This window comes from Streptomyces sp. NPDC048623 (genome assembly GCF_040650755.1).
Lineage (GTDB): Bacteria > Actinomycetota > Actinomycetes > Streptomycetales > Streptomycetaceae > Streptomyces.
The window spans coordinates 1-53,834 of the sequence record NZ_JBEZHV010000023.1 but is presented as its reverse complement, the minus strand read 5'-3'; the positions used below and the strand labels follow the sequence as shown (position 1 = coordinate 53,834).

Annotated in this window: 56 protein-coding genes, 1 pseudogene and 1 riboswitch (1 of these 58 running past the window's edge); of the genes and pseudogenes, 26 read left to right on the top strand and 31 right to left on the bottom strand. The window is 72.1% G+C overall.

Annotated features, from left to right (window positions below; translation table 11 throughout):
* Window positions 1-381 carry the 3' end of an alpha-2,8-polysialyltransferase family protein gene (locus AB0C73_RS28315; protein ID WP_362535669.1) on the top strand. It extends 1,002 nt beyond the left edge of the window, so the window shows 381 of its 1,383 coding nt (coding positions 1,003-1,383); its start codon lies beyond the left edge, outside the window; the stop codon is at window positions 379-381.
* Between the two features lie 25 nt (window positions 382-406).
* Here AB0C73_RS28315 and AB0C73_RS28310 read toward each other — a convergent pair whose 3' ends face one another.
* The 3 genes from AB0C73_RS28310 to AB0C73_RS28300 form a co-directional block, all read right to left on the bottom strand.
* Window positions 407-1,228, bottom strand: a complete 822-nt coding sequence (locus AB0C73_RS28310) for a MerR family transcriptional regulator (RefSeq protein WP_362535668.1) — start codon at window positions 1,226-1,228, stop codon at window positions 407-409.
* Between the two features lie 61 nt (window positions 1,229-1,289).
* On the bottom strand, window positions 1,290-1,955 hold the full coding sequence (leuE, locus tag AB0C73_RS28305) for a leucine efflux protein LeuE (RefSeq protein ID WP_362535666.1): 666 nt from the start codon (window positions 1,953-1,955) through the stop codon (window positions 1,290-1,292).
* A 97-nt stretch (window positions 1,956-2,052) separates the two neighbouring features.
* Window positions 2,053-3,633 (bottom strand): methylmalonyl-CoA mutase family protein, encoded by a 1,581-nt coding sequence (locus AB0C73_RS28300; RefSeq protein ID WP_362535778.1) that lies wholly within the window; start codon window positions 3,631-3,633, stop codon window positions 2,053-2,055.
* Window positions 3,634-3,869: 236 nt separating this feature from the next.
* Between AB0C73_RS28300 and AB0C73_RS28295 the strand changes: the two genes are divergently transcribed.
* The gene (locus AB0C73_RS28295; RefSeq protein ID WP_362535664.1) at window positions 3,870-4,742 is read left to right on the top strand and encodes a L,D-transpeptidase family protein; all 873 of its coding nucleotides are present in this window, start codon (window positions 3,870-3,872) and stop codon (window positions 4,740-4,742) included.
* Between the two features lie 170 nt (window positions 4,743-4,912).
* Here AB0C73_RS28295 and AB0C73_RS28290 read toward each other — a convergent pair whose 3' ends face one another.
* From AB0C73_RS28290 to AB0C73_RS28275, 4 genes are all read right to left on the bottom strand, one after another.
* Window positions 4,913-6,016: a hypothetical protein gene (locus tag AB0C73_RS28290; RefSeq protein ID WP_362535662.1), complete on the bottom strand. Its 1,104-nt coding sequence runs from the start codon at window positions 6,014-6,016 to the stop codon at window positions 4,913-4,915.
* On the bottom strand, window positions 6,016-6,693 hold the full coding sequence (locus AB0C73_RS28285) for an RNA polymerase sigma factor (protein WP_362535776.1): 678 nt from the start codon (window positions 6,691-6,693) through the stop codon (window positions 6,016-6,018). Before AB0C73_RS28285 ends, AB0C73_RS28290 begins: the two co-directional genes overlap by 1 nt.
* A 370-nt stretch (window positions 6,694-7,063) precedes the next feature.
* Complete coding sequence (locus AB0C73_RS28280) at window positions 7,064-7,273, bottom strand: hypothetical protein (RefSeq protein ID WP_362535660.1); 210 nt, start codon at window positions 7,271-7,273, stop codon at window positions 7,064-7,066.
* Entirely contained in the window at window positions 7,270-7,935 is a 666-nt protein-coding gene (locus tag AB0C73_RS28275; protein WP_362535659.1) for a methyltransferase domain-containing protein, read from the bottom strand. Before AB0C73_RS28275 ends, AB0C73_RS28280 begins: the two co-directional genes overlap by 4 nt.
* A gap of 80 nt (window positions 7,936-8,015) precedes the next feature.
* On the opposite strand from AB0C73_RS28275, the gene AB0C73_RS28270 reads away from it, so the two are divergent.
* Both AB0C73_RS28270 and AB0C73_RS28265 read left to right on the top strand, forming a co-directional pair.
* Window positions 8,016-8,645, top strand: a complete 630-nt coding sequence (locus AB0C73_RS28270) for a TetR/AcrR family transcriptional regulator (RefSeq protein WP_362535657.1) — start codon at window positions 8,016-8,018, stop codon at window positions 8,643-8,645.
* A gap of 53 nt (window positions 8,646-8,698) precedes the next feature.
* Window positions 8,699-9,478 (top strand): Clp protease N-terminal domain-containing protein, encoded by a 780-nt coding sequence (locus AB0C73_RS28265; protein WP_362535655.1) that lies wholly within the window; start codon window positions 8,699-8,701, stop codon window positions 9,476-9,478.
* A gap of 19 nt (window positions 9,479-9,497) precedes the next feature.
* Here AB0C73_RS28265 and AB0C73_RS28260 read toward each other — a convergent pair whose 3' ends face one another.
* The 3 genes from AB0C73_RS28260 to AB0C73_RS28250 all read right to left on the bottom strand — a co-directional run bounded on the left by AB0C73_RS28260 (window position 9,498) and on the right by AB0C73_RS28250 (window position 12,489).
* Window positions 9,498-10,019 carry a hypothetical protein gene (locus AB0C73_RS28260; RefSeq protein WP_362535653.1) on the bottom strand — a complete coding sequence of 174 codons (522 nt, stop codon included), beginning with the start codon at window positions 10,017-10,019 and terminating at the stop codon, window positions 9,498-9,500.
* A 65-nt stretch (window positions 10,020-10,084) separates the two neighbouring features.
* Window positions 10,085-10,720, bottom strand: coding sequence for a DUF4328 domain-containing protein (locus tag AB0C73_RS28255; protein ID WP_362535652.1), 636 nt, complete (start codon window positions 10,718-10,720; stop codon window positions 10,085-10,087).
* 134 nt (window positions 10,721-10,854) lie between these two features.
* Complete coding sequence (locus AB0C73_RS28250; protein ID WP_362535650.1) at window positions 10,855-12,489, bottom strand: glycoside hydrolase family 20 protein; 1,635 nt, start codon at window positions 12,487-12,489, stop codon at window positions 10,855-10,857.
* A gap of 305 nt (window positions 12,490-12,794) precedes the next feature.
* Here AB0C73_RS28250 and AB0C73_RS28245 point away from each other — a divergent pair, with 305 nt between their 5' ends.
* From AB0C73_RS28245 to AB0C73_RS28220, 6 genes are all read left to right on the top strand, one after another.
* Complete coding sequence (locus AB0C73_RS28245; RefSeq protein ID WP_362535649.1) at window positions 12,795-13,271, top strand: 2-oxo-4-hydroxy-4-carboxy-5-ureidoimidazoline decarboxylase; 477 nt, start codon at window positions 12,795-12,797, stop codon at window positions 13,269-13,271.
* Between the two features lie 195 nt (window positions 13,272-13,466).
* A complete protein-coding gene (gene sdhC / locus AB0C73_RS28240) occupies window positions 13,467-13,847 on the top strand; it encodes a succinate dehydrogenase, cytochrome b556 subunit (protein WP_362535647.1) in 381 nt (126 codons plus the stop codon).
* An 8-nt stretch (window positions 13,848-13,855) separates the two neighbouring features.
* Entirely contained in the window at window positions 13,856-14,332 is a 477-nt protein-coding gene (locus AB0C73_RS28235) for a succinate dehydrogenase hydrophobic membrane anchor subunit (RefSeq protein WP_362535646.1), read from the top strand.
* A gap of 25 nt (window positions 14,333-14,357) precedes the next feature.
* Window positions 14,358-16,112 carry a succinate dehydrogenase flavoprotein subunit gene (gene sdhA / locus AB0C73_RS28230; RefSeq protein WP_362535644.1) on the top strand — a complete coding sequence of 585 codons (1,755 nt, stop codon included), beginning with the start codon at window positions 14,358-14,360 and terminating at the stop codon, window positions 16,110-16,112.
* Window positions 16,112-16,870, top strand: coding sequence for a succinate dehydrogenase iron-sulfur subunit (locus AB0C73_RS28225; protein WP_362535642.1), 759 nt, complete (start codon window positions 16,112-16,114; stop codon window positions 16,868-16,870). Before sdhA ends, AB0C73_RS28225 begins: the two co-directional genes overlap by 1 nt.
* Before the next feature lie 214 nt (window positions 16,871-17,084).
* The gene (locus tag AB0C73_RS28220) at window positions 17,085-17,603 is read left to right on the top strand and encodes a hypothetical protein (protein WP_362535640.1); all 519 of its coding nucleotides are present in this window, start codon (window positions 17,085-17,087) and stop codon (window positions 17,601-17,603) included.
* Between the two features lie 59 nt (window positions 17,604-17,662).
* On the opposite strand, the gene AB0C73_RS28215 is transcribed toward AB0C73_RS28220, so the two are convergent.
* Window positions 17,663-18,253, bottom strand: a complete 591-nt coding sequence (locus tag AB0C73_RS28215) for a MarR family transcriptional regulator (RefSeq protein WP_362535638.1) — start codon at window positions 18,251-18,253, stop codon at window positions 17,663-17,665.
* A 109-nt stretch (window positions 18,254-18,362) separates the two neighbouring features.
* Here AB0C73_RS28215 and AB0C73_RS28210 point away from each other — a divergent pair, with 109 nt between their 5' ends.
* Window positions 18,363-19,619, top strand: coding sequence for an MFS transporter (locus AB0C73_RS28210; RefSeq protein WP_362535636.1), 1,257 nt, complete (start codon window positions 18,363-18,365; stop codon window positions 19,617-19,619).
* Here the strand turns inward: AB0C73_RS28210 and AB0C73_RS28205 are convergent.
* Window positions 19,616-20,389, bottom strand: a complete 774-nt coding sequence (locus AB0C73_RS28205) for an alpha/beta hydrolase (protein WP_362535634.1) — start codon at window positions 20,387-20,389, stop codon at window positions 19,616-19,618. The genes AB0C73_RS28210 and AB0C73_RS28205 overlap by 4 nt on opposite strands.
* A gap of 111 nt (window positions 20,390-20,500) precedes the next feature.
* Here AB0C73_RS28205 and AB0C73_RS28200 point away from each other — a divergent pair, with 111 nt between their 5' ends.
* The 3 genes from AB0C73_RS28200 to AB0C73_RS28190 are packed head-to-tail and all read left to right on the top strand — an operon-like array spanning window position 20,501 to window position 22,152.
* Window positions 20,501-20,905, top strand: a complete 405-nt coding sequence (locus AB0C73_RS28200) for a hypothetical protein (RefSeq protein WP_362535632.1) — start codon at window positions 20,501-20,503, stop codon at window positions 20,903-20,905.
* A 10-nt stretch (window positions 20,906-20,915) separates the two neighbouring features.
* Window positions 20,916-21,374, top strand: a complete 459-nt coding sequence (locus AB0C73_RS28195) for a DCC1-like thiol-disulfide oxidoreductase family protein (protein ID WP_362535630.1) — start codon at window positions 20,916-20,918, stop codon at window positions 21,372-21,374.
* Between the two features lie 22 nt (window positions 21,375-21,396).
* The gene (locus AB0C73_RS28190; RefSeq protein WP_362535774.1) at window positions 21,397-22,152 is read left to right on the top strand and encodes a TetR family transcriptional regulator; all 756 of its coding nucleotides are present in this window, start codon (window positions 21,397-21,399) and stop codon (window positions 22,150-22,152) included.
* A gap of 97 nt (window positions 22,153-22,249) precedes the next feature.
* Here the strand turns inward: AB0C73_RS28190 and AB0C73_RS28185 are convergent, their stop codons facing one another.
* A complete protein-coding gene (locus AB0C73_RS28185; RefSeq protein WP_362535627.1) occupies window positions 22,250-23,809 on the bottom strand; it encodes an ABC transporter substrate-binding protein in 1,560 nt (519 codons plus the stop codon).
* Window positions 23,810-24,029: 220 nt separating this feature from the next.
* Window positions 24,030-25,301 carry a metallophosphoesterase gene (locus tag AB0C73_RS28180; protein ID WP_362535624.1) on the bottom strand — a complete coding sequence of 424 codons (1,272 nt, stop codon included), beginning with the start codon at window positions 25,299-25,301 and terminating at the stop codon, window positions 24,030-24,032.
* 98 nt (window positions 25,302-25,399) lie between these two features.
* Between AB0C73_RS28180 and AB0C73_RS28175 the strand changes: the two genes are divergently transcribed.
* Complete coding sequence (locus tag AB0C73_RS28175; RefSeq protein WP_362535621.1) at window positions 25,400-25,636, top strand: hypothetical protein; 237 nt, start codon at window positions 25,400-25,402, stop codon at window positions 25,634-25,636.
* Between the two features lie 53 nt (window positions 25,637-25,689).
* Here the strand turns inward: AB0C73_RS28175 and AB0C73_RS28170 are convergent, their stop codons facing one another.
* Window positions 25,690-26,871: a methyltransferase domain-containing protein gene (locus AB0C73_RS28170; RefSeq protein ID WP_362535618.1), complete on the bottom strand. Its 1,182-nt coding sequence runs from the start codon at window positions 26,869-26,871 to the stop codon at window positions 25,690-25,692.
* Window positions 26,872-26,876: 5 nt separating this feature from the next.
* Entirely contained in the window at window positions 26,877-27,008 is a 132-nt protein-coding gene (locus AB0C73_RS28165; protein WP_362535615.1) for a hypothetical protein, read from the bottom strand.
* Between the two features lie 359 nt (window positions 27,009-27,367).
* On the opposite strand from AB0C73_RS28165, the gene AB0C73_RS28160 reads away from it, so the two are divergent.
* Both AB0C73_RS28160 and AB0C73_RS28155 read left to right on the top strand, forming a co-directional pair.
* Window positions 27,368-28,108 (top strand): XRE family transcriptional regulator, encoded by a 741-nt coding sequence (locus AB0C73_RS28160; RefSeq protein WP_362535612.1) that lies wholly within the window; start codon window positions 27,368-27,370, stop codon window positions 28,106-28,108.
* A 4-nt stretch (window positions 28,109-28,112) separates the two neighbouring features.
* Window positions 28,113-28,583 (top strand): NUDIX domain-containing protein, encoded by a 471-nt coding sequence (locus AB0C73_RS28155; protein WP_362535609.1) that lies wholly within the window; start codon window positions 28,113-28,115, stop codon window positions 28,581-28,583.
* 86 nt (window positions 28,584-28,669) lie between these two features.
* On the opposite strand, the gene AB0C73_RS28150 is transcribed toward AB0C73_RS28155, so the two are convergent.
* Entirely contained in the window at window positions 28,670-30,412 is a 1,743-nt protein-coding gene (locus AB0C73_RS28150) for a recombinase family protein (protein ID WP_362535606.1), read from the bottom strand.
* Window positions 30,413-30,664: 252 nt separating this feature from the next.
* Between AB0C73_RS28150 and AB0C73_RS28145 the strand changes: the two are divergent.
* Window positions 30,665-31,891, top strand: a pseudogene (locus AB0C73_RS28145) (D-alanyl-D-alanine carboxypeptidase); the annotation flags it as partial.
* Here the strand turns inward: AB0C73_RS28145 and AB0C73_RS28140 are convergent.
* The 4 genes from AB0C73_RS28140 to AB0C73_RS28125 all read right to left on the bottom strand — a co-directional run bounded on the left by AB0C73_RS28140 (window position 31,860) and on the right by AB0C73_RS28125 (window position 35,235).
* Window positions 31,860-32,864, bottom strand: coding sequence for a YihY/virulence factor BrkB family protein (locus AB0C73_RS28140; RefSeq protein ID WP_362535603.1), 1,005 nt, complete (start codon window positions 32,862-32,864; stop codon window positions 31,860-31,862). The pseudogene AB0C73_RS28145 and the gene AB0C73_RS28140 sit on opposite strands and share 32 nt — an antisense overlap.
* Window positions 32,852-33,292 (bottom strand): GtrA family protein, encoded by a 441-nt coding sequence (locus AB0C73_RS28135; protein ID WP_362535600.1) that lies wholly within the window; start codon window positions 33,290-33,292, stop codon window positions 32,852-32,854. The genes AB0C73_RS28140 and AB0C73_RS28135 overlap by 13 nt, the downstream gene beginning before the upstream one ends.
* Window positions 33,289-34,266: a decaprenyl-phosphate phosphoribosyltransferase gene (locus AB0C73_RS28130; RefSeq protein ID WP_362535598.1), complete on the bottom strand. Its 978-nt coding sequence runs from the start codon at window positions 34,264-34,266 to the stop codon at window positions 33,289-33,291. Before AB0C73_RS28130 ends, AB0C73_RS28135 begins: the two co-directional genes overlap by 4 nt.
* Window positions 34,267-34,719: 453 nt before the next feature.
* The gene (locus tag AB0C73_RS28125; RefSeq protein WP_362535773.1) at window positions 34,720-35,235 is read right to left on the bottom strand and encodes a phosphatase PAP2 family protein; all 516 of its coding nucleotides are present in this window, start codon (window positions 35,233-35,235) and stop codon (window positions 34,720-34,722) included.
* Between the two features lie 434 nt (window positions 35,236-35,669).
* Between AB0C73_RS28125 and AB0C73_RS28120 the strand changes: the two genes are divergently transcribed.
* Window positions 35,670-37,049 carry an FAD-binding oxidoreductase gene (locus AB0C73_RS28120; protein ID WP_362535595.1) on the top strand — a complete coding sequence of 460 codons (1,380 nt, stop codon included), beginning with the start codon at window positions 35,670-35,672 and terminating at the stop codon, window positions 37,047-37,049.
* Window positions 37,050-37,128: 79 nt separating this feature from the next.
* Window positions 37,129-37,890, top strand: a complete 762-nt coding sequence (locus tag AB0C73_RS28115; protein ID WP_362535771.1) for a decaprenylphospho-beta-D-erythro-pentofuranosid-2-ulose 2-reductase — start codon at window positions 37,129-37,131, stop codon at window positions 37,888-37,890.
* 176 nt (window positions 37,891-38,066) lie between these two features.
* Here the strand turns inward: AB0C73_RS28115 and AB0C73_RS28110 are convergent, their stop codons facing one another.
* The 3 genes from AB0C73_RS28110 to glyA form a co-directional block, all read right to left on the bottom strand.
* Window positions 38,067-38,657: a 2'-5' RNA ligase family protein gene (locus tag AB0C73_RS28110; protein ID WP_362535592.1), complete on the bottom strand. Its 591-nt coding sequence runs from the start codon at window positions 38,655-38,657 to the stop codon at window positions 38,067-38,069.
* A 115-nt stretch (window positions 38,658-38,772) separates the two neighbouring features.
* Window positions 38,773-39,798: a tryptophan--tRNA ligase gene (gene trpS, locus AB0C73_RS28105; protein WP_362535589.1), complete on the bottom strand. Its 1,026-nt coding sequence runs from the start codon at window positions 39,796-39,798 to the stop codon at window positions 38,773-38,775.
* 150 nt (window positions 39,799-39,948) lie between these two features.
* The gene (gene glyA / locus AB0C73_RS28100) at window positions 39,949-41,280 is read right to left on the bottom strand and encodes a serine hydroxymethyltransferase (RefSeq protein ID WP_362535586.1); all 1,332 of its coding nucleotides are present in this window, start codon (window positions 41,278-41,280) and stop codon (window positions 39,949-39,951) included.
* 73 nt (window positions 41,281-41,353) lie between these two features.
* Window positions 41,354-41,444, bottom strand: a riboswitch (ZMP/ZTP riboswitch).
* Between the two features lie 108 nt (window positions 41,445-41,552).
* On the opposite strand from glyA, the gene rocD reads away from it, so the two are divergent.
* On the top strand, window positions 41,553-42,773 hold the full coding sequence (gene rocD / locus AB0C73_RS28095; protein ID WP_362535584.1) for an ornithine--oxo-acid transaminase: 1,221 nt from the start codon (window positions 41,553-41,555) through the stop codon (window positions 42,771-42,773).
* A gap of 24 nt (window positions 42,774-42,797) precedes the next feature.
* Here rocD and AB0C73_RS28090 read toward each other — a convergent pair whose 3' ends face one another.
* Both AB0C73_RS28090 and AB0C73_RS28085 read right to left on the bottom strand, forming a co-directional pair.
* Window positions 42,798-43,982: a glutathionylspermidine synthase family protein gene (locus AB0C73_RS28090; RefSeq protein ID WP_362535581.1), complete on the bottom strand. Its 1,185-nt coding sequence runs from the start codon at window positions 43,980-43,982 to the stop codon at window positions 42,798-42,800.
* 7 nt (window positions 43,983-43,989) lie between these two features.
* Complete coding sequence (locus tag AB0C73_RS28085) at window positions 43,990-44,301, bottom strand: hypothetical protein (RefSeq protein ID WP_362535578.1); 312 nt, start codon at window positions 44,299-44,301, stop codon at window positions 43,990-43,992.
* A 126-nt stretch (window positions 44,302-44,427) separates the two neighbouring features.
* On the opposite strand from AB0C73_RS28085, the gene AB0C73_RS28080 reads away from it, so the two are divergent.
* A complete protein-coding gene (locus AB0C73_RS28080; RefSeq protein ID WP_362535769.1) occupies window positions 44,428-45,300 on the top strand; it encodes a hypothetical protein in 873 nt (290 codons plus the stop codon).
* Here the strand turns inward: AB0C73_RS28080 and AB0C73_RS28075 are convergent.
* Window positions 45,297-46,352: a helix-turn-helix domain-containing protein gene (locus AB0C73_RS28075; RefSeq protein ID WP_362535575.1), complete on the bottom strand. Its 1,056-nt coding sequence runs from the start codon at window positions 46,350-46,352 to the stop codon at window positions 45,297-45,299. The two genes, AB0C73_RS28080 and AB0C73_RS28075, sit on opposite strands and share 4 nt — an antisense overlap.
* Before the next feature lie 98 nt (window positions 46,353-46,450).
* Between AB0C73_RS28075 and AB0C73_RS28070 the strand changes: the two genes are divergently transcribed.
* Window positions 46,451-47,317, top strand: a complete 867-nt coding sequence (locus AB0C73_RS28070; RefSeq protein WP_362535572.1) for a dienelactone hydrolase family protein — start codon at window positions 46,451-46,453, stop codon at window positions 47,315-47,317.
* Here AB0C73_RS28070 and AB0C73_RS28065 read toward each other — a convergent pair.
* Entirely contained in the window at window positions 47,251-48,693 is a 1,443-nt protein-coding gene (locus tag AB0C73_RS28065) for a PLP-dependent aminotransferase family protein (protein ID WP_362535570.1), read from the bottom strand. The two genes, AB0C73_RS28070 and AB0C73_RS28065, sit on opposite strands and share 67 nt — an antisense overlap.
* A gap of 47 nt (window positions 48,694-48,740) precedes the next feature.
* Between AB0C73_RS28065 and AB0C73_RS28060 the strand changes: the two genes are divergently transcribed.
* The gene (locus AB0C73_RS28060; RefSeq protein WP_362535567.1) at window positions 48,741-49,256 is read left to right on the top strand and encodes a carboxymuconolactone decarboxylase family protein; all 516 of its coding nucleotides are present in this window, start codon (window positions 48,741-48,743) and stop codon (window positions 49,254-49,256) included.
* Entirely contained in the window at window positions 49,253-50,026 is a 774-nt protein-coding gene (locus tag AB0C73_RS28055; protein ID WP_362535564.1) for an isocitrate lyase/phosphoenolpyruvate mutase family protein, read from the top strand. The genes AB0C73_RS28060 and AB0C73_RS28055 overlap by 4 nt, the downstream gene beginning before the upstream one ends.
* A gap of 76 nt (window positions 50,027-50,102) precedes the next feature.
* On the opposite strand, the gene AB0C73_RS28050 is transcribed toward AB0C73_RS28055, so the two are convergent.
* The 3 genes from AB0C73_RS28050 to AB0C73_RS28040 form a co-directional block, all read right to left on the bottom strand.
* The gene (locus AB0C73_RS28050) at window positions 50,103-51,092 is read right to left on the bottom strand and encodes a malate dehydrogenase (protein ID WP_362535561.1); all 990 of its coding nucleotides are present in this window, start codon (window positions 51,090-51,092) and stop codon (window positions 50,103-50,105) included.
* A 374-nt stretch (window positions 51,093-51,466) separates the two neighbouring features.
* Entirely contained in the window at window positions 51,467-52,102 is a 636-nt protein-coding gene (locus AB0C73_RS28045) for a DUF3017 domain-containing protein (protein WP_362535768.1), read from the bottom strand.
* Window positions 52,003-52,863: a bifunctional methylenetetrahydrofolate dehydrogenase/methenyltetrahydrofolate cyclohydrolase gene (locus AB0C73_RS28040; protein ID WP_362535558.1), complete on the bottom strand. Its 861-nt coding sequence runs from the start codon at window positions 52,861-52,863 to the stop codon at window positions 52,003-52,005. The genes AB0C73_RS28045 and AB0C73_RS28040 overlap by 100 nt, the downstream gene beginning before the upstream one ends.
* A gap of 270 nt (window positions 52,864-53,133) precedes the next feature.
* Here AB0C73_RS28040 and AB0C73_RS28035 point away from each other — a divergent pair, with 270 nt between their 5' ends.
* A complete protein-coding gene (locus AB0C73_RS28035; protein WP_362535556.1) occupies window positions 53,134-53,748 on the top strand; it encodes a hypothetical protein in 615 nt (204 codons plus the stop codon).
* Window positions 53,749-53,834 lie beyond the last annotated feature (86 nt).

Here is a 53,834-nt window from a genome sequence, read left to right as displayed (position 1 = left end):
AAGGTCGGCACCCGGCCGCTGCTCGCCCGGCTCACGCCGTACCAGAACAGCAACCGGGTGCCGGTGGCCCTCGTCGACTCGCTGGTCCCTGACCTGGAGGAGCCGGCCGAGGACGCGGGCGCGCTGGGCGGCGACGAACTGGCGGGCCTGGTCGCCGCGGTCGGCTTCGCGATGCAGCCGAGGATCCGCCCTGACCTGCGGGAGGCGGCCGTACGCCACCTGTCCGGCCCGCTCGCGGTCCGCACCCGGCACCACTTCACCCGCCGCCGCCTCACCTCCCTCGGCCTGCCCGGCGGCATCCCGGTCCCCCGCCACCCGGGCCTGCGCCGCCTGGCCCGCCGCGCCCTGAGGCTGAAGCGGCGGGCCCTGGGCGGCCGGTGAGGCCGGACCGGACCCCGGACAGGCCCTACCCGCGGGTGACCGGCTCCTGGAGCTCGGTCACCCAGCGGGAGGTGTCCTCCGGGCACTCCAGGTACAGCTCGCGGGCGTAGCCGACCGAGGCGTATCCGTTGGTGTCGATCCAGCTCGCCAGGGTCTGCGCGGTCGGCAGGATCTCGTCCATCGACCCGCGGTGCACGACGGTGGCCGCCTCCTCGATCCCGGGCAGGACCACGACGTCCACCCCCTCCACCTCGGTCCCCTCGGGCACGGTCGTCCCGGCGTGCACGACGACCGAGCCGTCCCCGCGGCCCGCGTCCTCGTAGTACGCGATCCCGGGCCCGAACTCCTTGACCCCGGCGGCCTCCAGGCGCCCGCACAGCTCCTCGTACAGCGGCCCGATCACCGGGCTGATGTCGGCCGGGCCGAAGCTCGCGGCGGTCCCGCTCAGCTCGGCGAGCCGGACGGCGGGGATCTTCTTCACGACGACGTCCTGCGTGGACATGCGTCCCTCACTCTCGATGGCTCGGAGCCGCGCCCCGACCCGCGCGAGCCGCGCCGCCGCCTCCGCGGCGGCCGTCTCCAGCTCGGCCTGCCGCAGCCGCAGCATCCCGCGCAGCTCCTCCGCCCCCACCTGCTCGTCGAGGATCGCCCGCACCTGTTCCAGGGTGAAGCCGAGCTCCTTGAGCGCGATGACACGGTTGAGCCGCGCGAGCTGCGCCGCCTCGTAGTAGCGGTAGCCGCTGTGCGGGTCGACACGGGCGGGGTGCAGCAGCCCGACGGCGTCGTAATGACGCAGCATCCGGACCGACACCCGCCCGTGCCGGGCGAAGTCTCCGATGGTGAACATGACGCCCCCTACGCAACGGCCTCACATGGTGTGAGGGTCAAGCACACCGAGCCCGTCAGGATCAGGCGCTGGCGAGCGAGAGCTTCGCGGCGAAGCCGAGGAAGAGGGCACCGGCCGCCGTGGTCGCGCCCGCCGAGAGGCGCTTGCGGCGGCGGAAGGCGGCGGCGAGGCGGGTGCCGCTGAAGATGAGGGTGGTGAGGTAGAGGAAGCTGCCGAGCTGGAGCAGGACGCCGAGGACCAGGAAGGAGACCGCCGGGTAGGCGTAGTCCGGGTCCACGAACTGCACGAAGAAGGAGATCAGGAAGAGGATCGCCTTCGGGTTGAAGAGGCTGATGATCAGCGCCCGGCGGTACGGGTGCTCCACCGGGCCGGCCTGCTGCCCGACGGGCTCGTCGGCGACGGACACGGCCACCGTCTCGTGCCGGGCCCGCCACATCTCGCGGGCGGCGCGCAGCATCCCGTACGCCATCCAGGCCAGGTAACCGGCGCCCGCGTACTTCACGATCAGGAAGAGCAGCGGGGTGGTCTGGAGCAGGGAGGCCGCGCCGAGGGCGGCCAGGGTCATCAGGACCGTGTCGCCGGTGAACACCCCGGCCGCGGCCTTGTATCCGGTCCGGGTGCCCTTGCGGGCGGCGACGGACAGCACGTAGAGCGAGTTCGGTCCGGGCAGGAGGATGATGAGGACGAGCCCGGCGAGGTAGGTCGGCAGATCGGTGACACCCAGCATGAGGCGGAGTGTCGCACATGCGCACGACACTCCGCTTTAAGTTTCAACTGGTGGAATGGGCGCTTCCGCCAGGCCCTGGCAGGCCTTCGCCGGGATGTCAGAACGCGTCGGTGGGGACGTATGTGCCCCAGACCTGGCGCAGCGCGTCGCAGACCTCGCCCACCGTCGCCCGTGCCTTGAGCGCCGCCTTCATCGGGTACAGCACGTTGTCCGTGCCCTCCGCGGCCTTGCGCAGCTCGCCCAGGGCCGCGTCCACCGCCGTCTGGTCGCGCCCGGCGCGCAGCCGCGCGAGCCGCTCGGCCTGCTGGGCCTCGATCGCCGGGTCGACGCGCAGCGGCTCGTAGGGCTCCTCGACGTCCACGGTGAAGCGGTTGACGCCGACGACGACCCGCTCGCCGGAGTCGGTCTCCTGCGCGATCCGGTACGCCGAGCGCTCGATCTCGTTCTTCTGGAAACCGCGCTCGATCGCGTGGACCGCGCCGCCCAGGTCCGCCACCTTCCGCATCAGCTCAAGGGCGGCCGCCTCGACCTCGTCGGTCATGCTCTCGACGACGTAGGAGCCGGCGAAGGGGTCGACGGTGGCCGTCACGTCCGTCTCGTACGCCAGGACCTGCTGGGTACGGAGCGCCAGGCGGGCCGACTTGTCCGTCGGGAGCGCGATGGCCTCGTCGAAGGAGTTGGTGTGCAGCGACTGCGTGCCGCCGAGGACGGCCGCGAGGCCCTGTACGGCGACCCGCACCAGGTTGACCTCGGGCTGCTGGGCGGTGAGCTGCACACCGGCGGTCTGGGTGTGGAAGCGGAGCATCAGCGACTTGGGGTTCTTCGCGCCGAACTCCTCCTTCATCACCCGCGCCCAGATCCGGCGGGCGGCCCGGAACTTGGCGACCTCCTCCAGGATCGTCGTCCGGGCCACGAAGAAGAAGGAGAGACGGGGCGCGAAGTCGTCCACGTCCATGCCGGCCGCGACCGCCGTGCGGACGTACTCGATGCCGTCGGCCAGCGTGAACGCGATCTCCTGCGCGGGCGAGGCGCCGGCCTCGGCCATGTGGTAGCCGGAGATCGAGATGGTGTTCCACTTGGGGATCTCGGCCCGGCAGTACTTGAAGATGTCCGCGATCAGACGCAGCGAGGGCTGCGGCGGGAAGATGTACGTGCCGCGGGCGATGTACTCCTTCAGCACGTCGTTCTGGATCGTGCCGGTCAGCTGGTCGGCCGGTACGCCCTGCTCCTCGCCGACCAGTTGGTAGAGCAGCAGGAGGAGGGCGGCGGGGGCGTTGATGGTCATCGACGTGGACACCTTGTCCAGCGGGATGCCGTCGAAGAGCACCCGCATGTCGTCGATCGAGTCGATCGCGACGCCGACCTTGCCGACCTCGCCGTGCGCGATCGGCGCGTCCGAGTCGTGGCCCATCTGCGTGGGCAGGTCGAAGGCGACCGAAAGACCCATGGTGCCGTTGTCGATGAGCTGCTTGTAGCGGGCGTTGGACTCCACGGCGGTGCCGAAGCCCGCGTACTGGCGCATCGTCCACGGCCGGCCGGTGTACATCGAGGGGTAGACGCCACGGGTGAAGGGGTACGCGCCGGGCTCGCCCAGCTTCTCGGCCGGATCCCACCCGTCCAGGGCGTCCGGCCCGTAGACCGGCTCGATGGGCAGTCCGGACTCCGACTCGCGCGCCATATGGCTCATGCCTCCCGGTTGACCTGTTGAGACCCGGTCGGGCCTGCTCAGCGGTACGGACCCCGTCGTGACGGACTGTAGCCCCGGCCGCGCGACAGGGTGGAGAGCAGTCCGCTGGGACCTTCCTCACAGCTGTACGTCCCAGCATGCACGTCTCTATTCGGTCACGTGCGCAACCGCGCGCGGCCGGGCATGCATCCCTTGAGTACACACGTGGATTTTCCCGGGGGGCACCGATGAAGCGTTCTTCGTCCGTCATACGCAGAGCAGTCCTGGCCGCCACGGCCGTGGCCCTGGCCGCCGGGTGTACGGCCCAGGGCACGGGCACCGGCAAGGGCACCGTGACCCAGGCGCCGGCCACCGCCACGCCCACGGCCGCGCCCACCACCTCGTCGGCGCCGCCGTCCGCGTCGCCGAGCGGCACGCCCGACGACAAGCCGTCCTCGCCCACCGCCTCCCCGACGACCGCCCCGGCCGGCCGGATCCTGATGCGCGACGGCGACGAGAACGCGCAGGTGCGCGAGCTCCAGGCCCGGCTGCGCCAGATCGGCTACTTCGACCGGGCGCCCACCGGCTTCTACGGGACGATGACCGCGGGCGCGGTGAAGGGCTTCCAGAAGAAGCGGGGGCTCGCGCAGACCGGAACGGTCGACGAGACGACCTGGCAGCGGCTGCTCGGGATGACCCGGAAGCCGACGGCCGCCGAGCTGCGCCCGGCCACCACCAACAAGCTGGACACGCCTGACCCGCGCTGCATGACCGGACGGGTGCTGTGCATCAGCAAGGAGAGCCGGACGCTCGCCTGGATGATCGACGGCAAGGTCGTCTCGTCGATGGACGTGCGCTTCGGCTCGGAGAACACCCCGACCCGCGAGGGCGTGTTCAAGGTGGAGTGGAAGGCCCGCGACTGGACCTCGACGATCTACCACACGCCGATGCCGTACTCGATGTTCTTCAGCCGCGGCCAGGCCGTGCACTACTCGGCGGACTTCGCGGCGCGCGGTTACGCCGGGGCCTCGCACGGCTGCGTCAACGTACGGGACAAGGCGAAGCTCTCGGTGCTCTTCGACCAGGTGAAGGTCGGCGACAAGGTCGTCGTGCACTGGTGAGTGGTCGAGAGAGGTGAAGGGGCGCGGGTGGGACCGGGGGAACGTGTCCCACCCGCGCCGGTGCGCCGAGCCGAAGGTACGGGGGGAACCCCGGCTCCATGCGCTCGCCGATGACCAGTCGGCTCACTCAGTACTGCGCCGGAGGGTCGAAAAGTGTCACACCCGGTGTCTCAGCGGGCTGAGCTGCTCTTCTTGAGGCTCTGGTTCTGAGCCTTGCCCTGGCTCTGGCCCTGGCTCTGGCCGTCGGTCCGGCTCTGGCTCTGACGGCCGCGCTTCGCGTCGCCGCCCTGGTGTCCGCCGTCGCGGTTCCGGTCGCCTCGGTCGGTCTTGTCGTCGCCGTCGGAGCCGCCGCTCTCGGAGCCGCCGTTGCCCGAGCCGCCGGTGGTGGTGTCGCCCTTGCCGGTGCTGCCGGTGCTTCCGGTGCTGCCGGACGAGGTGCGGCCGGTGGCGGTCGGGGTGGCACCCGAGGGCGCGCCGGAGAGGACCCGGTCGCAGTAGCGCTTCACGGTCTCGCCGTTGCGCAGGGCGCCGGTGAGACGCTGCCGGCCGCTGTCGGAGAGCGTGCCCGCGCGGAAGTCCTGGCAGGCCTTGAGGGTCCTGTCGCGCTCTTCGGCGTCGCCGCCGCTGTCCGGGCCGCCGATGCTCCTGCCCGGGCCGGTGGACGGGTCGTCGGGTCCGGCGGTGCCGGTGGCGCCCGGGGAGTCGGTGCTGCCGGGCGTGCCGGGCAGGCCGCCGGATCCGCCGGGCAGCGGGGTGCCCGGGCTGCCGGTGGGCGAGCCGGACCAGCCGGTGGCGGAGGGGTCGGCGGCCACGACCGAGCGGCCGGGTCCGGGGTCGGACGTCAGCGGCAGGACACCGGTGCCCGCGGCCACGGCGACGCCGCCGACCGTGACGGCGGCGACCGCGGCGGCGAGCCCGTAACGGAGGGAGCGTCCCCAGGAGCGGCCGGTGCGGACCGGGGCGAGCCGGACGGCGCCGAGATCGGTGGCTGCGGTCCGCCCCGCGCGCCGGGAGGTCGCGGCAGCGACGGTGGCGGTGGCGGCGCGTTCGGCGACGGCCTCGCGGAAGGCGGCGAGCGCGGCGGCCTCGCCGGGGAGCTCTCCGCCGGGGCCGGCGGTGAGGCCGGCGGCGGGGGTGGTGCGGGCCGTGTCGAGGGCGCGGGCGAGGAGTTCCGCCTCGGCGCGGGCCGACGTGCCGACGGGGTCGACGGACTCGCCGCGCAGCAACCGCTCCGCGGCCTCCTGGTCGAGCCACTGGTACTGCTCGTCGGCCATCACATGTCCTTCTGCGTCCGCGGACGCGATTGCGTCACACCGCCGGGGCGCGCGGCCCCGGGGTGGCGGCCGCGCTGCGGAGGGACGCCGTCCAGTGCGCCGGGCGCGTCGTCGGGCGCGGCCGGGTCGCCCGCACCGAGGAGTTCGGCGAGTTTCTTGAGGCCGCGGTGGGCGGCGGTACGGACCGCGCCGGGCTTCTTGCCGAGGGTGTCGGCGGCGCTCTTGGCGTCCAGACCGACGACGACCCGCAGCACGACGGCCTCGGCCTGGTCCTGCGGCAGTTGGGCGATCAGCTGCATGGTGCTGCCGGTGGCCAGCGCTTCCAGGGCCTCGTCCGCGGTGTCGGAGTCGGCGGCCTTGTCGGTGAGTTCGGTCTCGTCGCCGCCGACGGCGGGGCGGCGGCCGCGCATCCGGATGTGGTCGAGGGCGCGGTTGCGGGCGATCCGGGCGGCCCAGCCGCGGAAGCGGTCCGCGTCGCCGCTGAACCGGTCGAGGTCGCGGGCGATCTGCAGCCAGCTCTCGGACGCCACGTCCTCTGCGTCGGCCTCGCCGACCAGGGTCCGTATGTAGCCGAGGAGCCGGGGATGCACCGCGCGGTACACGGTACGGAAGGCGCTCTCGTCGCCGTCCTGCGCGGCGAGCACTGCGGCCGTCAGCTCCGCCTCGTCCCCCAGCACTCCCCACACCTGTCCGTCGTCGCGCTCATCGCGGCTGGTCGTCACCGCCACGCCGCCCAGGGCGCAGCAGAACGCTACGTCCTATTCGGGCGCCGCGTCCACGCGGGTCCGATTCTTTGTGCAAGTCACAACTTCCCGGCTTCCTGCCGGGGGCGGGCCGGGACGGGTGAAACGGAGGTGTGACAGAAAACGCATGCGCGGCGCTGTAGGGAGTACGGGGCCGTGCTGCGGCCCCGCGGACGACGACCGGGGCCTCTCCTGTGGGGGGTGGCGGCCCCGGTCGTCTTCCTTTTCGGCGCCTGTGACCAGGCGTGTCGGGCGGCCTCGGCCGGACAGGCCCAAGGCCGCCGCCCCCTCCTTTCGACTCCCTTCAGCCCGCTGCCGGCCCGGTGGCCCGCTGCCGGCGGGTGCGCAGCCAGCGGCGCGCGGAGACCGCGGCGGCTACATGGCAGCCCAGGCCGATGGCGACGGCCATGAGGGGGACCTTGGTGCCGAGCCACAGATGGAGGGCCAGGCCCGCCAGGATCAGCACGACGGCGGAGACGCGGAGGGCGCGGTGACCGCGCGGGGCGGCGTTCACGCCGCCTGCTCCGGCTTCGTGGCACGGACGTAGTGGATCCACGGATGCAGGTCGCCGGCGTCGATCCCGGTGAACCCGGCGTCCGCCACCAGCGGGGCGAGGAGATGCACGGGGTTGTGCTCCATCACGGGTCCGGTGACAGCGCCGACCAGGTGGCGGGCGAGGGGGTTGGCGGGCGGGCGGAAGTCGGCGAGCAGGAGCCGCCCGCCGGGGCGCAGCACCCGGTGCATCTCGGCGACGGCGCGGGCGCGGACGTCCTCGGGCAGGTGGTGGATCATCAGGCTGCTGACCACGACGTCGAACCGGCCGTCCGGGCCGGGCAGGGCTTCGGCGATGCCGTCCGTGAAGGTGCAGTCGGTCCGCCCGGCGGCCCGCCGCCGGGCGTGGGCCAGCACGTCCGGGGAGGGATCGACGCCCACGACGCTGCCGGCCGGGGCCACCGCGTCGGCGATGTGCAGGGTGAGATAGCCGGTGCCGCAGCCGACGTCGAGGGCGCGGTCGCCGGGGCGGGCGCCGCTGAGTTCGGCCAGGCGCGTGAAGACGTGGCGGCGCCGGCCGCCGAAGAACACGGCGCCGAAGACTTCGTAGGCGCGCCCGTGGGTCAGGGTCTGCCCGTCGGTGCGGGAGTCCCGGGTGCCGTGGAGAAAGCGTGCGAGTTCCATGCGAGCCCTTTCTTAGTCGCCACTAAGTAATGAACTTAGTGGCGACTAAGTTATTCGGCAAGGGTGACTACAATGCGGGGGTGTCCACCGCCACGCCCTCCGGCAAGCCCAGACGCCCGCGGCTGAGCGCGGCCGAGCGCCGCGCGTCGATCCTCACCGCGGCGACCGACGTCTTCGCCGAACACGGCTACCAGCGGAGCAAGATGTCCGAGGTGGCGCGGCGAGTGGGCGTCAGCGAGCCGGTGGTGTTCCAGAACTTCGGCTCCAAGGCGGCCGTGTTCACGGCCGTTCTGGAGCACGCCGCGGGGCAGCTGACCGAGGGACTGCGGACCTGGAACGGACGCTGCCCGAGCGTCGGCGCATGGCTGACCGAACTCCTCGCGCCCGAGCACCTGGCCGACGTGCACGCGAGGGGCACCCTCGGCGTGCTCTTCGCGGACGCCATGACCCTCACGACCGAACCCGCGGTTCTCGACGCGGCCCGGCGCGGCAACCGGCTCATGGCACTGACGCTCACCGACCTGCTCACCGAGGGGCAGCGCGACGGCAGCGTCCGATCCGACCTCGACCCGGCGACCGGCGCCTGGTGGCTGATGTCGCTCCTGGCCTCCCAGAGCTTCCGGTTCTCCGTGGCACCGGATCCGGCCCGCCAGGAGGCCGGACTCGCATCCCTGACCCTGCGGGCACTGATCGCCGACCAGGGCGCATGAGCATTGTCAACCATCGGTTGACACCACCCGACTGTCAACCTAGGGTTGCACTCATGACGAATCCACTCGGCATGAACGACCCTGTGCGGCTCGACGACCTGATCGAGGCGATCAAGCGGTCCCACCCGGACGACGCCCTCGACCAGCTGTCCGACGCGGTCATCGCGGCGGACCACCTCGGCGACATCGCCGACCACCTCATCGGCCACTTCGTGGACCAGGCCCGGCGGACCGGCGCCTCCTGGACCGACATCGGCAAGAGCATGGGCGTCACCCGGCAGGCGGCCCAGAAGCGTTTCGTCCCCAAGGACGACAGCGGGGCGGACGCGGCGAAGATGGACCCGAACGCCGGCTTCAGCCGGTTCACGCCCCGGGCCCGGAACGTGGTGATGGCCGCGCAGAACGAGGCCTCCGCCGCCCGCAACGACAAGACGGTCCCGGCGCACCTCGCGCTCGGCCTGCTCGCCGAGCCGGACGGACTCGCGGGCCACTGGATCACCGGCCAGGGCGTCACCCTCGACGAGGTGCGCACGGCGGTCGCGGCGACGCTGCCGCCGGCCGTCGAGGAGGTGCCCGCGCTCATCCCGTACGACGCGGACGCCAAGAAGGTCCTGGAACTGACGTTCCGGGAGGCCCTGCGGCTCGGCCACAACTACGTGGGCACCGAGCACATCCTGCTGGCGCTGCTGGAGTTCGAGGACGGCAAGGGCACGCTCGCGGGCCTCGGCCTCGACAAGGCGAAGGCGGAGCGGGAGATCGCCGAGGCCATCGCCTCGCTGGCGATCGCGGCGCCCGACCAGGACCAGGACCAGGACCAGGACCAGCAGGCCTGATTCCCGTACGGCCTCCGGCTCAGGCGGTACGCGCCCTGCGGGAGACGACCGCCCGCAGGACGCGGCCGCCCTCGGTCGAGAGGTCGCGGGCGCGGCGCAGGCCGGTCGGGCCGTGGGCGGCCGACTCCAGGACGGCCTGCTGGCGCTGGAGCTCGCCCGCGTGGAGCGGGCCCGTGCCGGTGGCGTCGAGGGCGGCGTGGACACCGAGCGCCGCCTCGGAGCAGGTGCGGGTCCAGTCCCGCAGCGGGCCCTCGGTCCAGTCGGCGGGCGCGTCGTCGAGCATCGCGCGCACCGGCGCGGCGCTCTCGGCCGCGCCCTCGCCCTCGTCGGCCAGTTCCACCCGCGCCTTGGCGACGGCCTCGCCCCAGGCGGCGCCGTCGCCGCGGGCGACCGCGGCCCACACCGGGCGCAGCACCTCCGCGCCCTCCGGTGCGAGCAGCGGCAGGCACCGGTCGAGGCAGGCGAGTCCGGCGGCCGCGAGGGCACGCTCGTCCGCGCGGTCGATCAGTTCCTGCAGGCTCGTGCTCGTCGCGGACATCATGGACGCCTCCTCGCCGGCGGTGCGGGCTCAGTACTTCCTCTACTGCGCCAGCTGGCGCGTTTTCGTCACTGCGCGGCCGGAATCATGCCATTCGCCTTGAGGTGCTGCATAGAGGTCAGTCGGCGTACGAACAGGATCGCGAGCACCGCGGCGACGGCCTTGACGACGTAGGTCGCGAGCGACCACCAGGTCGCGGAGAGCAGGGCGTCGACGGTCTCCGCCCGGAGGAACATCTGCGAGGTGCTCCAGTGCATCAGCATGCTCACGGCAAAGGCGGCCCACCAGCCGTTGAGCAGCGCCAGCTCGCCGGGGCCGTCCGCCGCGTAGGGCGCCATACGGCTGGCGCGCCAGATCTCGGCGGCGATGTTACGAGGGATCCACAGGTTGCCGATCGGGACGAACCAGCCACCGATGGCCCAGCCGGACCCACGGCTCTGCAGGTCACCGGCCCACACCTGGGCGTTCTGCCGCAGCCGGTGGAACCAGACGATGAAGACGACCACGGTCGCCGTGAACACCAGGAGCGACAGGCTGACGACCACGCTCACACCCGGCGCCCCGAGCAGGGAATTGCCGCTGAGGAGCGGGTCGTCGGCCGTCAGGGTGCCGACTTCGAGCAGACCGAGCAGCACGTCGAAGACGATATTGACGGCGAGCAGGGCCACGACGGCGTACGAAAGGCCCTTCGGATTGCGGAGCATGACGGAGCGATCCCCCCAGGGACGAGACGGCGCCCCCTCCCCGAGAGCACCGGGCGGCCGCCCGGCCGCCGAGTCCGGGACCGTACGGCACGCGTGACGCCGTGTCCACGCAAAAAGGGCCCGAAACGCCCAGGTCAGCCGCGCACCTTCGCCGCGAGCGCCTGGAACGCCGGCCAGCTCAGCGCCGGCTTCCGCGCGTCCCACAGCTTCTGCGCCGTCGCCGTCAGCGGCATCCGGATCCCGTCGGCGACCTGCGCCTGGGTCTGGGCGTTCGCCAGGTCGCACCAGACGGCGAAGCTGCCACCGAGGATCTGGGGGTCGTAGCGGGCGGGGACGGGGGTGGTGCCGCGGAGCACGAGCGGGGTCCACTGCTCGTAGATGCGCCGGCCGGTGGGGTACGTGAAGTTGTTGGGCTGGCCGAGCACGTAATAGAGGTACTCGTCGTTGTAGTTGATCATCTTGCGGCCGGCGCTCAGGTACGAGGTCGGGGTGCGGGCGCCGATCTCCCGGCCGGTCCAGTAGGCGACCTGGAGGTCCTGGGCCGGGGCGGCGACGCCGCCGGTGAAGAAGCCGTCGTTCCAGGCGCGCAGCGCCTTGCCCGTCGGGCGGACGACCGCCGCGCGGTCGTTGAGCCAGCCAGTGGCCAGATCCTGGACCCGGCCCGAGGAGCCGTACTTCGCCGTCGCGGCGCGGGCGAGCTGCGGATAGGTCGCCTCGGGGTTCTTCGACATCAGGGCCACGTACTCGTCGCCGCCGAGATGCCAGTACGCGCCGGGGAAGAGGCCGGTGTACTCGCGGAGCAGCTCGTCCACGAGCCGCGCGGCGGCCGGCTTGGAGATGTCGACCGCGCCGCGCGGGGTGCGGCCGGTCGCGCTGACCAGCTGGAGGTCGGGGTGGGCGGCGATCACCGCGCCGAGGTGTCCGGGCGAGTCGATCTCGGGGACGACCTGGATGTGCAGGCTCTGCGCGAGGGCCACGATCCGGCGCACCTCGGCCTTGCTGAGGTGCCGTTCGGAGACGATCTCGGGGTGACTGTCGGAGGCGATCCGGAAGCCCTGGTCGTCGGAGAAGTGCAGGCCGAGCTGGTTGAGCTTGAGGTCGGCCATCTCGCGCAGCCGGCCCTCGATCCACTCCGCCGTGAAGTACTTGCGGGCGATGTCGACCATGAGTCCGCGCTGCGGCTTCGCCGGGGCGTCCGTGACGGTGCCCTCGGGCATCGCGCCGGTGGCCCTGACGGACTGTTTGAGGGTGCGGGTGCCGTAGAAGACGCCCGCCTGGTCGGGGCCGGTGATGCGGATGCCGCCGTCGCGGACGGCGAGGGTGTACGACTCGGCGGCGCCGTCGCCGCCGAGGGCGAGGGTGATGTCGCCGGGGCGGGCGGCGGCGGTGCCGCGGTACGGGATGCGCAGCTCGCCGGCGAGCAGCTTCGCCTCGTCGCCGAGCGCGGTCCCGTCGTTCGCGGCGACCACGACGCCGGTGTCCGGGCCGGGCTTCCAGCCGGGGCCGCGGGCCGCCTGGTGGGCGCGGACGGCGGGGATGACCTTCGGTGTGCTGGAGAGCGGGTACGTCGGGGGCGGCGTCGGGCTCGGGGGCGTGGGCATGGCCGAGGACGGGGCCGAGACCGAGGCCGAGGAGGTCGAGGCGGACGGGCCGGTGCCGGCGGGCGGCTCGGAGGAGGGTCCGTTCGAGCAGGCCGCCACGGTGACCAGTGCCACCGCGGCCGCCATCAGCGCGGGGCCCCGCCGGGGCCCCCGTATGGAGTACCGCATCACCCGGAATCCTCCCTCATCGCACGAACCCCGGCATCCCGGGCTCTCTGTCCACTGCCGGGACGAAACCCACTCGTCCAGGTGAAATTCGCGCACCCGTCGGACACTTCCCCCTTCCCGCCGATAGCGTGGCGTCACACTCACCCCACTGATCTCCCCCGACACCTTCACGTGTCGCCACGTCTCGACACGTCTCGCTTCCGGAGTCCCCGCTGACCAGCGACATCCACGCCGCACCCTGCCGGACCCCGATCCCTCCCGCCATACCCGCCCAGCAGGCCGCAGACCGGCAGCCGACCGGTCTCGTGCGGCTCAACGCGGCCCCGCAGGGCCTCGCCGAGCAGTGGCTGCTCGGCTGCTGCGGCAGCCGCCGCTGGGCCGAACGGGTGGCGGCGCACCGGCCGTACCCGACCCTCGACGCGCTGCTCGCCGCCGCCGACGAGGCCGGTTACGACCTGTCCCGGGCGGACCTCGACGAGGCGCTGGCCCGCGAGACCGCGGCCCTCCCGCACCCGGACGCGCCGCCGGCCGCCCGCACCGCGCTGGGCGCCGCCCTCGGCGCGTACGAGGCGAGCTTCGGGCACGCCTTCGTGATCAGCCTGGACGGGGTCCCGGCGGGGGAACGCCTCGACCAGGTGCTCGCGGGCATCCGGTCACGGCTCGGCAACGACCGCGAGGAGGAACGGGTGGTCGCCGCCGAGGAACTGCGCCGGCTCGCCCGGACGCGGCTCACCCGCCTCGTCCGGCCCGCCCGGCTCACCCGTTCGGCCGACGGGGCGTGAATTCGTCCGGAATGCGGCGATCCGGGGCTGAACGATGGTCCGTCCGTGCATCTTTGATCACACCTTCGGACCCCGCGCGAGCGAACCGACAAGTCGTCGCTACGATGACCGGGGCCGGTGGACCGTACCCGGCCGGGCCAGACCGACACAAGAAGCCGGCCGGCCCTGATCCCCGCTCCCGGAGAGGGTTTTTCCGTGCCGGCTGGAACGCTGTACCGCGGCCGGGAAGGAATGTGGTCCTGGGTGGCTCACCGAGTCACCGGCGTCCTCATCTTCTTCTTCCTGTTCGTACACGTGCTGGACACCGCTCTCGTCCGCGTCTCCCCCGAGGCGTACGACGAGGTCGTCGCGACGTACAAGACGCCGATCGTCGCTCTGCTGGAGTACGGCCTCGTCGCCGCCATCCTCTTCCACGCGCTGAACGGTCTCCGTGTCATCGCCGTGGACTTCTGGTCCAAGGGCCCGCGCTACCAGAAGCAGATGCTCTGGTCCGTCGTGGGCATCTGGGTCGTGCTGATGGCGGGCTCGCTGTACCCCGTCCTCGGCCACGCCGCACGTGAACTGTTCGGGAGCTGACGCCACTCATGTCCGCTGACACGACCTCCGCCGCCATCGGCCCCGTCGAGGGCGCCGCCTACGGCGTGGACAACCCCGCCCCGTACATCGAGGCCCCCCGCAAGCGCACGAGCAAGACCCCGCGGGCGACCCGAGGCAACTTCGAGATGGCCGCATGGCTCTTCATGCGCCTCTCGGGCGTCGTCCTCGTCGTCCTGGTCCTCGGCCACCTGCTGATCCAGCTCTTCCTGGACGGCGGCGTCTCCAAGATCGGCTTCGCCTTCGTGGCCGGCCGCTGGGCGTCCCCGTTCTGGCAGGTCTGGGACCTGCTGATGCTGTGGCTGGCCATGCTCCACGGCGCCAACGGCCTCCGCACGGTCGTCAACGACTACGCGGAGCGCGCCAACACGCGCCTGTGGCTCAAGGGCCTGCTGTACACCGCCACGGTGTTCACCATCCTTCTGGGCACGCTGGTGATCTTCACCTTCGACCCGAACATCCGCTAGGCACGGGGCTGAGGTAATCCACGTCATGAAGATCCACAAGTACGACACCGTCATCGTCGGCGCCGGCGGCGCCGGCATGCGCGCCGCCATCGAGGCGACGAAGCGCAGCCGCACCGCCGTGCTGACGAAGCTGTACCCGACCCGCTCCCACACGGGCGCCGCGCAGGGCGGCATGGCCGCCGCGCTCGCCAACGTGGAGGAGGACAACTGGGAGTGGCACACCTTCGACACGATCAAGGGCGGTGACTACCTGGTCGACCAGGACGCCGCCGAGATCCTGGCGAAGGAGGCCATCGACGCCGTCCTCGACCTGGAGAAGATGGGTCTCCCCTTCAACCGCACCCCGAAGGGCGAGATCGACCAGCGCCGCTTCGGCGGCCACTCCCGCAACCACGGCGAGGCCCCGGTCCGCCGCGCGTGCTACGCCGCCGACCGCACCGGTCACATGATCCTCCAGACGCTGTACCAGAACTGCGTCAAGGAGGGCGTGGAGTTCTTCAACGAGTTCTACGTCCTGGACCAGCTGATCACCGAGGTCGACGGCGTCAAGAAGTCGGCCGGTGTGGTCGCCTACGAGCTGGCCACCGGCGAGATCCACGTCTTCCAGGCGAAGTCCGTGATCTACGCGTCCGGCGGCACCGGCAAGTTCTTCAAGGTGACCTCCAACGCGCACACCCTGACCGGTGACGGCCAGGCCGCCTGCTACCGCCGCGGTCTGCCCCTGGAGGACATGGAGTTCTTCCAGTTCCACCCGACGGGCATCTGGCGCATGGGCATCCTGCTGACGGAGGGCGCCCGCGGTGAGGGCGGCATCCTCCGCAACAAGGACGGCGAGCGCTTCATGGAGAAGTACGCGCCGGTCATGAAGGACCTCGCGTCCCGTGACGTCGTCTCCCGCTCCATCTACACGGAGATCCGCGAGGGCCGCGGCTGCGGTCCCGAGGGCGACCACGTCTACCTGGACCTGACGCACCTTCCGCCGGAGCAGCTGGACGCCAAGCTCCCGGACATCACCGAGTTCGCCCGTACGTACCTCGGCATCGAGCCGTACACGGACCCGATCCCGATCCAGCCCACCGCGCACTACGCCATGGGCGGCATCCCGACCAACGTCGAGGGTGAGGTCCTGGCGGACAACACCACCGTCGTCCCGGGTCTGTACGCGGCCGGCGAGGTCGCCTGCGTGTCGGTGCACGGCGCCAACCGCCTGGGCACCAACTCGCTGCTCGACATCAACGTCTTCGGGCGCCGCGCGGGCATCGCCGCCGCCGAGTACTCCCACAAGCACGACTTCGTCGAGCTGCCGGAGAACCCGGAGGCCCAGGTCGTCGCGCAGATCGAGAACCTGCGCAACTCCACGGGCACCGAGCGGGTCGCCGACCTGCGCCGCGAGCTCCAGGAGACGATGGACGCCAACGTGATGGTGTTCCGTACCGAGCAGACCATCAAGACGGCCGTCGAGAAGGTCGCCGAGCTGCGCGAGCGCTACAAGAACGTGTCCATCCAGGACAAGGGCAAGCGCTTCAACACCGACCTCCTGGAGGCCATCGAGCTGGGCAACCTGCTCGACCTGGCCGAGGTCATGGCCATCTCGGCCCTGGCGCGCAAGGAGTCCCGCGGCGGTCACTACCGCGAGGACTACCCGACCCGCGACGACGTCAACTTCATGCGCCACACCATGGCGTACCGCGAGGTCGGCGAGGACGGCTCCGAGTCTGTCCGTCTCGACTACAAGCCGGTCGTCCAGACCCGCTACCAGCCGATGGAGCGTAAGTACTGATGGCTACCCCCGTTCTGGACAAGGTGGAGAAGGATTCCGCCGCGTCCCCGTACATCACGGTCACCTTCCGGATCCGCCGCTTCAACCCCGAGGTGTCGGACGCGGCGGTCTGGGAGGACTTCCAGATCGAGATCGACCCGAAGGAGCGTGTGCTCGACGGTCTCCACAAGATCAAGTGGGACCTGGACGGCACGCTGACCTTCCGTCGCTCGTGCGCGCACGGCATCTGCGGCTCGGACGCGATGCGGATCAACGGCAAGAACCGGCTCGCCTGCAAGACGCTGATCAAGGACATCAACCCCGAGAAGCCGATCACCGTCGAGGCCATCAAGGGCCTCACGGTGCTGAAGGACCTCGTGGTCGACATGGACCCGTTCTTCCAGGCGTACCGGGACGTCATGCCGTTCCTGGTCACCAAGGGCAACGAGCCGACGCGTGAGCGCCTGCAGTCCGCCGAGGACCGCGAGCGCTTCGACGACACCACCAAGTGCATCCTGTGCGCCGCGTGCACGTCGTCCTGCCCGGTCTTCTGGAACGACGGCCAGTACTTCGGCCCGGCCGCGATCGTCAACGCGCACCGCTTCATCTTCGACTCGCGTGACGAGGCGGGCGAGCAGCGCCTGGAGATCCTGAACGACAAGGACGGCGTGTGGCGTTGCCGCACGACGTTCAACTGCACGGACGCCTGCCCGCGTGGCATCGAGGTCACGAAGGCGATCCAGGAGGTCAAGCGCGCGCTGATCACGCGCCGCTTCTAGCCTCTTTGACGCGCCCCTCGCACCGCTCGGCGCCTGGGGCGCCTCACGGGCTTCGGGGCCGCTGCGGCGGCCTCCGACCGCCGGTGCGTGGCTGGGCCCCGTCTCCCCCGGGAGGCGGGGCCTTCGCGTACCCGGGCCCGCGGGGCGCTCCGGGTGACACACATGTGCCAGGATCTGGGGCAGAGTTGATGCCCAAGAAGGACGGGGACTACTGATGAGCGATCCGAACCCTTACAAGTCCGGTGACTCCGGGAGCTACGAGTGGGGGCCGGGCCAGCAGGCCGGGACGCCCGGGTACGGGTACCCGCAGACCCCGCCGCCGCCCGCCTACCAGCCGACCCTCGCGGGCGGGCTTCCGGTGCCGGCCCAGCAGCCGCCGATGGGCGGCGGGGCGCCGCTGGTGAGCCTCGGCGACATCACGGTGGTCGGCGACCAGATCATCACCCCGGCCGGGAACATGCCGCTGCGCGGCGCGGTGTGGAACGCGACGGACATGTCGCGCACCGAGGAGAGGATGCCGACCGTCGCCATCGTGCTCGCGATCATCTTCTTCCTGTTCTGCCTCCTCGGCCTGCTCTTCCTCCTGATGAAGGAGAAGAAGACCACCGGCTTCATCCAGGTCACCGTCACCAGCGCCGGCCGGCACCACTCGACGATGATCCCGGCGACCGGCCCGGACTCCTTCCACTGGGTGATGGGCCAGCTCAACTACGCGCGCTCGCTGAGCGTCTGACGGTACGGCTGGAGGGGGGTGTCCCGCGTGGGACACCCCCCTCAGCCGTGTTCTCGGCCCTACCAGTGCGGGTTGGCCGGGTTCTCCTCGGCGGCCAGCATGATCCGGCGCAGCAGGTCGTTGAGAGTCGTGCGCTCCTCGGGGCCGAGGACGCCGATCAGCCGCTCCTCCTCGTGGCCGAGGACGTCCATCGCGCCGAGCCAGGTCTCGCGGCCGGAGCCGGTGAGTTCGACGACCACCCGGCGCCGGTCGGTCGTGGACGGGCTGCGGCGGACGAAGCCGCGCTTCTCCAGGGCGTCGAGGCGGCCGGTGACGGAGGCCGGGGCGAGGTCGAGGTCCTGGGCGAGTTCGGAGGGCGCGGCGCTGCCGCCGCGGCCGGCGAGCTTGTGGAGGGTGTCGAACTCGTGGCGTTCGAGCTCGAAGTCGACGAGGCACTGCTCGCGCACCCGGCGGAAGTGGACGGAGAGCTTCTTCATCCGGGTGACCGCGCCCTCGACGTCCGGATCGAGCCCGGGCAGCACCGGCAGCCAGCGCGCGACATGCTCGTCGGTCCAGTCGCGCGGCGCGTCGGGCGCAACCGCGTCGGGCTCGCCCCGCGCCTCGCCCCGCGCCTCGCGCCTCGCCTCGCGCGGTTCCTCGGTCGGTGCCATGAGTTGATCGTACGTCGGTGGCCCGGGCGCGCCCGTCGGCCGAAGCACTCACTTCGCCGGCAAACTATTTCGTTGACGAATTATTCGGCACCGAAATACTCTGCGGGCCATGCCTGCCACCACCGCGCCACTCCGGCGCCCGCCCGCCCCTCATCCGCTGCGCACCCGCTCCTTCCGGCTGCTCTTCACCGGGCGCGCCCTCTCCCTGCTCGGTGACGCCGTCATCCCGGCGGCCCTCGCCCTCGCCGTCCTCGAAGCCACCGGCTCCACCTCGGCGCTCGCCCTGGTGCTGGCCTGCTCGATGGTGCCCAAGCTGCTCCTGCTGCCCCTCGGCGGTGTCGCCGGCGACCGCTTCGACGCCCGCACGATCGCGCTCGCCATGGACCTCGTCCGCTGCGTCACCCAGCTCGTCGTCGGCGTGCAGCTCCTCGGCGGTACGCCCTCGCTGGCCCTCATCGCGGGCGTCGAGGTGATCGGCGGCGCGGCCGGCGCCTTCGCCATGCCCACCTCCGCGCCACTGGTGAAGGGCACGGTGCCGGCGGAGAGCCTGCAGCGGGCGAACGCGGCCATGGCGGTGGCACACAGCGCGAGCCGGGTCGGCGGCCCCGCGCTCGCCGGGACCCTGATCCTCACCGTGGGCCCCGGCTGGGCCTTCGTCCTGGACGCGGCGAGCTTCGCGATCAGCGCCGCGCTGCTCTGCGCCGTACGGGTCAAGCGCGTCGAGCAGGCCGAGGGGACCGAGGGGGCCGGCCCGGAGGCGCGGCGCTCGCTCCTCGCCGATCTGCGGGAGGGGTGGTACGAGGTCCGCACCCGCGACTGGTACTGGAGCAGCCTGATCGGCCACAGCGCCTGGAACGGTGCCGCAGCGGTCCTGATGACCCTCGGCCCGGCGCTCGCCCGCGACCGCCTCGGCGGGGACATGGCGTGGGTCGCCCTCCTCCAGACGGGGGCCGTCGGGCTGCTGCTCGGCTCACTCGTCGCCGACCGGGTCCGCCCCCGCCGCCCGGTGCTCGTCGCCGACCTCGGACTCGCCCTGTACGCGCTGCCGCTGCTGCTCCTCGCGGGCGGCGCGCCGGCCGTGGCGGTCATCGGCGCGTACGGGCTCGCCCAGGCCGGGCTCGGGTTCCTCAACCCGGTCTGGGAGACCGCGGTCCAGCGCGCCGTCCCCGAGCGCGCGCTCGCGCGCGTCACCTCGTACGACTGGCTGCTCTCCTTCGCGGCGATGCCCCTGGGCTACGCCCTCGCCCCGCTCGCCGCCTCCGCCCGTGGGCCGGAACTCCCCCTCGTGGTGGCGGCGGTGGCGGTGGCGGGCTGCTGCCTGGGCTCGGCGCTGCTGCCGGGCGTACGGCGCTTCACGAGCGACTAGGACGACCTGTCGACCTCCGCCAGGAAGGCGCCGAGCAGCCGGGCGGTCTCCTCGGGGCGTTCCAGGGCGGGGAGGTGGCCCGCCCAGTCGAGGGTCACCCGGCGTACGTCCGGGAAGAGGCCGGCGAGGCGGTCGCCCATGGCGGCGAAGTCGGGGAGGTCGTGGGCGCCGGTGGCGACGAGGGCGGGGACGCCGATCACGGCGAGGTCCTGGTCGGCGACCTCGACGGCGCCCGGGGCGAACGCGTCGGGGGCGGGCAGCTGGAGCTCGAAGGCGCGGGTCTGCATCCGCCGGACCCGTTCGCGGGCGTCGGCATCGGCGTCCGGGCCGAGCCAGAAGTCCACGTTGAGGGTGGCTGCACCCGCGAGGTCGCCGGCCACGAGCAGCTCGCGCTCACGGGCGAAGAACGCGCGCAGTTCGGGGCCGGCCTCGTGGCCGGGGGCGGCGGCGCAGAGCAGTGCGAGCGCGGTCGTGCGGCCGGGGTGGCGGACGGTGAACTCCAGGGCCACCTCGCCGCCGGCGGAGGAGCCGACGAGCGCGGCACGCTCGACGCCGAGGTGGTCGAGCAGGTCGCGGACGTCGTCGGCGTGGACGTGCGGGGCGTCGATCGGGGTCTCGCCGAAGCCGCGCAGATCGCACCGCACCACGCGGTGGCCGGCCTCGGCCAGGGCGTGGAACTGGCCGTCCCACATGTGCCGGTCACAGACGCCGGAGTGGAGCAGCAGAACGGTGCCGGGGCCGTCGCCGGTCACGTCATGAGCAAGGGTCATGCACCCGACCCTAGGGCGCGCCCGAGGACACCCACCCCACTTGAACACGTTCAAAGAGAGGTCTACAGTCATGCCTGTCAGCTTTGAACGCGTTCAAAGGAGCGTGAGGGCATGGACCTCACTGTCGTCGGGTACGTCGCCTACCTGCTCATCAGCATCGGGCTCACCGTCTGGGTCGCCCGCACCCTCAGCCGCAACGGCAAGGTCTTCCTCGCCGACGTCCTGCACGGGAACGAGAAGCTCGCGGACGCCGTGAACCATCTGCTCGTCGTCGGCTTCTACCTCGTCAACTTCGGCTTCGTCGCGCTCTACCTGCGCGGCGACGGCGCCGTGGCCGACGCCCGGCAGCTTCTGGAGGCCCTGTCGGTCAAGCTCGGCGTCGTCCTGCTCGTGCTCGGCGTGATGCACCTCGGCAACGTCTACGTGCTCAACAAGATCCGCCGCCGGGGCGTCATGGAGCGCGGCCAGGTCCCGCCGGTGCCGCCGCAGGCCTGGACCCCGCCGGCCGGCGCCTGAGCATCCCGTCATGGATCCGAACGCGCCCGTACGGCGTCTGACCGTCCTCTACGACGCCGACTGCCCGCTCTGCGTCCATCTGCGCCAGTGGCTGCTCCGGCAGCCGCAGTTGGTGCCCCTGGACCTCGTACCGGCCGGCTCCCCCGAGGCGCGGCGGCGCTTCCCGGAGCTCGACCACACGGACACCCTGCGGGAGATCACCGCCGTCGGCGACGGCGGCCAGGTCTACCGCTCCACCGACGCCTGGATCGCCTGCCTCTGGGCCCTGGCCGAACACCGGCCCCGGGCCCACTGGCTGGCCACGCCCACGGGCCGGCCGTTCGCCCGGGCCACCGTCCTCGCCGCCGCGAAATGGCGCGAGGCCCTGAAGTCCGGGTCCGGGACCGGGACCGGGGCCGGGGCCGGGGCCGAAGGCAGCGCGGACGGCTGCGCCGAGGGACGGTGCGAGGCACCGCCCGTGGCCGACTAGGCTCGGGATCGTGAAGGACGCGATGGAAGAGAAGCCCGCGGCGGCCGACAAGCCGGCCAAGGCGCCCAAGAGCGAGCAGACCCGCGCACTCATCCTGGAGACCGCGCTCCGCCTGTTCAAGGAACGCGGTTACGACAAGACGACCATGCGGGCCATCGCGCAGGAGGCGGGCGTCTCGGTCGGCAACGCGTACTACTACTTCTCTTCCAAGGAGCACCTCGTCCAGGGCTTCTACGACCGGATCGCCCAGGAGCACCAGGCGGCCGTCGCGCCGGTCCTGGAGGGCGGCGAGACGGACCTGGCCGTCCGGATCCGCGGGGTGCTCCTGGCCTGGCTCGACATCGCGGAGCCGTACCACGAGTTCGCGGCCCAGTTCTTCAAGAACGCGGCCGACCCGGACAGTCCGCTCAGCCCCTTCTCCCCCGAGTCGGAGGGGCCGCGCGAGGCGGCGATCGAGGTGCACCGCCGGGTCATCGCCGGGGCCAAGGTGAAGGTCGACCCGGAGCTCGCCGAGCCGCTGCCGCGGCTGCTGTGGCTCCAGCAGATGGGCCTGGTGCTGTTCTGGGTGTACGACCGCTCCGAGGGCGCCGCCAACAGCCGCCGCCTGGTGGAGCGGCTCTCCCCGGTCACCGCCCGGGCGATCTCGCTCTCCCGCTTCCGGATCCTGCGCCCGCTGGTCACGGACGTGCACGACGTCCTGTCCGACTTCATGCCGACGGCGGCGGGCATGGCGGCCTCGGGCAAGCCGAAGCGGAGCACCGTCTCCCGCAAGTCCTGAGCGCAGGGTTCAAGGGGACTCAAGGCGACTCAAGGGGAGGGGCCCCGGACCGTTTCCAGGTCCGGGGCCCCTCCCCTTGCGCGCGTGCGTACGCGGGCTAGATCCAGCTGAGTTCCCACAGGCGCCACACGCCCGTGCCGTCCGTCAGGTACTGCGAGCCGGCGACTTCCTCCGTCGACAGCACGTAGTCCTTCTTCTGCCACAGCGGCACCAGCGGTACGTCCTTGGCGACCTCGTCCTGGATGGCCTTGAAGTCGGTGGTCGCACGGCCGCGGTCGCTGTACTGCTGGGTGGAGGCGATCAGCGAGTCGACCTTGTGGCTGGAGTACCCGTTCTTCAGCGCGTTGCCGGTCCCGACGAGCGGGGCGGTGAAGTTGTCGGAGTCGGCGAAGTCCGGGAACCAGCCGATGGGGTAGACGTCGAACTTGCCCGCCGCGTACTCCTTCTGGAAGTTCTGCCAGTCCACCGACGTGACCGTCACCTTGAACAGGCCGGTCTCCTCCAGCTGCTTCTTGATCTCGGCGGCCTCGGCGGCGTACGTGGCGTCCTTGCGGTGGCCGAGGGTGAACTTCACCGGCGTGTCGACGTCCGCGGCCCGCAGCAGCTGCTTGGCCTTGGCGGCGCTGGGCTCCGGGAAGCTGTCGTAGAAGGCGGTGCTGTGGCCGACGAAGCCCTGCGGGATGAGGGAGTAGAGCGGCTCGACGGTGCCCTTGTAGGGGCCGGTGACGATGGCCGGGCGGTCGATGACCGCGGCGATGGCCTTGCGGACCGCCTTGTTCGCCATCACCTTGCCGGGGCGGGTGTTGAAGTTGAGGTTGCGGATCTCGGCGCTGGCCGCCTCGGTGACCCGCATGCCGTCGTTCGACTCGTCGCCGAGCGTGTTGAGGAAGTCCGGCGGCATCTGCCGGTGGGCCACGTCCACCTGCTTGCCCTTCCAGGCTTCGGCGAGCGCCTCGGACTCCTTGAAGTACTTCACGACGACCGTGTGACCGGCCTTGGCGACGGCGCCCTTGTAGCGGGGGTTGGGCTCCAGGCGGGCGCTGACGCCCGGCTCGTACTCCTTGAGGATGTACGGCCCCGAGCCGTCCACCGCGTTGCCGTCGCGCAGGCCCTTCGCCGGGTACGTGGTGTGGTCGACGATCGACCCGGCACCGGTGGCCAGCTTCAGCGGGAAGGTGGCGTCCCTGCCGCTGAGCTGGAAGGTCACCTTCTGCCCGGCCGCCCGGACGCTCTTCAGGGTCGGGAAGAGCGGCGCGGGGCCGACGTCCGCCTTGATCGCGAGCATCCGCTCGAACGAGTAGCGCACGTCCTCACCGGTGATCTTGTGACCGTTGGAGAAGGTGAGGTCGTCGCGGAGCGTGCACTCGTACGTGCTGAGCTTCGTGCCGATGAAGCGGCAGTTCTCGGCCGCGTCCGGGACCGGGGTGGTGAAGCCCGGCTTGAAGCTCAGCAGCGACTGATAGATGTTGCTGTAGATCGCCCAGGAGCCGGCGTCGTACGCGCCGGCCGGGTCCAGGGAGGTCACCTCGTCGGTCGTGCCGACGGTGATCGCATCGGTCCGGACCTCGTCGGAGGGCAGGAGTTGCCAGCCCCCGATTCCGGCCGCTACCAAGACCCCACAAATGATCAAAATGCGCAGACGGACCGTCGACCGCATGAGACGTGCTTCCTTTTTCGCGTACCCACCCCTGTCGCGACGGAATTCGGCCAGCCGCGATGAGCGCCATCCCATCACACGAATTTCACTGGTGGAAGAGTGAACCTTCACACCGCACGTATATGTCCCCGGATAGGGGATTTCAGCGGACTGAGCAGTACGTATCGGTCACCATGCACAGCGTCACCGCCCCTTTCGGGAAGGGCGGAACAACCCGGTTTCAGGCCTTTTTGGAGGCCAGCTCCACGACGGTGATGTCGGAGGGCGCGCCGACCCGGACCGGGGGTCCCCAGGCGCCCGCGCCGCGGGACACGTACAGCTGGGTGTCGCCGTAGCGCTCCAGGCCCGCGACGGTCGGATTGGCGAGCTCGGCGATGAGGCTGCCGGGCCAGAGCTGGCCGCCGTGGGTGTGGCCGGAGAGCTGGAGGTCGACGCCGTGGCGGACGGCGTCGTCGATGACGATCGGCTGGTGCGCGAGGAGCACGGCGGTACGTGACCGGTCCCGGTCCCCGAGCGCCCTGCCGAAGTCCGGCCCGTGGCCCTCGCTCTCGCCGGCGACGTCGTCGACCCCGGCGAGGTCGAAGCCCGCGCCGATCTCGACCCGGGCGTTGCGCAGCGGGTGCAGGCCGAGCTCGCGGACGTGGTCGACCCAGGCGTCGGCGCCGGAGAAGTACTCGTGGTTGCCGGTCACGAAGAAGGAGCCGTCCCTGGCCCTGAGCCGGGCGAGCGGCTCGGCGGCCGGGCCGAGGTTCTCGACCGTGCCGTCGACCAGGTCGCCGACGACGGCGACGAGATCGGGCTGGGTCGCGTTGATCGTGTCGACGATCCGCTGGGTGTGGGCGCGGCCCAGGATCGGCCCGAGGTGGATGTCGGAGACCACGGCGATCCGGTACCCGTGCGCCGCGCGCGGCAGCTTGGCGAGCGGAACGGTGACCCGCTTCACGCGCGGCCCGCGCAGCACGCCGTACGTGCCGTGGCCGACCGTGCCGACGGCGACGGCGGCGGCGGTCCCGGAGACGACCCGGTTGACGAAGAGCCGGCGGGAGAGGTCGGGGGCTTCGGGCGCCTCCGTAGCGGCTGGGGCCTCGACGGCAGCCGGTACGAGTACGGGCTCGGGCTCGGGCGCCGGTACCGCCGCCGGGGCCCGGCGGGCGAGCAGCCGCCGCAGCAGCGGCCGCAGCGGCTCCGTGACGGCGAGCGCGAGCGTCACGTACAGCAGCACCGCGAGCCACAGGAACCCGGGCCAGGCGAGCACCTGCTCCAGGACGAAGGGCGCCCCGGCCCGCCCGGAGACGAGCGCCCCGACCGACAGCACCGGCAGCACGACCACCACGGCGGTCCCGACCCGGCGGGCGACACCGCCCGCCACGGTGAGATCGCGCACGAGCCGCCGCCACAGGTACCAGTGCACGGCCGCGAGCAGCCCCAGAACCACGACAAGCACCAGCAGAAGAACCGCCACCACGCCCCGCCCCACCCCTTCTCCGCCCATCCCGAGCCCCCCACGCTACTGCCCCCCACTGGCAGCGCCCGGCGGAGCCGGTTCGATACTGGCAGGGCACGTCCACCCCCACTCCGAAGGACACCCCCATGAAGCTCAGCCGCAGCGTCTCCTGGTTCCTGCTCGCGTTCGGCGTCTGGTCCTGGGTGATCTGGGTGACCTTCGCGAAGAACTTGGCCAAGGACGGCAGCGGGCTCGCTTTCGACGACGCGGGAAACCCGACGGCGTACTTCTGGGTCCACCTCGCCCTCGCGATCACGTCGTTCATCCTGGGAACGGCCATCGGCGTCATCGGCTTCCGGGGCGTCCGCGCGGCCAAGAAGTAGGGCCCCGCCCATGCGCCACGGGGTACGGCGCACAGGCGGGGCGGTCTCGCGGGTCAGCCCGTGAGCAGAACGGGTTGATCGGGGTTGTCCAGCCAGGCGGACTCCGACGTGGCGGTCACGGTCAGCCCGAACCGCTCGGGTCCGGGACGGTCGTGCAGCAGCCACCAGGCGTGTGCGGCTTCCACTTCGTTCCAGAGCCGACGCGGGCCGTACTGCCACAGCGTGAACCGGTCGTCCGGGTTCCCGTCCCAGTCCACGGCTGCCCACGACGTGGCGTCGGTCGTGGCGACCCACAGTCGGGACGCCACCCCCTCCACGTCGGGGTTGTCGTGCCACGTCCACCACACGTCACGGAGCTTCAGCCCCATGGCGAACTGCGCGGCGAGATCGTCACCGGCCACCCGCCACGGCGGAAGTGTGGTGGTCGATTCGTCGGGCTGGTGGTCGTCGCGCACGACGTCACGGAAGATCCGCAGGTCTGTGCGCTGGTTCCTCATGAGCATGAACGCGGAGTGCGGCGAGAACGGGCCCGACGCGCTTCCACGGTCGTCCACGGTCATGCGAAGCAGCCCGTAGCAGACCCATGGGCTGTCCCACGGGGTGAGGATGAGACCCCCCGGCTTCACCTGCTCGACCCACGGGCGCGGGACGGACCGTACGGAGCACGTCGCCACGAGCCGGTCATACGGCGCGTCGGCTGGATAGCCCTCGGCTCCGTCGCCGGCGATCACGTGCGCGGGCGCAGCCTCCTTACGGAGCCGTTCCCCCGCTTCGGAAGCCAGCGCAGCATCGACCTCAACGGTCGTCACGTTCCCCGGGCCGGCTACGTGGGCCAGGAGACCAGCGTTCCACCCGGTTCCGGTGCCGATCTCCAGGACCCTGTGCCCGTCGTGCACGTCGAGCATGTGCAGCATGCGGAACACGATGCTCGGGGCGCTCGCGGACGATGACGCCCACCGCTCCCCGCCCTCGGGGTCTTCACCGTCGTTGATCTGCGTCACTACGGAGTCGTTCGCGTAGACCGCCCGCAGCCATGTTTCCGGAGCGTTCGCGCGGTCGCACGGCTCCAGCTCGTCACCCAGATAGATGCGCTCAGGCACGAACGCGGACCGGGGAACGACCCATGCCGCGCGCTCCCACTCGGGTGCCACGGGGGCGTCCAGCTCATTGTTCACCGCGCCGAGCAGATCGCGGAGGGCAATCCGCTCGGACGCCGCGAGATCCGATGTCGTCACGTGCGCTAGTCCTTCTTGTGCTTCGGCGGGTCCTTCGGCTTGGCGGTGTCGGAAGACGGCTTGGACGTGCCCGGGTCCTTGCCTCCGGAATGCTGTCCGTTGCCGCCGCCTCCGCCCTTACCCGTTCCCCATCCCATGCGTTACTCCTCCTCTGTAGCCACTAGGGGCACTTCCCCATGTGCCGGTACACGACGAGCGGGGATCCGGACTGCCCTTCCAGCGTCCCCCGGTAGACGCGCTCAAGGGACGCGATCGGCTTCATACACGCCGGGCACGTCTCGCCCCTCGGCGCGTATGTCGCGTACTCCCACTGCCTCGCGTCCGTGCCCTGATGCTGCGTCTTGCTGGTCATCCTGCGTCGTCCCCTCAGGTCGCCTTGCACTGATCGTCACGCCGCTTGCAGGGACGTTGGAACTACGTACGCTTCCCACTTTGGGACGTCCCGCATGGGGTAGAACGTCCCTGGAGAACGCGGAGCGCAGGAAGGGCAGCGAAGATGCCGAACGAACGGTTACGGGCCGTTATGGAATCCGGCGGATGGACGTACGCAACTCTTGCCGAGGTGGCGGACGTTGATCCCAAGAGTGTTGAACGATGGGCGAACCTGGGCCGGACACCGCGACGAGTGACGGCGCTCAAGGCTGCCGAGGCCCTGGGGGAAGACGTGCACGCACTCTGGCCGACGCTCAGACAGGCGCGTGCCGCACGCGCAGTCAGCCCTGAGTTGATCACCCTGTACGACCAGCGGGCAGACCTGCCCATTTCCTCGTTCATTGACCTGTTCAGTCACGCCGGCAAGCGAATCGACGTACTCGTGTACGCCGCCGTCTTCCTGCATGAGGCGTATCCCCGCCTCAACGACCTGCTGCGGGAACGGGCTGCCGAAGGGTGCAGAGTCAGAATCGCGCTGGGAGACGCCGACAGTGAGAACGTCCAACAGCGGGGAGAGGAAGAGAGGTTCGGGCACGGCATCGAGTCACGCTGCCGCCTCGCCCTGATGCACTATCGACCATTGTTGGACCTTCCGGGGGTGGAGGTCCGGACGCACGGAACCACTCTCTACAACAGCCTCTATCGCGCTGACGATCAGATGTTGGTCAACGCTCACGTGTGGGGCGTGAACGCTTATGGCGCGCCAGTCTGGCACCTTCGACGGCACGGCAACGCGGGGATGTTCGACACCTACGCGGAGAGCTTCACGGCCGTGTGGGAGACCGCCCGACCCGTGGAAGGCTGAGCTCATGGCGCGAACCGAGTACTACGACGATCCGGACGCCCCCGAGCCCAACAGCATGGTGGTAGCGGCCTCGGCCGTCGTGACCGACGACCGGGGCCGCATCCTGCTACAGCGCCGCAGGGACAATGACCTTTGGGCACTGCCTGGTGGCGGAATGGACATGGCCGATTCGTTGCCCGGAACGGCCGTGCGGGAAGTCAAGGAAGAGACGGGGCTGGACGTGGAAGTAACGGGCCTTGTGGGTACTTACACGGACCCGCGCCACATCATCGCGTACAGCGACGGTGAAGTGAGGCGACAGTTCAACGTATGTTTCCGGGCCCGGATCATCGGCGGAGGACTCAGCATCTCCGACGAGTCGACGGAGCTCCGCTTCGTCGGCCCCGAGGAACTGGACACGCTGCCCATGCATCACACCCAGCGTCTACGACTGACGCATTACCTGGAGAATCGCGATCAGCCGTACCTCGGCTGAGGTTGTCTCCTCACACGACGTGGGCGACGGCCGAAACGCGATAGCCCCGGCGGTCCGCAAGGGGCTACTGGGGCTTGGCTCAGGCGTCAGAGGACAGCCGGTGTCTCTTCGTCGTCGTTCTGGTACTCATCCGACGCAAGGCGCCGCCAGTGGAGAGTCACCCGGTCCTCGATCGCGATGTACTTCCGGGTCTCCGGGTCCCGGCCGGGGCCGACGGAGATGCCGGAGAGGAAGAGGTCAAGGAACTCGCGGCGCTTGAACACATCCCATGCCGCCCACGGGGAACCAGGACCCAACGGGTCCTCCCCCGGTTCGCGCCATGCGGACGGAACCTGAATCGCGGCGGCGGTCTGCTCGTCCAGCTCTCCCAGCCTGGCCGTGCACCGGTCCTCGAAGGTTCGGTACTGCGTCATCGTCGCGCGCCACATGGCCAGCTCGTCCCTCCCCCGGTAGAGCCCCGCCTTGCGGTCGGCCTGGAGTTCGGCGATCGAGTTTCGGACGTGCTCAAGGTGCGCTGCCGTCTCGCGCCTCGCCTCCTGGACACCGGACAGATCGCACCGGAGTGCGAATCGGAGCGCCGCCTCCGCCAGCCATCTCCTGTCCCTGTCGTCGTCGACGTCCACACCGGCAAGCCGCGCCCAGACGCACCGGGCCACGTAGTCGTCGGCGTCCTTGCGCTTGACAGCCAGACCGCCGTGGCCCTTGGGATTGGCGCACATGTAGTAGTCCTGTCCGCCGTTGTTCTTGGTCTGTCCCATAGAGCCTGTGCAGATTCCACAGGTCGTGAAGCGCCACCCGCTCAGGAGCCTGGGTGTGACCTCTCCGCCGGGCTGTCTGTTGGACTTGTTGCGCTTGCTGCGCATCTCCTGAAGTTCCAGCCACCTGGCCCCGGCGATCACGCCCCGGTGCGGTGTCAGGGGCGTCCCGCCCTCGTCCCGGGCGATGACGTTCACGTACGCCTTGCCTCGCTTCACGCGCTCGCTGGCGAAGCCTCCGACGGCCGGATGGGAGAGGATCCAGCGCACGGTCTGAGCACGCCACCGAATGGGGCTGTCCTCGTTCGATACGCGCCGTTGCTTGATGGACTGCATCCGCTTCTCGGTGGCACGGCGTTCCGCCTCTCCCGGGGCAGGCACGCCTTCCGACTCCAGCGTCGTCGCGATCTTGTTGTCCGAGATTCCGGCCAACGACATCTCCACCATGCGCTCGACAATCTCGACGTGCTCCGGGTTGTCTTGGTCCGGCTCAAGCACGGACACGACAAGGTTGCCGATCTTCTCCCGGACAGCCCTCATGCCGTACGGGGCGGAGCTGGAGTGCCGGCCGCCGACCGCCTTGATCTGGTCTTTGGCCCCGCGCAGACGCTCCGCCTTGATGTCGCTGTCCTGTTTCGCGAGCGCCGCGATCAGTGCGAAGATCGCGACGCCGATCGGGTTCGAGGTGTCGAGGAACGGTTCGAGTACGGAGACGAAGCGAACGCCGTACTTCTTGAACTCCTTGTCGATCTCCAGCGCATCGTGCGCGCCCTTGCGCGTCAGCCGGGACAGCTCGCTGACCACCACCACGTCGACCTCGCCCGCACGCACGGCGGACATGAGGTCTTCGAACGCCGGGCGGACCGCGTTGGGATCCCAACCGGACCGACCGACGTCTTTGAACGCGTGAACGACCTTCCATCCTCTACTCGCCGCCAGCGACGCACCCGCCGCCATCTGCCCGTCCGGGGAGGCCTCGGACGCATCCGGGCGCTCCTTGGACTGTCGCGCGTAGACGGCGACTCGCACTGTGTCCAGCTGCTCTGCCGGAACGGCTGAGACGAACGGTGACAAGGCCTCTCACCTGCTCTTTTGTGTGAATGTCCACTACCGGTTAGCTACTGAGGAAAACCTATCCAGATGAACCAGCACCATGGGTCGGATTCGAGTGAATGCCATGAACTGCCTCAAATGGACACCGGGATACCCGTGCCGCCATCCGCCCCACGCTCCCTGCGGACGGGTGGACGAGCGGGGACGAACCGCCCCGCGGGGTTCGGGACGGGGTTCCGGGGATGTACGTTCTCGATCGTGTCCGCTTCGAAGATGACCGCGAAGGCCGCTTTGGTGGCCACCGCCACCGCCGCTCTGCTGCCCCTGCTCGCCGCCGCTCCCGCGCACGCGGACGACAAGGTGCCGCAGCCCCAGCCGCCGGCCCGCATGTCCGCCGTCGGCGGCGCGCAGCTCTCGCTGCCGGGCACCCAGGTGCAGCTCGGGGTGGGGGCGCCGGTGCTGCCGAAGGAGCTGAGCGCGCGTTCGTGGATCGTGGCGGACGCGGAGTCCGGGAAGGTGTACGCCGCGCACAACGCGCACTGGCCGCTGGCCCCCGCCTCCACCCTCAAGATGCTGTTCGCGGACACCCTGCTGCCGAAGTTCCCCAAGACCACGAACCACACGGTTCTCCCGACCGACCTCCAGGGCCTCGGCTCCGGATCGAGCCTCGTCGGCATCAAGGAGAAGCAGACCTACAGCGTCCACGACCTGTGGCTGGGCGTGTTCCTGCGCTCCGGCAACGACGCCGTGCACGTGCTCGCGGCGATGAACAACGGCGTGGACCAGACCGTCCACGACATGCAGGCGCGCGCCGAGGAGCTCCAGGCCCTCGACACCCAGGTCAAGACGCCGGACGGCTACGACGAGCCGGGCCAGCTCTCCTCCGCGTACGACCTCACCCTCATCGCCCGCGACGGCATGCAGAACGAGGACTTCCGGGAGTACGCGGCCACCTCCCGGGCCCAGTTCCCGGGCGAGGCGAAGCCGGGCAAGAAGCGCGAGACCTTCGAGATCCAGAACACCAACCGGCTGCTGACCGGTGACATCGGGGTCGCCCCGTACCAGGGCATCGCCGGCGTCAAGAACGGCAACACCACGCACGCCGGGGCGACCTTCACCGGTGTCGCCGAGCGGAACGGCCGGGTGCTGCTCGTCACCGTCATGAACCCGTCGTCGAAGGAGCAGCACGCGGTCTACAAGGAGGCCGCGCGGCTGCTCGACTGGGGCTTCGCGGCGGCGGACAGGGTGACGCCGGTGGGTGAGCTGGTGCCGCCGAGGTCGGCCCGTACCGAGCCGGCTCCGGGCAAGGAGGCCCCGGGCAAGGACGCGCAGGGCGAGGACGCCGCGAACGGGACGGCCGGCGCCGGGCACGCGGCGGCCTCCGTGGCCGGGAAGTCCGGTGGGATGGGCATCGCGCTCGCCGTGGCGGGCGGGGTCCTGGTGCTGCTGGCGGGCGGTGTGTTCCTGGTCAACCGGCGCTGGCCGCTGGCGGGTTCGGCCCGCCGCCGGGCCGCTTCGACGGATCCGACGGATCCGACGGATCAGGCGACGCCGGAGACTCCGGCCGCTTCGGAGGCTCCGGCGACTCCGGCGGCTCCTCCCGCGGACGAGACCCCGGTGAATCCCTGACGCCGACCGCGGTCCACGCGGCGCAGAACAGCAGCAGCTTCGCGGTGAAGTTGATCCAGAGCAGCAGGGCCACCGGCACGCCGAACGCCCCGTACATCGACTTCGCCGCGACGCCCTTCATATAGCCGCCGAGCAGCAGCTTGAGCAGTTCGAAGCCGACCGCGCCGAGCAGGGCGGCGATCACCAGGTCGCGGCGGCGCGGCTCGACGCCGGGCAGCAGCGTCAGCACGTACGACAGGATCAGGAAGTCCGCGACGATCGCGACCAGGATCGCCGCGGCCTCGATCAGCATCCCGCCCGCGCCCCGGTGTTCGATGCCGAGCTGCTCGGCGCTCCAGCCGACGGCGGTCGAGCCGAGCCAGGACGCGGCGAGCGAGCAGAGCATGACCACGCCGAGGCCGAGCAGCACGCCCGCGTCCTTGCCCTTGCGCAGGACCGGGTTGCCCTCGTCGATGTGGTCGAGGCCCCAGACCGCGCGCAGACAGTCCCGCATCGAGCCGACCCAGCCGATGCCCATGAAGAGCAGCACGGCGCCGGCGACGAGCCCGATGGTGCCGGCGTTCTCGACGAGCCCGGCGATGTCGAGCTGGTCGGAGATGCCGGGCACCTGGTCGGCGATCTTCGCCTCGATCTTGTCGAGCTGCTCGGTGGAGAGCAGCGCGGCGCCGACCGCGGCGGCGACGGTGATCAGCGGGAAGAGGGCGAGGAAGCTGAGGAAGGTGATGGCGGCGGCCAGCCGGCTCCAGTGGACCTCGTCGAGCCGTTCGTACGAGCGGTAGGCGTGGGTCCGCATCAGCCGGACCGCCCAGGGGCCGACGACGGGCAGCTTGGTCAGCCAGTCCATGGCGGGCGCGCCTCCTCGGTGGCAGCAGTCCGGAACACCAGGGTCCGGGTCCCCCAGAATCGCAGACAGGTCGCGAGAACCATGCCCACGCCGAGTCCTGACACCGTGTCGGCGCGGGCGGAGGTGAGCCCGAGGCCGTGGTGGGAGACGGCGAGGCAGAGCAGCTGGACGGCGGCGCCGGCGAGGTTCACGGCGAAGAAGACGCCGTACTCGCGGAGGGCGACTGTGCGGCGGCGGTAGGTGCCGAGGGCGTTGCCGAGGTAGGCGACCGTGCAACCGGCCAGGAAGGACACGGCCTTGGCGGTGATCGGGTCCTGGCCGAGCGGCCCGCGCAGGACGAGGAAGACGGCGAGGTCGGCGGCGTATGCGGCGAGTCCGGCGGCCGCGAAGCCGAGCAGCTCGCGGCGCACGGCCCCCTGGTCGCTCACAGGTCGGCGACCGCCATCCCGTACATCGCCGCCCACACCAGGCCGATGACGGCGAGCGGCCGGTCGCGCAGGACCACGTCCTCGGGCGCGCCGGCGGTGCCGCGGTCGGCGAAGACGGCGTACCGCAGCACCGCGAGGACGAAGGCGACGACGGACAGCTGCCGCCACGGCAGCAGGGCCCCGTGCGCGACGCCGCCGCTCTCCAGGGCCCACAGGCAGTAGCCGAGCACGGCGACGCCGGCCGCCGCCTGCCAGACGAAGCGCAGGTATCCGGGCGTGTACTGCGTGAGCAGCGCGCGGGTCGCGCCCTGCGCGTCGGCGAGCTGTACGGCCTCCGAATAGCGCTTGGCCGCGACCATGAACAGCGCGCCGAAGCCGGTGGTGATGAGGAACCAGCGCGAGAGCGGGATGCCGAGGGCGATCCCGCCGGTCATGGCGCGGAGGAGGAAGCCGGCGGCGACGACGGCGAGATCGACGACGAGGACGTGCTTGAGGCGTACGCAGTAGGCGAGTTGCATGGTGAGGTACGCGGCGAGCACGAGCGCCGTCATCCCGTTGCACCAGACCGCCGCCCCCGCCGCCGCGCCGAGCCCGAGCGCCGCGCCCGTCCCGTACGCGAGCGGTACGGGCACGACGCCCGCGGCCACCGGCCGGTACCGCTTGACCGGGTGAGCCCGGTCGGCCTCCGCGTCCCGCGCGTCGTTGACCAGATACACGGCCGCCGCCGCGGCCGTGAACAACCCGAACACGACCCCCAGCCGCCCCGCGCTCTCCCACGACCCGAGCCGCCCGGCCGCCACGGGCGCGGCGACGACGAGCCCGTTCTTCACCCACTGCCGCGGCCGCGCGGTCCGCACGACCCCGCGCAGGAGCGAGAGCGCGGTGCGGGGGTGGGGAGGGGGGAGGGGAGGCGGGGCGGGGAGCGCGGAGGCGGGCGGCGTGGGCGGATGGAGGAGGGTGACGGGGTCAGGCACGGGGGCCTCCTGGGGGGAGGGGGCGGGGCGGGCGTGGGTGCGGGTGCGGCGGTACGGGGTGGGCGGCCTGGCCAGGCCGGGGGCCCTCTGGAGGAAGGCGGCGGGCGGGGCCGGAGGCCGCCGCAGCACGAAAGCAGGGCGTGTACGGCGGGGCCGCTTCGGTGGCCGGGTCGGACCGAGGCCCTCCCGGGGGCAGGAGACAGGCAAGGCTGTCGGCAGCGCCGCGGCCCGGGGCAAGGCTCGTACGACGGCGCCGGGTTGACGGTCGGCCGACCGGAGCGGAGGGCCACCGCAGCGCTCGGGGCCGCTCCGACGTCGGGTCAGCCACAGAGGCCTCCTGGGGCCGGCAGGCGCTGCGGAACGGGGGCAGGGCTCGTACGACGGCGCCGGGTTGACGATCGGCCGACCGGAGCGGAGGGCCACCGCAACGCCTGGGCACGCTTCGGGGTTCGGTCAGGCACGGCGGGCTCCCGCCGTCCAGCGGCGGCCGGCCGCGGCCGTGGCCGCTCCCAGCAGGGCGCCGGCGGCGACGTCGCTCGGGTAGTGGACGCCGACGACGAGCCGGGACACGCACATCGCCGCGGCGGCGGCGCCGACGACGGGCCGCACCGGCGGGTGCAGCGCCGCGAACGCGACGGCGGCGGCCGCCGCCGAGCTGGCGTGCGAGCTCGGGAACGAGTGCCGCCCGGCCGTCCGCACCAGCGGCGTGAACTCCCCGGCCGCCTCGGGCCGGGCCCGCCGTACGACCCGCTTCACCCCCATGCTGACCAGATGCGCACCGCCGACCAGCGCGACGCCCCGCAGCCACCCGGCCCGCCGGGGCCCGTCGACCGCGGCGGCGACCACCCCGGCGGCCAGCCAGACCGCCCCGTGCTCCCCCACGAACGACAGCCCGCGCGCCGCGCCCCCGACCCCGGGCCGCTCCCCGACCCTGCGGAGGGCGTGGAGCAGCCGCCGGTCGAGGTCGATGACGAAGCCGCCGACCCGAGCCCTCGCCGGGGCCTCCGTACGGCCCCCGGACCCGGCAGCCGACGCGGACTCTCCCGCCCCGCGGCCGGCAAGCCCGCGAACAGGCCCGGTCCCCGCTCCGGACGAGTCCGGTACGGGTTCGACGGCCGCCCCTGCGCCGGGCGCGGGCCCCGCCGGGGCCGCCGACGCCACCACCCCACCGGCGGCCCGCCCGTCGCCAGCAGGCACAACACCGGCCCCGGGCCTGTCAACCGTCCTCATGGTTCGCCTCCCCGTGTCAGCGCACGCACGTCCGCGTCCGGCCATCGGCGACTCTGACGCGCCGACACCGCTCACAGGGCGGGAGGCTTTCCTGACACTCGTTTAATCACCCATTTCGGCGAACCGGCCACCAATCCCGGCATAAGCGACACTCCCGGCTATACGGTCATCCCATGGCAGCCGACACGCCCTCCGTCGCCGACGCGGACGCGGACATCGACACCCTCACCGGCTGGGGCCGGACCGCCCCCACCCACGCGCGGGTGATCCGGCCGCGGACGTACGAGGAGGCCGCCGCGGCCGTGCGGACGTGCGGGGCGCGGGGGTCGATCGCGCGGGGGCTGGGGCGGGCATACGGGGACGCGGCGCAGAACGCCGGGGGCGCCGTGCTCGACATGACCGGGCTCGCCCGGATCCGCGCCGTCGACGCCGAGGCCGGGCTGGTCGTCTGCGACGCCGGTGTGAGCCTGCACCACCTCATGGAGGTGCTGCTGCCGCTCGGCTGGTTCGTGCCCGTGACCCCCGGCACCCGCTACGTCACCGTCGGCGGAGCCCTCGGCGCCGACATCCACGGCAAGAACCACCACGTCTCCGGCTCCTTCTCCCGGCACGTCGTCGCCCTCGACCTGCTCACCGCCGACGGGCAGGTCCACACGGTCACCCCCGGCACCCCGCTCTTCGACGCCACCGCCGGCGGCATGGGCCTGACCGGCGTGATCCTCTCCGTGACGCTGCGCCTGCTGCCCGTCGAGACCTCCCTGATGCGCGTCGACACCGAACGCGCCACCGACCTCGACGACCTGATGGCCCGGCTCACCGCCACCGACCACCGCTACCGCTACTCCGTCGCCTGGATCGACCTGCTCGCGCGCGGCGCCGCGACCGGCCGCGCCGTCCTCACCCGCGGCGACCACGCCCCGTACGACACCCTGCCCGTCCGGGCCCGGCGCGCGCCCCTCGCCTTCCGGCCGGGACGGCTGCCCGCGGCCCCCGCGTACGTCCCCGAGGGGCTGCTCGGCCGCACCACCGTCGGCCTGTTCAACGAGCTCTGGTACCGCAAGGCCCCCCGCCGCTCCACCGGCCGCCTCCAGCGCCTCGGGTCCTTCTTCCACCCCCTCGACGGCGTGCCGCACTGGAACCGGGTGTACGGGCGCGGTGGCTTCGTCCAGTACCAGTTCGTCGTCGGCCACGGCCAGGAGGAGACCCTGCGCCGCGTGGTGCGCCGGATCGCCACCCGCGGCTGCCCGTCCTTCCTCGCCGTCCTGAAGCGCTTCGGCGAGGCCGACCCCGGCTGGCTGTCCTTCCCGCTGCCCGGCTGGACGCTGGCGCTCGACATCCCGGCCTCGCTCAGCGGTCTCGGCGCCTTCCTCGACGAACTGGACGAGGAGGTCGTCGCGGCCGGCGGGCGCGTCTACCTCGCCAAGGACTCGCGCCTCCGGCCCGAGCTGCTCGCCGCGATGTACCCCCGGCTCGGCGACTTCCGCGAGCTGCGCGCCGCGCTCGACCCGCGCTCGGTCTTCGTCTCCGACCTGGCCCGCCGGCTCGGCCTCTGAACCCCCGAACCCCTGAACCCCTGATCCCGTCCCCTGCCGTCCAGTCCCTGCCCCCGCCACCCTCCGGAGCGTGAACGTCATGAAGGACGCCTTCGGCGCACCCCAGTCCCTCCTCCTCCTCGGCGGCACCTCCGAGATCGGCCTCGCCACCGCCCGCCGGCTGATCGCCCGGCGCACCCGTACGGTCTGGCTGGCCGGCCGCCCCTCCCCCGGGCTCACCGCCGCCGCGGAGTCCCTGCGGGGGCTGGGCGACGGCGTCCAGGTGCACACCGTGCCCTTCGACGCCCTCGACACCGAGTCCCACGAGGAACGGCTCGGGAAGATCTTCACCGAGGGCGACATCGACGTCGTCCTGCTCGCCTTCGGCGTCCTCGGCGACCAGGTGCGCGACGAGTCGGACCCGCTCTCGGCGGTACGGGTCGCCCAGACCAACTACACCGGCGCCGTCTCGGCCGGTCTGGTCTGCGCCCAGGCGCTCCAGGCGCAGGGGCACGGCTCGCTGGTGGTGCTCTCGTCGGTGGCGGGCGAGCGGCCCCGGCGGGCCAACTTCATCTACGGCTCGTCGAAGGCCGGGCTCGACGCCTTCGCGCAGGGCCTCGGCGACGCGATGTACGGCACGGGCGTGCACGTGATGGTGGTACGGCCCGGCTTCGTCCGCACCAGGATGACCGCGGGCCTCGCGGAGGCGCCGCTCGCGACCACCCCGGAGGCGGTCGCGACGGCGATCGAGCTGGGGCTGCGCCGCCGCTCGGAGACGGTGTGGGTACCGGGCGCACTGCGCGCGGTGATGTCGGCCCTGCGGCACGTACCGCGTCCGCTGTTCCGCCGCCTGCCGGTGTAGGCGTACGGGCGGGGGCAGGGGTGCGGCCCGCCCCGGCGCCCGCCCGGCGCGGGCCGAAGTCTGCTGCTGGTGCCCGACCGGCGCAGGCCGCGGGTCCGCCGCCCCGCCTCCTCCGGCGCCCGCCCGGCGCGGGCCCTGGGTCCGCCGCCCCGCCTCCGCCGGCCCAGCCGGACGCGCTACGGCGTGACGGCCGGCGCGTCGACCGGGCTGCCGCCCTGGGCCGGGACCGCCGAGATCGTGCGGCCGCTGCCGAACTCGTAGTCGCACAGCTTGCGCCACACCTCGTCCGCGCCCTGCTCGTACAGCGCGAAGGAACGGCAGGTCCAGGCGGCCTCGTACCCGGCGAGGTCCTCGTAGGCCCGGTCCATCGCCTCCTCGGCGATGCCGTGCGCGACGGTGACGTGCGGGTGGTACGGGAACTGGAGCTCGCGCGGGACCGGGCCGGCCCCGTCGCGGACCAGCTGCTGGAGGCGGTCGCAGTCGGCCGCGCCCTCGACGAGCCGCACGTAGACGACCGGGGACAGCGGACGGAAGGTGCCGGTGCCCGCCAGGCGCATCGCGAAGGGCTCGCTGTGCGCCGCGATCGCGGCGAGGTGCGCCGCGATCTCCGGCAGCCGCGCCTCGTCGGCCTCGGTCGGCGGCAGCAGGGTGACGTGGGTCGGAATGCCGTGCGCGGCGGGGTCCCCGAAGCCCGCGCGGCGCTCCTGGAGCAGGCTGCCGTGAGGCTCCGGGACCGCGATCGAAACGCCGAGCGTTACGGTCCCCACGTCGTTCTCCTCCGGTGTCGGTCGACTTGTGTCGGGTGGTGCCAGCCGCCAGTGTGCGGCAGGCACCACCCTTTGGGCCAGGGTCCTTGGACTCGGTGCCCGGCTCGCGCCCGGCTCAGTGCTTGGCGGGCAGGAAGCCGATCTTCTCGTACGCCTGCGCCAGCGTCTCGGCGGCGACCGTACGCGCCTTCTCCGCGCCCTTGGCCAGGACCGAGTCCAGCGTCTCCGGGTCGTCCAGGTACTCCTGGGTGCGGGTCCGGAAGGGAGTGACGAAGTCCACCATGACCTCGGCGAGGTCGGTCTTCAGGGCGCCGTACATCTTGCCCTCGTAGCTCTTCTCCAGGTCGGCGACCGACGTGTCGGTGAGCACGGACATGATGGTGAGGAGGTTGGAGACGCCGGCCTTGTTCTCCGGGTCGAAGCGGATCACCGTGTCGGTGTCGGTGACCGCGCTCTTGACCTTCTTCGCCGTCGTCTTCGGATCGTCGAGCAGGTTGATGAGGCCCTTCGGCGTGGACGCCGACTTGCTCATCTTGATCGCCGGGTCCTGGAGGTCGTAGATCTTCGCCGTCTCCTTGAGGATGTACGGCGCCGGGATCGTGAACGTCTCGCCGAAGCGCCCGTTGAAGCGCTCCGCGAGGTCGCGGGTCAGCTCGATGTGCTGGCGCTGGTCCTCGCCGACCGGGACCTGGTGGGCCTGGTAGAGCAGGATGTCCGCGACCTGGAGGATCGGGTACGTGAAGAGGCCGACGGTGGCGCGGTCGGCACCCTGCTTGGCGGACTTGTCCTTGAACTGGGTCATGCGGGAGGCCTCGCCGAAGCCGGTGAGGCAGTTCATGACCCAGCCGAGCTGCGCGTGCTCGGGGACGTGGCTCTGGACGAAGAGGGTGCAGCGCTCCGGGTCGAGACCGGCGGCGAGCAGCTGGGCGGCCGCGAGGCGGGTGTTGGCACGCAGCTCGGCCGGGTCCTGCGGGACCGTGATGGCGTGCAGGTCCACGACCATGTAGAAGGCGTCGTGCGACTCCTGCAGGGCGACCCACTGGCGGACGGCGCCGAGGTAGTTGCCGAGGTGGAACGAGCCTGCGGTGGGCTGGATTCCGGAGAGCACACGCGGACGAGCATCACGAGCATCAGAGGCCATGCTCATCATTCTCTCAGGTGCGGGGGGCGTTCTCGGACTGCCCCGGAGCACCCACCCACCGCAGGGTGGAACGCCCGCCCACCGCAGGGTGGTGAGACGCGGAACACACCCGCGTCTCACCCGGTCGAGCGGGTTCGGACGGGCGGACCGTCAGACGGGCAGGCCCGGGGCCGGGAAGGCGCCCATCAGCTCGGCGACCTCGGCGCGGATCACGGCGAGGGCGTCCTCGTCGCCCTTGCCCGCCGCGGCGACACCCCGGTCGATCCACTCGGCGACCTGCGGCATGTGCGTGACGCCGAGGCCGCGGGAGGTGAGGGACGGGGTGCCGATGCGGACGCCGGAGGGGTCGAAGGGCTTGCGGGTGTCGTACGGGACGGTGTTGTAGTTCACGACGATCCCGGCCCGGTCGAGGGCCTTGGCGGCGACCTTGCCGGGGACCTCCTTGGGGGTGAGGTCCATGAGGATCAGGTGGTTGTCGGTGCCGCCGGAGACCAGGTCGAAGCCGCGGGCGAGCAGTGCCTCGGCGAGGGCCCGGGCGTTGGCGACGACGGCGGAGGCGTAGTCCCGGAAGGAGGGCTGGGCCGCCTCGCGCAGGGCGACGGCGATGGCGGCGGTGGTCTGGTTGTGCGGGCCGCCCTGGAGGCCGGGGAAGACGGCCTTGTCGATCGCCTTGGCGTGCTCCTCGCGGCACATCAGCATCGCGCCGCGCGGGCCGCGCAGGGTCTTGTGGGTGGTCGTGGAGATCACGTCGACGTGCGGTACGGGGGACGGGTGGGCGCCGCCGGCGATGAGGCCCGCGATGTGGGCGACGTCGGCGACGAGCACGGCGCCGGCCTCGCGGGCGATCTCCCCGAAGGCGGCGAAGTCGATCGTGCGGGGCAGCGCCGTGCCGCCGCAGAAGATCACCTTGGGGCGCTCGGCGAGGGCGAGCTCGCGGACCTGGTCGAAGTCGATCAGCCCGTTGTCCTGCCGTACGCCGTACTGGACGCCCCGGAACCACTTGCCGGTGGCGGAGACGCCCCAGCCGTGGGTGAGGTGGCCGCCCATGGGCAGGGCCATTCCCATGACGGTGTCGCCGGGCTGCGCGAAGGCGAGGTAGACGGCGAGGTTGGCCGGGGAGCCGGAGTACGGCTGCACGTTCGCGTGGTCGACGCCGAAGAGCGCCTTGGCGCGGGCGATGGCCAGGCTCTCGACCTGGTCGATGTTCTGCTGGCCCTCGTAGTAGCGGCGCCCGGGGTAGCCCTCGCTGTACTTGTTCTGCAGGACGGTGCCGGAGGCCTCCAGGACGGCGGCGGAGACGTAGTTCTCGCTGGGGATGAGACGGAGGGTCTCGGCCTGGAGCCGCTCCTCGGCGCCGACGAGCGCGGCGAGCTCGGGGTCGGCGGCGGAGAGTGCGGGGTGGTGGGCGGGAAGGTCGGCGTGGTGGGCGGGAAGGTCGGCGTGGTGGGCGGGAAGGTCGGCGTGGTGGGCGGGAAGGGTCATGGCGTGCGCTCCTCCGGGCAGGAGGTCCCGGTGCGCTACGCGCTGCGCGGCACCACGCGGGACCTGTTCGGTTCCGGGATGCCCAGGCGGGCGGCACCTCGTGTGGTCTGCCGCGCACGGCTCCCCCGGGGTCCGTTCCCCGTACGCCAGTCGCCGTGCGTGTTTCCAGACTATCGGGCGCGCCGTCACGAGAGGTTTCCCCGTCCGGCATACGAGCGACGATAAGAACAGGGAGCACACCCGCCTCAGGCCGAAGGACGAACGGAGATCCCGTGTCGAGTACGTCGTCGTCGAGCACGCAAGCCGAGATCGCTGCCGCGGACGCGCACAGCGCTCACAACTACCATCCCCTCCCCGTGGTCGTCGCCTCCGCCGAGGGCGCGTGGATGACCGATGTCGAGGGGCGCCGCTTCCTCGACATGCTCGCCGGGTACTCGGCGCTCAACTTCGGCCACGGCAACCGCCGCCTGATCGACGCCGCCAAGGCGCAGCTGGAGCGGGTGACGCTGACCTCGCGGGCCTTCCACCACGACCGGTTCGGGGAGTTCTGCGCGCGCCTGGCCGAGCTGTGCGGCAAGGAGGCGGTGCTGCCCATGAACACGGGGGCGGAGGCCGTCGAGACGGCGGTGAAGACCGCCCGCAAGTGGGGGTACGAGGTGAAGGGCGTGCCGGACGGGCACGCGAAGATCGTGGTCGCGGCGAACAACTTCCACGGCCGGACGACGACGATCATCTCCTTCTCCACGGACCACGAGGCGCGCGACCACTTCGGCCCGTACACGCCGGGCTTCGAGATCGTGCCGTACGGGGACCTGACGGCCCTGGAGACGGCGGTCACCGAGAACACGGTGGCGGTGCTGCTCGAACCCATCCAGGGCGAGGCGGGCGTCCTGGTCCCGCCGCCCGGCTATCTGCGCGGGGTGCGGGAGCTGACGGCCCGGCGGAACGTGCTGTTCATGGCCGACGAGATCCAGTCGGGCCTGGGCCGCACCGGCCGTACGTTCGCCTGTGAGCACGAGGGCGTGGTGCCGGACGTCTACATCCTCGGCAAGGCGCTCGGCGGCGGCGTGGTGCCGGTGTCGGCGGTGGTCGCGAACCGCGACGTGCTCGGCGTCTTCCGCCCGGGCGAGCACGGCTCGACCTTCGGCGGCAACCCGCTGGCCTGTGCGGTCGCCCTGGAGGTGATCGCGATGCTGCGCACCGGCGAGTACCAGCAGCGGGCCGCGGAACTGGGCGAGCACCTGCACGCGGAGCTCGGCCTCCTGGTCGGCGGCGGCGCGGTGGAGGCGGTCCGCGGACGGGGCCTGTGGGCGGGCGTGGACATCGCACCCGCGAAGGGCACGGGCCGGCAGATCTCGGAGCGGCTGATGGAGCGCGGGGTGCTGGTGAAGGACACCCACGGCTCGACGATCCGGATCGCGCCGCCGCTGGTGATCTCGAAGGAGGACCTGGACTGGGGTCTTGAGCAGCTGCGGGCGGTGCTGTCGGCCTGACGATCCGCGGCGGGCCCGGACCGGTCAGAGGATCACGTGCGGGATGAAGCGCGCGTACTCGTCCGTGACCGGGCCCGCCGACTCGCGGATGCCGAGGCCCGCCGACTCGTCGCCGACCGTCCACGCGCCGAGTACGACGCGGTTGCCGTCGAAGTCGGGCAGCGGGGCCAGCTCCTGGTAGCAGACGGGCTCGTCGCGCAGGACCACGGCGTCGCCCGGCTCGTGGAGGGTGACGCCGGCGCCCTCGCGGCCGAGCAGCGGCTTGGCCACCCAGCCCGTGGTGGTGGCCAGTTCGCGCGGTCCGTCGAGATAGGCGGGCAGCAGGTTCGGGTGGCCGGGGTGGAGCTCCCACAGGATCGCGAGCAGGGCCTTGTTGGAGAGCAGCATCTTCCAGGCGGGCTCGATCCAGCAGGTGGAGCCGGTGCCGCCGCCGTTGTCGAGGGTGTCGAGGACGTGCGGGCCGAAGCGGTCCGTGGTGAGCCACTCCCACGGGTAGAGCTTGAAGCAGGCGCGGATGAAGCGCAGCCGGTCGTCGACGAAGCGCCCGGAGATGCGGTCCCAGCCGATCCGCTCGACGGACAGCGCCTCGGTGGCGAGGCCGGCCTGCTGGGCGGTCTCGCGGAGGTACGCGACCGTCATCAGGTCCTCGCCGAGCTCGTCGGCGTCGGAGTGCACGAAGTGCACGGGGCTGCCGGGCGGCAGCAGGTGCGCCTGCCGCTTCCAGGCGTCGACGAGGCGCTCGTGGAGCGAGTTCCACTGGTCGGCGCCGGGGAAGCGCTCCTCCATCCAGAACCACTGGGGGCTGGCGGCCTCCACCAGGGAGGTGGGGGTGTCGGCGTTGTACTCCAGCATCTTCGCCGGGCCGGTGCCGTCGTAGCGCAGGTCGAAGCGGGCATAGATGGTGGGGAGTTCGTCCCGGCGGCGCCAGGACTCGGCGACCCGCCTCGCGAGCCGCGGGTCGGTGATGCCGAGTTCGGCGAACCGGTTCTTCTCGACGATGTGCGCCGCCGCGGCGAGGCACATGGCGTGCAGCTCCTCGACGACCTCCTCCATGGCCTCGACCTCGGGCAGGCTGAAGGAGTAGTAGGCGCTCTCGTCCCAGTAGGGGCGCAGGGAGTCGTCGGGGTAGCGGGTCAGGGGGTAGATCAGGCCCTGTTCCTCGACGGTCTGCTGCCAGCCGGGGCGCGGTTCGATGGTGTGGCGCTGCACGGCCGGATCAGCCGCCGGAGGAGGAACCGTGGCCGCCGAAGCCGCCGCTGGAGACGGCGGACCTGTCGAAGCTGCCGCCGCTGACCTTGCCGCTGCTGGAGGAGCCGCCGTAGTAGTAGCGGCCGGAGTGGCTGTGGCTGGAGCCGTCGCTGTCGCCGTCGCCGCTGCCGTCACCGTCGCCGCACTCGTAGTCCGGCAGCTCCTTGTAGGTCACCGGGTCGATGCAGCGCCGGTCGGGCTCGGAGGAGCAGGCGGTGAGCGTCGCGGCGAGCACGCCCACTCCGCCCAGGACCACAGTGGTCGACCTCAGTCTGCGCATGTCCGTCCCGTCCTCCCCTGCCGGCCGGGCAGGCTGCCCGTACCCGGTTGCGAGCGCACAGTGTAGGCCCGGCGTGAACACGCGCCCGATCCCCGTCGCACTAGAGTCCCTTTCGTGATCCTTGGGATGATCTGCGCGCTCGGATCGGCCGTCTGTTTCGGCGCCGCCTCCGTCTTCCAGGCGCTCGCCGCCCGGGCCGTCGAACCCGGTACGGGGGGCGGGGTCGACGTCGCGCTGCTGTGGCGGGCGCTGCGCCAGTGGCGGTACGTGGCGGGGCTGGGGCTTGACGGACTCGGCTTCGTCCTGCAGATCGTGGCGCTGCGGACGCTGCCGATCTACGCGGTGGGGGCGGCGCTCGCGGCGAGCCTCGCCGTGACGGCGGTGCTGGCCTCGCGGCTGCTCCATGTGCGGCTCAGCCGTACGGAGTGGGGCGCGGTGGCGGTGGTCTGTCTGGGCCTCGCGATGCTGGCGCTCGCCGCCGGCCGTGAGGGCCACGAGGGCGGCGGGGCCGGTCTCTCCTGGGGGCTGCTCGTGGTGGCCTTCGGCGTCCTCGCCGTCGGCGCGGCGGCCGGCCGGCTCCCGGACCGTCCGCGCGCCCTGACGCTGGGCCTCTCGGCCGGCTTCGGCTTCGGTGTGGTCGAGATCGCGGTCCGTCTGATCGACTCCTTCGACCTGACCGACCCCGCCCTCTACGCGCTTCTCGTCGGCGGTGGTGGCGCCTTCCTCCTCCTCACCTCGGCCCTGAACCGCGGCGCGGTCACCACCGCCACCGCGGGCCTGGTCCTCGGCGAGACCATCGGCCCGGCCCTCGTCGGCGTCGTCTGGCTCGGCGACCGCACCCGGGAGGGCCTGGGCTGGCTGGCGGTCCTGGGTTTCGCGGTGGCGGTGGCGGGCTCGCTGACGCTGGCGCGGTTCGGGGAGGCGCCGGGGGCGGAGCACGGGACCGGGGGCGCGACGGAGGCGGGAGCGGAGGCGGAGGCCGGGGCGGAGCCTCGTTAGGCACCGTCCCCGCCCCGGCGGAACGCCGTGCGGTACGCGCTCGGGCGCCGGCCCGTGTGGCGGTGGAAGAGGGTGGCGAAGGTGCCGGGGTCCCGGTAGCCGATCGCGGCGGCGATGGCGGCGACGGTGCGGTCGGTGGTCTCCAGGAGATGGCGGGCGCGTCGGACGCGGGAGGCCTGGAGGTGGGCCAGGGGGGTGCGGCCGGTCTCGGCGGAGAAGCGGCGGAGGAGGGTGCGGGTGCTGACGCCGAAGGCGGCGGCGAGGGCCGGCAGGTCGTAGCGGGCGGCGAGGTTCTGGTCGAGGTGGCGCATGACCCGCTGGGAGAAGTCGCTGCCGGGCCGTGGCAGCAGGCGGGGGTCGACGTACGGGGTCTGGGAGGTGCGGGCGTCGTCGACGAGGGCCACCCGCGCCGTCGTACGGGCGACCCGCGCGCCGCTGTGGCGGCGGACCAGGTCGAGGGCGAAGTCGTACATGGCGCTGAACGCGGCCGTGGTCGTCACGCCCCGGTCCGTGACGACGAGGTGCTCGGGCCGCACGTCGGCCCCCGGGCAGCGCCGGGCGAGTTCGCCCGCGTGCAGCCATGACGTCGTGGCCCGGCGCCCGTCGAGGAGCCCCGCCTCGGCCAGCAGGAACGCGCCCACGCACAGCGACACGACGGCCGTGCCCGCGGCGGCCTGCGCGCGGACCGCCGCGGCCTCCGGCGCGAGACCGGCGAGCCGCGCCTCCACGTCGCCCGTGCCCGGGCGCAGTTCGAAGCCGGGCACGACGAGGACGTCCACCTCGCGCAGCGGGCGCACGTCGAGCCGCGCGCCCCCGGAGGCGACGACCCGCCGCCGCGGCGAGACGATCGCGACCCGGTAGCCGGGCGCCTCCGGCCCCGCGACATGCGCGGCCATCGTCAACAGGTCGGGGACGCCGAAGACTTCGGACGCGAAGCAGCCCGGATAGGCCAGGACCCCGACCCGCAGCTCCCCCGGCGCGCCCGGTTCCTCGGGCCCGTTCGGCCCCGGCGCGCCCCGCAGGGCGACCGGCCCGTTCGGTTCCTCCGCCATCGGCCCGTACCTCCGTCGACTCCGACTGGCGAGATTACCCGCCTCCTTGGCGATCCCGCCCCTCAACGGGGCACCGGAACGCCCGCCACCCTTGCCCCATGAGCGAGGACGATCCGATCGACGACTTCGACCGCCGGCCCATGAGCGTCGACGGCGTGACCAAGACCGTGTACGTGGCCGGGGCCGGGCCCGCGGTCGTCGTACTGCCCGAGATGCCGGGCATCAGCCCCGACGTGCTGCGGCTCGCCCGCTGGGTGCGGGACGCGGGGTTCACCGTGCACGTGCCGTCCCTGTTCGGCACCGACGGCGCCTTCCCCACGGTCGAGGGCGGCAGGGAGGTCATGCGCCGCGCCTGCGTCAGCGCGGAGTTCCGGGCCTTCGCGGGCGGCGGCACCAGCCCCGTCACGCTGTGGCTGCGCGGCCTGGCGCGGCAGGCGCACGCGGCGTGCGGCGGGCCCGGGGTCGGCGCGATCGGCCTGTGCTTCACCGGCAACTTCGCGCTCACCATGGCCCTGGAGCCCGCGGTGATCGCCCCCGTCGTCAACCACCCCTCCCTCCCCCTCGACGACCCCGCCGGACTCGAACTCGACCCGGCCGACGCGCGGGCCGTCCGCGACCGGCTGGCCCGCGACGGGCTCACGGTCCTCGCCCACCGCTTCGAGGGCGACCGCTGGTGCACCGGGCAGCGCTTCGCCGCGTACCGGGCGCTGCTCGGCGACGCGTTCGACGGGCGGGTCCTGCCCGACACCGCCGCCAACCCCGCCCCGCCGCCCTTCTTCGCCGAGCTCGTCGGCACCCCGCACAGCGTCGTCACCGCCCACCTCGTCGACGAGGCCGGGCATCCCACCGTCCGCGCCCGCGACGAGATCCTCGCCTTCCTCGCCACCCGCCTGCTTCCTCAGGGCAGCACCCGGCACAGCGCCTCCAGCGCACCCGCCCAGGCGCTGTCCGACGGAGTGCCGTAGCCGACGACGAGGGCGTCGCGGGTGCGCGGGACGGTCGGGTGCCGGAAGCGGTTGACACCGAGGAGGGCGAGTCCCTGGAAGGCGGCGGCGCGGAGCACCGACTCCTCGCTGCCCTCGGGGAGTTCGAGGACCGCGTGCAGTCCGGCCGCGATGCCGCTGATCCGGGTCTCGGGCGAGCGGGCGGCGACCGCGGCGACGAGCTGGTCGCGGCGGCGCCGGTAGCGCAGCCGCATCGCGCGCACATGCCGGTCGTAGGCGCCGGAGCCGAGGAACTCCGCGAAGGTCAGCTGGTCGGGTGCGCTGGACATCCAGTCGACCCCGCCCTTCGCCGCCGCCACCTCGTCGACGAGCTGCTCCGGCAGCACCATCCAGGCGATCCGCAGGCCCGGCGCGAGGGACTTGCTCGCGGTGCCGAGGTAGACCACCCGCTCCGGGTCGAGGCCCTGGAGCGCGCCGACGGGCTGCCGGTCGTAGCGGAACTCGCCGTCGTAGTCGTCCTCCAGGATCAGGCCCCCGGCGGACCGCGCCCAGTCGACGGCCGCCGCGCGCCGGTCGGGCTGGAGCGCGCCGCCGGTCGGGAACTGGTGGGCGGGGGTCATCAGGACCGCGCCGACCGCGCCCAGACCGTCCGACCCCGAACCCAGCTCCTGGGTGCAGGTGCCGCGTTCGTCGAACGGCAGGGCCGGCATCCGCAGACCGGACCGGGCGAGCAGGTCCCAGTGGACGTCCAGGCCGTACGACTCGACCGCCACGTCCCGCACTCCGCGGGCCCGCAGCACCTGCCCCATCAGCATCAGGCCGTGCACGAACCCCGCGCAGAGCACGATCCGTTCGGGCCGCGCGTACACGCCCCGCGCCCGCGCGAGGTACTCGGCGAGCACGGTGCGCAGTTCGATCCGGCCGCGCGGATCGCCGTAACCGAAGGCCTCGTCCGGCGCGGCGAGGAGCGCCTTGCGGGAGGCCTTGAGCCACTCGGAGCGGGGGAAGGAGGCCAGGTCGGGGGTGCCGGGGCTCAGGTTGTACGTGGGTTTCCCGGGCGGCGGCGCGGCGACGGACCGGACGGCGGCGGCGCGGCCCGGAGGCCGCCCCTGGCCCGGTGCCGTGCGGGGTTCGGAGCGCCGGGCCACCCGGGTGCCCGAGCCCTGCCGGGCGGTCAGCCAGCCCTCGGCGACGAGCTCGGCGTACGCGTCGGCGACGGTGTTACGGGCCACGCCGAGGTCGACGGCGAGCGAGCGCGAGGACGGCAGCCGGGTGCCCGCCGCGAGCCGCCCGCTGCGCACGGCGTCGCGGAGCGCGTTCATCAGGCCCTCGCGCAGCCCGGGCCCGTGCGGTTCGAGATGCAGGTCGGCGCCGAAAGTGGCCCACTCGTTTGCCATGGGAATGGACCATACCCGGGCGCCATCCGGTCCGTACGGTGGTCGGCATGACCACCACAACCGCGCAGACCACCACCGCGACCGCGTACGCGCCGGAGCACCCGGCCCGGCAGGCGTTCCCCGAGCGGCACCCGGAGTTCTACAAGGCCATGGTCGGCCTGGAGATCGCCGCGTCCCGGCATGTCGAGCCGAAGCTCTACGAGCTGATCAAGATCCGCGCCTCGCAGATCAACAACTGCGCCTTCTGCCTGGACATGCACACCAAGGACGCGCTCGCGGCGGGCGAGGACGTGCAGCGGATCGTGCAGCTGTCGGCCTGGCGGGAGTCGAGGCACTTCTACACGGAGCGGGAGCTGGCCGCGCTGGCACTGACGGAGGCGGTGACCGTCCTCACCGACGGCTTCGTGCCGGACGAGGTGTACGCGGAGGCCGCCCGCCACTTCGACGAGACCGAGCTCGCGCATGTCATCGGCGCGATCGTGGCGATCAACTCCTGGAACCGGATCGCCGTCACCACCCGGATGGTCCCGGGTCACCACACCCCGGGGGCGTTGAAGCGGTGAGCCAGGCCGTACGCACGCTGCGCGCGCTGCACCTGGGCCGGGCGGCCGGCGATCCGCTGGTGCTGCCCGGGCCGTGGGACGCGGCGAGCGCCCGCGCCTTCGAGGCGGCCGGCTTCCCGGCGCTCGCCACGCCCAGCGCCGGGATCGCGCGATCGCTCGGGTACGAGGACGGGAGCACGCCCGCCGACGAGATGTTCGCCCAGGTCGCACGGATCGTCCGCGCGGTGTCCGTCCCGGTGACGGCGGACCTGGAGGGCGGGTACGGGCTCGCGCCGAAGGAGCTGGTCGGGCGGATCCTGGAGACCGGCGCGGTCGGCGTGAACCTGGAGGACTCGGACGGCCCGCGCGGCCTGAAGGACGCGCACGAGCACGCCGAGTGGCTGGCGGCGGTACGGGCGGAGGCCGGCCACGCGCTGTTCGTCAACGCGCGCGTCGACGTCTACCTTCACGCCGGGCCCGAGTCCGAGTCCGGGTCCGAGCCCGGGTCCGCCGCCTCCGCGGCCCTGGAGCGCGCCCGGCTGTACGCGGCGGCGGGCGCGGACTGCGTCTATCCGATCCTCGCCCCGGTCACCGACCTGCCGGCCCTGCGGGCCGGCCTCGGCGACGCCCTGCCCCTCAACGCCCTCGCCGGGAAGGGCGGTCCGCCGTTCGCGGAACTGGGCCGGCTCGGCGCGACCCGCATCACCTTCGGGCCGGGCCTGCTGCTCCGTACGCTCGACCACGTCTCGGCCCTCGCCGAGGCCCTGGCCGAGGAGTCGCGCGGCGCGTAGGGGTGCGTAGGGGTCAGACGTCACGACGCCCCCGACCGGAGAATCCGGCCGGGGGCGTCGTGACGTGCGGTCAGGCTCAGATCAGGCCCAGCTCGCGCACCGCGTCGCGCTCCTCGACGAGCTCGTTGACCGAGGCGTCGATGCGGGTGCGGGAGAACTCGTTGATGTCCAGGCCCTGGACGATCTCGTACTTGCCGTCCTTGCAGGTGACCGGGAAGGAGGAGATCAGGCCCTCCGGGACGCCGTAGGAGCCGTCGGACGGGACACCCATGGAGGTCCAGTCGCCCTCGGCGGTGCCGTTGACCCAGGTGTGGACGTGGTCGATGGCGGCGTTCGCGGCGGAGGCGGCGGAGGACGCGCCACGGGCGTCGATGATCGCGGCGCCGCGCTTGGCGACGGTCGGGATGAAGGTGTCGGCCAGCCACGCCTGGTCGTCGACGACCTCGGCGGCGTTCTTGCCGGCGATCTCCGCGTGGAAGATGTCCGGGTACTGGGTCGCGGAGTGGTTGCCCCAGATGGTGAGGCGCTTGATGTCCGTGACCGAGGAGCCGGTCTTCTGGGCCAGCTGCGTCAGGGCGCGGTTGTGGTCCAGGCGGGTCATCGCGGTGAAGCGCTCGGCCGGGACGCCCTTGGCGGCCGACTGGGCGATCAGGGCGTTGGTGTTGGCCGGGTTGCCGACGACCAGGACCTTGATGTCGTCCGCGGCGTGGGCGGCGATGGCCTCGCCCTGCGGCTTGAAGATGCCGCCGTTGGCGGCGAGCAGGTCACCGCGCTCCATGCCCGGGCCGCGCGGGCGAGCGCCGACGAGCAGGCCGATGTTGGCACCCTCGAAGCCCTGGTTCGGGTTGTCGAAGATGTCGATGCCCTTGAGCAGCGGGAACGCGCAGTCGTCGAGCTCCATGGCGGTGCCCTCGGCGGCCTTGACGCCCTGCGGGATCTCGAGGAGGCGCAGCTTGACCGGCACGTCCGCGCCGAGCAGGTGGCCGGAGGCGATGCGGAAGAGCAGCGCGTAGCCGATCTGGCCGGCCGCGCCGGTCACGGTGACATTCACGGGAGTGCGGGTCATGGCGATCTCCAGAAGACAGCTGGCGGCGGGGTTTCCCTTGCCCCTGATGCTGGATGTCTCCCCTTGATCGATCGATGTCTCGACGTGAAGAGATATCCAGCGGTCAGGCTATCGGACCCGCGCCGGTGCGCACCCCCACCCCCTTGTGGTGCGTCTCACTGCGCGTCGCGCAGGGGGTCACGTACCGGAATCGTCACCTCCGTCACCTCCGTGCCACAAGGCCCCGGCGGACCTTGATCCACCCTTGGCACGTACATGACCCTGGAGACACGGCGGCGCCCGTCCTCCCACGGGGGAGAGGACGGGCGCCGTCGCTGCCGTTCCGGCTTCGTTCCGGCTCAGCTCACCACTCAGCCCATCGCTCAGCTCACCGCTCAGCTCACCGTCAGATGGAGGACGTCCTCCAGGAACGGGATCCGCAGCCACGGCTCCGGCTGCACCATGAGCGCGAGCAGCACGATCAGGCCGCCCATCACCCCGTACGTGATCATGTCGGTGAAGCGCGAGCGCACCGCCAGCATGCCGACCGACGGCAGGACACGGCGCATCACCGCACCGGTGAGCAGCGCCGCGCCGACCAGGAGCGTGCCGACCCGGAAGGACTGCGGGAACAGGTCCGTACCGACGATCAGCAGACCGAGCGCGCTCAGCCCGAGCACCGTGAGCAGCGGCCACTGGCGCGCGGGCGCCGACGCGTCGCCCGGCGCCGCCCGGCCGCCGCCCTCGGGGCGGGCGGTGGTCGTGGTCAGCCTGGCCCGCGGGTGCCGGCGCGGATGCCCGGCCGCACCCTCCGCGGTGACCTCGGCGCCCTCGGCGGCGGCCTCGGCGGCGGCCTCGGTGCCGTTCGCACCGGCGACCGGCGTCCCCGGCGTCCCCGGCATGTCGGAGTCGGAGTCCGAGGCGGTCACGGTCAGCGGACCCCGGCCGCGAGCTCCGCGGCCTCGACGACGTTGACCAGGAGCTGCGCGCGGGTCATCGGGCCCACGCCGCCCGGGTTCGGGGAGATCCAGCCGGCCACCTCGGCGACGCCCGGGTGCACATCGCCGACGATCTTGCCGTCGGCGTCGCGCGAGACGCCGACGTCGAGCACGGCCGCGCCCGGCTTCACGTCCTCCGGCTTGATCAGGTGCCCGACGCCCGCCGCCGCGACGATGATGTCCGCGCGCCGCAGGTGCGCCGCGAGGTCCTTGGTGCCGGTGTGGCACTGCGTCACGGTCGCGTTCTCGGAGCGGCGGGTGAGCAGCAGCGGCATCGGACGCCCGATGGTCACCCCGCGGCCGACCACCACGACCTCCGCGCCCTTGATCTCCACGCCGTGGCGGCGCAGCAGCGTGATGACACCGTTGGGGGTGCAGGGCAGCGGCGCGGGCTCGTTGAGGACGAGCCGGCCGAGGTTCATCGGGTGCAGACCGTCGGCGTCCTTGGCCGGGTCCATGAGCTCCAGGATGCGGTTCTCGTCGATGCCCTTGGGCAGCGGCAGCTGCACGATGTAACCGGTGCAGTCCGGGTCCTCGTTGAGCTCGCGCACCACCGCTTCGATCTCCTCCTGCGTGGCGGTGCCGGGGAGTTCGCGCTGGATGGAGGCGATGCCCACCTGGGCGCAGTCGCGGTGCTTGCCCGCGACGTACTTCTGGCTGCCCGGGTCGTCGCCGACCAGGATCGTGCCGAGACCGGGCGTCACGCCCCGCTCCTTGAGGGCCGCCACTCGGGCGGTCAGATCGGACTTGATCGCGGCTGCGGTGGCCTTGCCATCGAGAATCTGGGCGCTCATGCGGCCATCTTCCCGGATGGGCCCCGCCTCTTTCCAATTCGGTGCGAGAGGTTGCACTTGCACAAGTGCGCCACAACTGCACTGCGTATCGACTGGACAAGGAGACGCCGCTTTGACGACGATGATCTGCGCAGTGCCGCGAGCAGTGCCGGGGGGCAAAACCACTCATACGTCTCACACAGCGTGTCGTACGTCGTGAGACACGGATGACACATCCTCCGCGCAGGGCCGCGACGTCCCCCGCACCGGAAACAACGGAGGAACATCCCGATGAGCTTCGGCGACCCGAACAACCCCTACGGCCAGCCCCCGCAGGGCCAGCCCGGTTACGGCCAGCAGCCTCAGGGCCAGCCCGGCTACGGCTACCCCCAGCAGGCCCCGCAGGGCGTCCCGCCGCAGCAGGGCTACGGCTACCCGGCGGCCCCGCCGGTCTCGCCGTACGGCGGCCCGGGGTACCCGCAGGGCCCGGCCAAGATGCCCGGTCTGATGACCGCGGCGCGCGTGATCATGTACATCGTGTCCGGCCTGCAGATCATCATCGCGATCATCGCGGGCCTCGGCATCGCCGCCGCGTCCAGCGCGACGAGCTCCTCGGAGGCGTCCGGGCTGCTGGCCGGCTTCGGCTTCGCCATCGTCGTGTTCCTGCTGGTCATCGCCGGTCTCGGCATCTTCCTCGCCGTGAAGTTCTCCACCGGCGGTACCGCGATCCGGGTCCTCACGATCATCTACGCTTCGCTGATGCTCATCGGCTCACTCGGCAACTTCGCCTCGGGGGAGGCGACCGGCGTCCCCGGCGGCATCGTCAGCCTCGCCATCGGCGGCGTCATCCTCGCCTCGATGGTCGGCCCGCAGGCCTCGGCCTGGTTCAACCGCCCGCGCTTCTGATCCACGCTCCACGGCCTACGTGGCGTTCGTGGCGTACGCCCACTGGGGCCCGCGCCGGGCGCGCCCCGGCCCCGCGCCGCCACCCC

Bases quoted from the DNA above. Each gene is read 5' to 3' on its own strand.
- AB0C73_RS28220 (WP_362535640.1), top strand. From the start codon at position 17,085: ATGAGCGATCCGAACCCTTACAAGTCCGGTGACTCCGGGAGCTACGAG.
- trpS (WP_362535589.1), bottom strand. From the start codon at position 39,798: ATGGCCTCTGATGCTCGTGATGCTCGTCCGCGTGTGCTCTCCGGAATC.
- AB0C73_RS28275 (WP_362535659.1), bottom strand. From the start codon at position 7,935: ATGGAACTCGCACGCTTTCTCCACGGCACCCGGGACTCCCGCACCGAC.
- AB0C73_RS28180 (WP_362535624.1), bottom strand. From the start codon at position 25,301: ATGGGCGGAGAAGGGGTGGGGCGGGGCGTGGTGGCGGTTCTTCTGCTG.
- AB0C73_RS28120 (WP_362535595.1), top strand. From the start codon at position 35,670: ATGGCAGCCGACACGCCCTCCGTCGCCGACGCGGACGCGGACATCGAC.
- AB0C73_RS28200 (WP_362535632.1), top strand. From the start codon at position 20,501: ATGGACCTCACTGTCGTCGGGTACGTCGCCTACCTGCTCATCAGCATC.
- AB0C73_RS28300 (WP_362535778.1), bottom strand. From the start codon at position 3,633: ATGGCGCGCGAGTCGGAGTCCGGACTGCCCATCGAGCCGGTCTACGGG.
- AB0C73_RS28065 (WP_362535570.1), bottom strand. From the start codon at position 48,693: ATGGCAAACGAGTGGGCCACTTTCGGCGCCGACCTGCATCTCGAACCG.
- AB0C73_RS28295 (WP_362535664.1), top strand. From the start codon at position 3,870: ATGAAGCGTTCTTCGTCCGTCATACGCAGAGCAGTCCTGGCCGCCACG.
- AB0C73_RS28310 (WP_362535668.1), bottom strand. From the start codon at position 1,228: ATGTTCACCATCGGAGACTTCGCCCGGCACGGGCGGGTGTCGGTCCGG.
- AB0C73_RS28265 (WP_362535655.1), top strand. From the start codon at position 8,699: ATGACGAATCCACTCGGCATGAACGACCCTGTGCGGCTCGACGACCTG.
- AB0C73_RS28140 (WP_362535603.1), bottom strand. From the start codon at position 32,864: ATGGACTGGCTGACCAAGCTGCCCGTCGTCGGCCCCTGGGCGGTCCGG.
- AB0C73_RS28085 (WP_362535578.1), bottom strand. From the start codon at position 44,301: ATGCGCAGACTGAGGTCGACCACTGTGGTCCTGGGCGGAGTGGGCGTG.
- AB0C73_RS28075 (WP_362535575.1), bottom strand. From the start codon at position 46,352: ATGGCGGAGGAACCGAACGGGCCGGTCGCCCTGCGGGGCGCGCCGGGG.
- sdhA (WP_362535644.1), top strand. From the start codon at position 14,358: ATGAAGATCCACAAGTACGACACCGTCATCGTCGGCGCCGGCGGCGCC.
- AB0C73_RS28190 (WP_362535774.1), top strand. From the start codon at position 21,397: ATGGAAGAGAAGCCCGCGGCGGCCGACAAGCCGGCCAAGGCGCCCAAG.
- AB0C73_RS28195 (WP_362535630.1), top strand. From the start codon at position 20,916: ATGGATCCGAACGCGCCCGTACGGCGTCTGACCGTCCTCTACGACGCC.
- AB0C73_RS28165 (WP_362535615.1), bottom strand. From the start codon at position 27,008: ATGGGATGGGGAACGGGTAAGGGCGGAGGCGGCGGCAACGGACAGCAT.
- AB0C73_RS28070 (WP_362535572.1), top strand. From the start codon at position 46,451: ATGAGCGAGGACGATCCGATCGACGACTTCGACCGCCGGCCCATGAGC.
- AB0C73_RS28080 (WP_362535769.1), top strand. From the start codon at position 44,428: ATGATCTGCGCGCTCGGATCGGCCGTCTGTTTCGGCGCCGCCTCCGTC.
- AB0C73_RS28210 (WP_362535636.1), top strand. From the start codon at position 18,363: ATGCCTGCCACCACCGCGCCACTCCGGCGCCCGCCCGCCCCTCATCCG.
- AB0C73_RS28060 (WP_362535567.1), top strand. From the start codon at position 48,741: ATGACCACCACAACCGCGCAGACCACCACCGCGACCGCGTACGCGCCG.
- AB0C73_RS28225 (WP_362535642.1), top strand. From the start codon at position 16,112: ATGGCTACCCCCGTTCTGGACAAGGTGGAGAAGGATTCCGCCGCGTCC.
- leuE (WP_362535666.1), bottom strand. From the start codon at position 1,955: ATGCTGGGTGTCACCGATCTGCCGACCTACCTCGCCGGGCTCGTCCTC.
- AB0C73_RS28160 (WP_362535612.1), top strand. From the start codon at position 27,368: ATGCCGAACGAACGGTTACGGGCCGTTATGGAATCCGGCGGATGGACG.
- AB0C73_RS28050 (WP_362535561.1), bottom strand. From the start codon at position 51,092: ATGACCCGCACTCCCGTGAATGTCACCGTGACCGGCGCGGCCGGCCAG.
- AB0C73_RS28175 (WP_362535621.1), top strand. From the start codon at position 25,400: ATGAAGCTCAGCCGCAGCGTCTCCTGGTTCCTGCTCGCGTTCGGCGTC.
- AB0C73_RS28255 (WP_362535652.1), bottom strand. From the start codon at position 10,720: ATGCTCCGCAATCCGAAGGGCCTTTCGTACGCCGTCGTGGCCCTGCTC.
- AB0C73_RS28290 (WP_362535662.1), bottom strand. From the start codon at position 6,016: ATGGCCGACGAGCAGTACCAGTGGCTCGACCAGGAGGCCGCGGAGCGG.
- AB0C73_RS28115 (WP_362535771.1), top strand. From the start codon at position 37,129: ATGAAGGACGCCTTCGGCGCACCCCAGTCCCTCCTCCTCCTCGGCGGC.
- AB0C73_RS28040 (WP_362535558.1), bottom strand. From the start codon at position 52,863: ATGAGCGCCCAGATTCTCGATGGCAAGGCCACCGCAGCCGCGATCAAG.
- AB0C73_RS28205 (WP_362535634.1), bottom strand. From the start codon at position 20,389: ATGACCCTTGCTCATGACGTGACCGGCGACGGCCCCGGCACCGTTCTG.
- glyA (WP_362535586.1), bottom strand. From the start codon at position 41,280: ATGACCCTTCCCGCCCACCACGCCGACCTTCCCGCCCACCACGCCGAC.
- AB0C73_RS28250 (WP_362535650.1), bottom strand. From the start codon at position 12,489: ATGCGGTACTCCATACGGGGGCCCCGGCGGGGCCCCGCGCTGATGGCG.
- AB0C73_RS28185 (WP_362535627.1), bottom strand. From the start codon at position 23,809: ATGCGGTCGACGGTCCGTCTGCGCATTTTGATCATTTGTGGGGTCTTG.
- AB0C73_RS28215 (WP_362535638.1), bottom strand. From the start codon at position 18,253: ATGGCACCGACCGAGGAACCGCGCGAGGCGAGGCGCGAGGCGCGGGGC.
- AB0C73_RS28035 (WP_362535556.1), top strand. From the start codon at position 53,134: ATGAGCTTCGGCGACCCGAACAACCCCTACGGCCAGCCCCCGCAGGGC.
- AB0C73_RS28260 (WP_362535653.1), bottom strand. From the start codon at position 10,019: ATGATGTCCGCGACGAGCACGAGCCTGCAGGAACTGATCGACCGCGCG.
- AB0C73_RS28155 (WP_362535609.1), top strand. From the start codon at position 28,113: ATGGCGCGAACCGAGTACTACGACGATCCGGACGCCCCCGAGCCCAAC.
- AB0C73_RS28235 (WP_362535646.1), top strand. From the start codon at position 13,856: ATGTCCGCTGACACGACCTCCGCCGCCATCGGCCCCGTCGAGGGCGCC.